The sequence below is a fragment of the Haliea sp. genome, assembly GCF_041395985.1.
GTDB lineage: Bacteria > Pseudomonadota > Gammaproteobacteria > Pseudomonadales > Halieaceae > Haliea.
Genome location: NZ_JAWKZJ010000009.1, coordinates 57672 through 113471, shown reverse-complemented (window position 1 = coordinate 113471; position 55800 = coordinate 57672). Strand labels below are relative to the sequence as shown.

Annotated in this window: 60 protein-coding genes (1 of these 60 cut by a window edge); 26 read left to right on the top strand and 34 right to left on the bottom strand. The window is 63.4% G+C overall.

Going from position 1 to position 55800, the window contains the following annotated elements; translation table 11 throughout:
* The 6 genes in view from cmk to gyrA are tightly spaced (at most 38 nt apart) and all read right to left on the bottom strand, a layout consistent with a single transcriptional unit that may run on beyond the window.
* A protein-coding gene (gene cmk / locus R3E49_RS15715) for a (d)CMP kinase (RefSeq protein WP_371295917.1) crosses the window boundary here: on the bottom strand, positions 1–82 show its 5' portion. The gene continues 605 nt to the left of window position 1, outside the view; the window shows 82 of its 687 coding nt (coding positions 1–82); its start codon is at positions 80–82; its stop codon lies beyond the left edge, outside the window.
* The gene (gene aroA, locus R3E49_RS15710) at positions 82–1386 is read right to left on the bottom strand and encodes a 3-phosphoshikimate 1-carboxyvinyltransferase (RefSeq protein ID WP_371295916.1); all 1305 of its coding nucleotides are present in this window, start codon (positions 1384–1386) and stop codon (positions 82–84) included. The genes cmk and aroA overlap by 1 nt, the downstream gene beginning before the upstream one ends.
* A 27-nt stretch (positions 1387–1413) precedes the next feature.
* Positions 1414–2340: a prephenate dehydrogenase/arogenate dehydrogenase family protein gene (locus tag R3E49_RS15705; RefSeq protein ID WP_371295915.1), complete on the bottom strand. Its 927-nt coding sequence runs from the start codon at positions 2338–2340 to the stop codon at positions 1414–1416.
* A 2-nt stretch (positions 2341–2342) separates the two neighbouring features.
* A complete protein-coding gene (gene pheA / locus R3E49_RS15700; RefSeq protein ID WP_371295914.1) occupies positions 2343–3461 on the bottom strand; it encodes a prephenate dehydratase in 1119 nt (372 codons plus the stop codon).
* 15 nt (positions 3462–3476) lie between these two features.
* The gene (gene serC / locus R3E49_RS15695; protein ID WP_371295913.1) at positions 3477–4556 is read right to left on the bottom strand and encodes a 3-phosphoserine/phosphohydroxythreonine transaminase; all 1080 of its coding nucleotides are present in this window, start codon (positions 4554–4556) and stop codon (positions 3477–3479) included.
* Between the two features lie 38 nt (positions 4557–4594).
* Entirely contained in the window at positions 4595–7162 is a 2568-nt protein-coding gene (gene gyrA / locus R3E49_RS15690) for a DNA gyrase subunit A (RefSeq protein ID WP_371295912.1), read from the bottom strand.
* A gap of 284 nt (positions 7163–7446) precedes the next feature.
* On the opposite strand from gyrA, the gene R3E49_RS15685 reads away from it, so the two are divergent.
* Genes R3E49_RS15685 through R3E49_RS15670 form a run of 4 tightly spaced genes read left to right on the top strand, consistent with a single transcriptional unit; the run spans position 7447 to position 10945 of the window.
* Positions 7447–8778, top strand: a complete 1332-nt coding sequence (locus R3E49_RS15685; RefSeq protein WP_371295911.1) for a TRZ/ATZ family hydrolase — start codon at positions 7447–7449, stop codon at positions 8776–8778.
* Positions 8775–9488, top strand: a complete 714-nt coding sequence (gene ubiG, locus R3E49_RS15680; protein WP_371295910.1) for a bifunctional 2-polyprenyl-6-hydroxyphenol methylase/3-demethylubiquinol 3-O-methyltransferase UbiG — start codon at positions 8775–8777, stop codon at positions 9486–9488. Before R3E49_RS15685 ends, ubiG begins: the two co-directional genes overlap by 4 nt.
* On the top strand, positions 9485–10174 hold the full coding sequence (locus R3E49_RS15675) for an HAD family hydrolase (RefSeq protein ID WP_371295909.1): 690 nt from the start codon (positions 9485–9487) through the stop codon (positions 10172–10174). Before ubiG ends, R3E49_RS15675 begins: the two co-directional genes overlap by 4 nt.
* Before the next feature lie 9 nt (positions 10175–10183).
* Positions 10184–10945, top strand: a complete 762-nt coding sequence (locus R3E49_RS15670; RefSeq protein WP_371295908.1) for a YciK family oxidoreductase — start codon at positions 10184–10186, stop codon at positions 10943–10945.
* A 17-nt stretch (positions 10946–10962) separates the two neighbouring features.
* On the opposite strand, the gene rluB is transcribed toward R3E49_RS15670, so the two are convergent.
* From rluB to R3E49_RS15645, 5 genes are read right to left on the bottom strand one after another with little or no spacing between them, the layout of a single operon-like run.
* Positions 10963–11880, bottom strand: coding sequence for a 23S rRNA pseudouridine(2605) synthase RluB (rluB, locus tag R3E49_RS15665; RefSeq protein ID WP_371295907.1), 918 nt, complete (start codon positions 11878–11880; stop codon positions 10963–10965).
* On the bottom strand, positions 11877–12599 hold the full coding sequence (gene scpB / locus R3E49_RS15660; RefSeq protein WP_371295906.1) for an SMC-Scp complex subunit ScpB: 723 nt from the start codon (positions 12597–12599) through the stop codon (positions 11877–11879). The genes rluB and scpB overlap by 4 nt, the downstream gene beginning before the upstream one ends.
* On the bottom strand, positions 12599–13438 hold the full coding sequence (locus R3E49_RS15655; protein WP_371295905.1) for a ScpA family protein: 840 nt from the start codon (positions 13436–13438) through the stop codon (positions 12599–12601). Before R3E49_RS15655 ends, scpB begins: the two co-directional genes overlap by 1 nt.
* 39 nt (positions 13439–13477) lie before the next feature.
* Positions 13478–14101 carry an L-threonylcarbamoyladenylate synthase gene (locus R3E49_RS15650; protein ID WP_371295904.1) on the bottom strand — a complete coding sequence of 208 codons (624 nt, stop codon included), beginning with the start codon at positions 14099–14101 and terminating at the stop codon, positions 13478–13480.
* Positions 14098–14964, bottom strand: a complete 867-nt coding sequence (locus tag R3E49_RS15645) for a PHP domain-containing protein (protein ID WP_371295903.1) — start codon at positions 14962–14964, stop codon at positions 14098–14100. Before R3E49_RS15645 ends, R3E49_RS15650 begins: the two co-directional genes overlap by 4 nt.
* Before the next feature lie 101 nt (positions 14965–15065).
* On the opposite strand from R3E49_RS15645, the gene R3E49_RS15640 reads away from it, so the two are divergent.
* Genes R3E49_RS15640 through R3E49_RS15615 form a run of 6 tightly spaced genes read left to right on the top strand, consistent with a single transcriptional unit; the run spans position 15066 to position 18754 of the window.
* Positions 15066–15656: an inner membrane-spanning protein YciB gene (locus R3E49_RS15640; protein ID WP_290741671.1), complete on the top strand. Its 591-nt coding sequence runs from the start codon at positions 15066–15068 to the stop codon at positions 15654–15656.
* 8 nt (positions 15657–15664) lie between these two features.
* On the top strand, positions 15665–15964 hold the full coding sequence (locus tag R3E49_RS15635; protein ID WP_371295902.1) for a YciI family protein: 300 nt from the start codon (positions 15665–15667) through the stop codon (positions 15962–15964).
* A gap of 58 nt (positions 15965–16022) precedes the next feature.
* On the top strand, positions 16023–16697 hold the full coding sequence (locus tag R3E49_RS15630; protein ID WP_371295901.1) for a TIGR04211 family SH3 domain-containing protein: 675 nt from the start codon (positions 16023–16025) through the stop codon (positions 16695–16697).
* Positions 16698–16735: 38 nt separating this feature from the next.
* Entirely contained in the window at positions 16736–17311 is a 576-nt protein-coding gene (locus R3E49_RS15625; RefSeq protein ID WP_371295900.1) for a peptidylprolyl isomerase, read from the top strand.
* Positions 17308–18078, top strand: coding sequence for a pyridoxine 5'-phosphate synthase (locus R3E49_RS15620; RefSeq protein WP_371295899.1), 771 nt, complete (start codon positions 17308–17310; stop codon positions 18076–18078). Before R3E49_RS15625 ends, R3E49_RS15620 begins: the two co-directional genes overlap by 4 nt.
* A gap of 4 nt (positions 18079–18082) precedes the next feature.
* On the top strand, positions 18083–18754 hold the full coding sequence (locus tag R3E49_RS15615; RefSeq protein ID WP_371295898.1) for a pseudouridine synthase: 672 nt from the start codon (positions 18083–18085) through the stop codon (positions 18752–18754).
* 1 nt (position 18755) lies between these two features.
* Here the strand turns inward: R3E49_RS15615 and R3E49_RS15610 are convergent, their stop codons facing one another.
* On the bottom strand, positions 18756–19580 hold the full coding sequence (locus R3E49_RS15610) for a sulfurtransferase (RefSeq protein ID WP_371295897.1): 825 nt from the start codon (positions 19578–19580) through the stop codon (positions 18756–18758).
* Between the two features lie 135 nt (positions 19581–19715).
* Here R3E49_RS15610 and R3E49_RS15605 point away from each other — a divergent pair, with 135 nt between their 5' ends.
* The 3 genes from R3E49_RS15605 (at position 19716) to R3E49_RS15595 (ending at position 22419) form a co-directional block, all read left to right on the top strand.
* Positions 19716–20219, top strand: coding sequence for a DUF2244 domain-containing protein (locus R3E49_RS15605; protein ID WP_371295896.1), 504 nt, complete (start codon positions 19716–19718; stop codon positions 20217–20219).
* 147 nt (positions 20220–20366) lie between these two features.
* Positions 20367–21692 carry a 30S ribosomal protein S12 methylthiotransferase RimO gene (gene rimO, locus R3E49_RS15600; protein WP_371295895.1) on the top strand — a complete coding sequence of 442 codons (1326 nt, stop codon included), beginning with the start codon at positions 20367–20369 and terminating at the stop codon, positions 21690–21692.
* Positions 21693–21699: 7 nt separating this feature from the next.
* Positions 21700–22419 (top strand): 16S rRNA (uracil(1498)-N(3))-methyltransferase, encoded by a 720-nt coding sequence (locus R3E49_RS15595; RefSeq protein WP_371295894.1) that lies wholly within the window; start codon positions 21700–21702, stop codon positions 22417–22419.
* Here the strand turns inward: R3E49_RS15595 and R3E49_RS15590 are convergent.
* Together R3E49_RS15590 and msrA are read right to left on the bottom strand one after the other, a co-directional pair.
* A complete protein-coding gene (locus R3E49_RS15590; RefSeq protein WP_371295893.1) occupies positions 22416–24860 on the bottom strand; it encodes a TonB-dependent receptor in 2445 nt (814 codons plus the stop codon). The genes R3E49_RS15595 and R3E49_RS15590 overlap by 4 nt on opposite strands.
* Positions 24861–25001: 141 nt before the next feature.
* Positions 25002–25667, bottom strand: a complete 666-nt coding sequence (gene msrA / locus R3E49_RS15585; protein WP_371295892.1) for a peptide-methionine (S)-S-oxide reductase MsrA — start codon at positions 25665–25667, stop codon at positions 25002–25004.
* A gap of 203 nt (positions 25668–25870) precedes the next feature.
* On the opposite strand from msrA, the gene R3E49_RS15580 reads away from it, so the two are divergent.
* The 5 genes from R3E49_RS15580 (at position 25871) to htpX (ending at position 28786) form a co-directional block, all read left to right on the top strand.
* Entirely contained in the window at positions 25871–26059 is a 189-nt protein-coding gene (locus tag R3E49_RS15580) for a hypothetical protein (RefSeq protein WP_371295891.1), read from the top strand.
* Positions 26060–26072: 13 nt separating this feature from the next.
* Entirely contained in the window at positions 26073–26759 is a 687-nt protein-coding gene (locus R3E49_RS15575) for a VWA domain-containing protein (protein WP_371295890.1), read from the top strand.
* Between the two features lie 8 nt (positions 26760–26767).
* Positions 26768–27487, top strand: a complete 720-nt coding sequence (locus tag R3E49_RS15570; protein ID WP_371295889.1) for a molecular chaperone DnaJ — start codon at positions 26768–26770, stop codon at positions 27485–27487.
* 86 nt (positions 27488–27573) lie between these two features.
* Positions 27574–27894, top strand: coding sequence for a hypothetical protein (locus R3E49_RS15565; protein ID WP_371295888.1), 321 nt, complete (start codon positions 27574–27576; stop codon positions 27892–27894).
* Positions 27895–27904: 10 nt separating this feature from the next.
* Entirely contained in the window at positions 27905–28786 is an 882-nt protein-coding gene (htpX, locus tag R3E49_RS15560) for a protease HtpX (protein ID WP_371295887.1), read from the top strand.
* Here the strand turns inward: htpX and R3E49_RS15555 are convergent.
* A complete protein-coding gene (locus tag R3E49_RS15555; protein WP_371295886.1) occupies positions 28764–29477 on the bottom strand; it encodes a hypothetical protein in 714 nt (237 codons plus the stop codon). The two genes, htpX and R3E49_RS15555, sit on opposite strands and share 23 nt — an antisense overlap.
* Positions 29478–29485: 8 nt before the next feature.
* Complete coding sequence (locus R3E49_RS15550) at positions 29486–30256, bottom strand: glucose 1-dehydrogenase (RefSeq protein ID WP_371295885.1); 771 nt, start codon at positions 30254–30256, stop codon at positions 29486–29488.
* Between the two features lie 194 nt (positions 30257–30450).
* Between R3E49_RS15550 and R3E49_RS15545 the strand changes: the two genes are divergently transcribed.
* Together R3E49_RS15545 and R3E49_RS15540 are read left to right on the top strand one after the other, a co-directional pair.
* The gene (locus R3E49_RS15545; RefSeq protein WP_371295884.1) at positions 30451–31188 is read left to right on the top strand and encodes a DUF1499 domain-containing protein; all 738 of its coding nucleotides are present in this window, start codon (positions 30451–30453) and stop codon (positions 31186–31188) included.
* Positions 31185–32234, top strand: a complete 1050-nt coding sequence (locus R3E49_RS15540; protein ID WP_371295883.1) for a S1C family serine protease — start codon at positions 31185–31187, stop codon at positions 32232–32234. Before R3E49_RS15545 ends, R3E49_RS15540 begins: the two co-directional genes overlap by 4 nt.
* A 32-nt stretch (positions 32235–32266) precedes the next feature.
* Here the strand turns inward: R3E49_RS15540 and R3E49_RS15535 are convergent, their stop codons facing one another.
* Positions 32267–33016, bottom strand: a complete 750-nt coding sequence (locus R3E49_RS15535; protein WP_371295882.1) for an SDR family NAD(P)-dependent oxidoreductase — start codon at positions 33014–33016, stop codon at positions 32267–32269.
* 262 nt (positions 33017–33278) lie between these two features.
* On the opposite strand from R3E49_RS15535, the gene R3E49_RS15530 reads away from it, so the two are divergent.
* Genes R3E49_RS15530 through R3E49_RS15520 form a run of 3 tightly spaced genes read left to right on the top strand, consistent with a single transcriptional unit; the run spans position 33279 to position 36028 of the window.
* Complete coding sequence (locus R3E49_RS15530) at positions 33279–34487, top strand: acyl-CoA dehydrogenase family protein (RefSeq protein WP_371295881.1); 1209 nt, start codon at positions 33279–33281, stop codon at positions 34485–34487.
* Positions 34488–34497: 10 nt separating this feature from the next.
* Positions 34498–35637 carry an acyl-CoA dehydrogenase family protein gene (locus R3E49_RS15525; protein ID WP_371295880.1) on the top strand — a complete coding sequence of 380 codons (1140 nt, stop codon included), beginning with the start codon at positions 34498–34500 and terminating at the stop codon, positions 35635–35637.
* Between the two features lie 28 nt (positions 35638–35665).
* Positions 35666–36028 (top strand): nuclear transport factor 2 family protein, encoded by a 363-nt coding sequence (locus R3E49_RS15520; RefSeq protein WP_371295879.1) that lies wholly within the window; start codon positions 35666–35668, stop codon positions 36026–36028.
* 6 nt (positions 36029–36034) lie between these two features.
* Here the strand turns inward: R3E49_RS15520 and R3E49_RS15515 are convergent, their stop codons facing one another.
* Genes R3E49_RS15515 through R3E49_RS15500 form a run of 4 tightly spaced genes read right to left on the bottom strand, consistent with a single transcriptional unit; the run spans position 36035 to position 40715 of the window.
* Positions 36035–37096, bottom strand: coding sequence for an efflux RND transporter periplasmic adaptor subunit (locus R3E49_RS15515; protein WP_371295878.1), 1062 nt, complete (start codon positions 37094–37096; stop codon positions 36035–36037).
* Entirely contained in the window at positions 37089–38327 is a 1239-nt protein-coding gene (locus R3E49_RS15510) for an efflux RND transporter permease subunit (protein ID WP_371295944.1), read from the bottom strand. Before R3E49_RS15510 ends, R3E49_RS15515 begins: the two co-directional genes overlap by 8 nt.
* Complete coding sequence (locus R3E49_RS15505; protein WP_371295877.1) at positions 38278–40407, bottom strand: efflux RND transporter permease subunit; 2130 nt, start codon at positions 40405–40407, stop codon at positions 38278–38280. Before R3E49_RS15505 ends, R3E49_RS15510 begins: the two co-directional genes overlap by 50 nt.
* A 2-nt stretch (positions 40408–40409) precedes the next feature.
* Entirely contained in the window at positions 40410–40715 is a 306-nt protein-coding gene (locus tag R3E49_RS15500; protein WP_371295876.1) for an ArsR/SmtB family transcription factor, read from the bottom strand.
* Between the two features lie 161 nt (positions 40716–40876).
* Between R3E49_RS15500 and R3E49_RS15495 the strand changes: the two genes are divergently transcribed.
* The 3 genes from R3E49_RS15495 to cls all read left to right on the top strand — a co-directional run bounded on the left by R3E49_RS15495 (position 40877) and on the right by cls (position 44065).
* Positions 40877–41644 (top strand): class II aldolase/adducin family protein, encoded by a 768-nt coding sequence (locus tag R3E49_RS15495; protein ID WP_371295943.1) that lies wholly within the window; start codon positions 40877–40879, stop codon positions 41642–41644.
* A gap of 64 nt (positions 41645–41708) precedes the next feature.
* Positions 41709–42617, top strand: a complete 909-nt coding sequence (locus R3E49_RS15490) for a tyrosine-protein phosphatase (RefSeq protein WP_371295875.1) — start codon at positions 41709–41711, stop codon at positions 42615–42617.
* 17 nt (positions 42618–42634) lie between these two features.
* On the top strand, positions 42635–44065 hold the full coding sequence (gene cls, locus R3E49_RS15485) for a cardiolipin synthase (RefSeq protein WP_371295874.1): 1431 nt from the start codon (positions 42635–42637) through the stop codon (positions 44063–44065).
* Positions 44066–44088: 23 nt separating this feature from the next.
* On the opposite strand, the gene R3E49_RS15480 is transcribed toward cls, so the two are convergent.
* From R3E49_RS15480 to gspF, 13 genes are read right to left on the bottom strand one after another with little or no spacing between them, the layout of a single operon-like run.
* Positions 44089–45477 (bottom strand): alanine/glycine:cation symporter family protein, encoded by a 1389-nt coding sequence (locus tag R3E49_RS15480; protein WP_371295873.1) that lies wholly within the window; start codon positions 45475–45477, stop codon positions 44089–44091.
* Between the two features lie 46 nt (positions 45478–45523).
* On the bottom strand, positions 45524–46873 hold the full coding sequence (locus R3E49_RS15475; protein WP_371295872.1) for a sodium-dependent transporter: 1350 nt from the start codon (positions 46871–46873) through the stop codon (positions 45524–45526).
* Positions 46874–46933: 60 nt separating this feature from the next.
* Positions 46934–48718: an aminopeptidase P family protein gene (locus tag R3E49_RS15470; protein WP_371295871.1), complete on the bottom strand. Its 1785-nt coding sequence runs from the start codon at positions 48716–48718 to the stop codon at positions 46934–46936.
* A gap of 30 nt (positions 48719–48748) precedes the next feature.
* A complete protein-coding gene (locus R3E49_RS15465) occupies positions 48749–48928 on the bottom strand; it encodes a rubredoxin (protein WP_290741604.1) in 180 nt (59 codons plus the stop codon).
* A gap of 29 nt (positions 48929–48957) precedes the next feature.
* On the bottom strand, positions 48958–49722 hold the full coding sequence (gspN, locus tag R3E49_RS15460; protein ID WP_371295870.1) for a type II secretion system protein N: 765 nt from the start codon (positions 49720–49722) through the stop codon (positions 48958–48960).
* Positions 49719–50189, bottom strand: a complete 471-nt coding sequence (gene gspM, locus R3E49_RS15455) for a type II secretion system protein GspM (RefSeq protein WP_371295869.1) — start codon at positions 50187–50189, stop codon at positions 49719–49721. The genes gspN and gspM overlap by 4 nt, the downstream gene beginning before the upstream one ends.
* Complete coding sequence (gene gspL / locus R3E49_RS15450) at positions 50189–51382, bottom strand: type II secretion system protein GspL (RefSeq protein ID WP_371295868.1); 1194 nt, start codon at positions 51380–51382, stop codon at positions 50189–50191. Before gspL ends, gspM begins: the two co-directional genes overlap by 1 nt.
* A gap of 43 nt (positions 51383–51425) precedes the next feature.
* Positions 51426–52454, bottom strand: coding sequence for a type II secretion system minor pseudopilin GspK (gspK, locus tag R3E49_RS15445; RefSeq protein WP_371295867.1), 1029 nt, complete (start codon positions 52452–52454; stop codon positions 51426–51428).
* Entirely contained in the window at positions 52435–53079 is a 645-nt protein-coding gene (gene gspJ / locus R3E49_RS15440; RefSeq protein ID WP_371295866.1) for a type II secretion system minor pseudopilin GspJ, read from the bottom strand. The genes gspK and gspJ overlap by 20 nt, the downstream gene beginning before the upstream one ends.
* Positions 53069–53527: a type II secretion system minor pseudopilin GspI gene (gene gspI / locus R3E49_RS15435; protein WP_371295865.1), complete on the bottom strand. Its 459-nt coding sequence runs from the start codon at positions 53525–53527 to the stop codon at positions 53069–53071. Before gspI ends, gspJ begins: the two co-directional genes overlap by 11 nt.
* The gene (locus R3E49_RS15430; RefSeq protein WP_371295864.1) at positions 53514–54116 is read right to left on the bottom strand and encodes a GspH/FimT family pseudopilin; all 603 of its coding nucleotides are present in this window, start codon (positions 54114–54116) and stop codon (positions 53514–53516) included. The genes gspI and R3E49_RS15430 overlap by 14 nt, the downstream gene beginning before the upstream one ends.
* Positions 54117–54120: 4 nt before the next feature.
* Positions 54121–54567: a type II secretion system major pseudopilin GspG gene (gspG, locus tag R3E49_RS15425; RefSeq protein WP_371295863.1), complete on the bottom strand. Its 447-nt coding sequence runs from the start codon at positions 54565–54567 to the stop codon at positions 54121–54123.
* A gap of 4 nt (positions 54568–54571) precedes the next feature.
* Positions 54572–55792, bottom strand: coding sequence for a type II secretion system inner membrane protein GspF (gene gspF / locus R3E49_RS15420; protein ID WP_371295862.1), 1221 nt, complete (start codon positions 55790–55792; stop codon positions 54572–54574).
* Between the last annotated feature and the right edge of the window lie 8 nt (positions 55793–55800).

Below are 55800 nucleotides of genomic sequence, written 5' to 3'. Positions count from 1 at the left end.
CGGCAAGCAGGTGGCTCAGCGTACCCTTGCCGGCCCCGCTGGGGCCGTCAACCGTAATCACCGGCACCGGCTGGCCCTGCATCAATCGACCCGCGCGGATATTTGCAGGCCGAGACCCCGTGCCAGGGCATCAAAACCGGGAAAGGAGGTGCTGACATGATCGCAGTCGAGTATGCGAATTTCCTCGTCGGCCCGCAGGGCGGCGATGGCAAAGGACATGGCGATGCGGTGGTCGTGGTAGGTATTGATGACACCGCCGCCCATTGTCCCACCCTCAATGACGATACCATCCTCCAGCACCTCGTTCACGATGCCAAGCGTGGTGAGACCCGCCGCCATCGCAGCGATGCGATCACTCTCCTTCACGCGCAACTCCTCCGCCCCGCGCAGGACCGTGCGGCCACTGGCGCAGGCGGCGGCAATGAACAAGGCCGGAAACTCATCAATCGCCAGCGGCACCTGGTCGAGCGGGATATCGATGCCGGTGAGTGGCGCATAGCGCACGCGAATATCAGCCACCGGTTCTCCACCTACCTCGCGAGCGTTTTTCAGCGTGAGGTCGGCGCCCATGGCACGCAGGATATTCAATACCCCGATGCGGGTGGGATTCACGCCGACGTGGGTAAGCAGCAGATCGGAGCCTGGCGCGATGCTCGCTGCCACAAGAAAGAAAGCGGCAGAGGAGATATCCGCCGGCACATCAATCTCAGTCGCTCGCAGTTGACCGCCACCGGCAAGGCTGATCACGCCCTGCTCCACATGTACGGCATAGCCGAAACCGCGCAGCATGCGCTCCGTGTGATCGCGTGTCGGAGCCGGCTCGGTAACAGAGGTGGTACCCGCGGCATACAGCCCGGCGAGCAGTACGCAGGATTTGACCTGCGCACTGGCCATGGGGAGGTCATAGTGAATGCCCTGCAGCGTCTGTCCGCCGGCGATATGCAGCGGTGGCGTGCCGGCCCCGGCGCCCTCTATGCGCGCACCCATCAAGCGCAGGGGATCCATAACGCGGCCCATGGGCCGCTTGCACAGGGAAACGTCGCCAGTCAACTCGCTATCAAACGGCTGACCCGCCAGCAGGCCGCTGAGGAGACGGATGCTGGTACCAGAATTCCCCATGTCCAGCGCCCCCGACGGTGCCTGCAAGCCGTGCAGCCCGACACCGTGGATGACAACCCTCCCCTCCTCGGGGCCTTCAATTGACACACCCATGGCACGGAATGCCGCCACCGTGGCCAGCGCGTCCTCACCCTCGAGAAACCCGCTCACCCGTGTGGTGCCTTCTGCCAGCGCGCCGAGCATGATCGACCGGTGTGAAATGGACTTGTCCCCGGGGACGCGGGCTTCACCGCTGATGACACCACCGGGCATTAACTGAAATTCCATGCAGGGTTCTCTCTGGTGTGCTCTGGCTCAGGTGGCCGATTGGCCACGTGCCGCCAACAGGGCGGCGAATTCATCGCGCGCGGCTTTGGCGCGGGAAAACGTCTGCAGCAATGCATCGCCATCACCGGCCTCAATTGCTGCACGCAGTTCCTCAAGGTGCGTGGTAAACAGGTCCATAGACTGCAGCAGCGCCGGCCTGTTGGCAATGGCAATGTCCCGCCACATCACCGGGTCGCTGGAGGCAATGCGCGTAAAATCGCGAAAACCGCCCGCGGCAAAACGGAAGATATCGTCGCTGGCATCACTGCGCGCCAGCGCATCCACCAGGGCGTAGGCCAGAACATGGGGCAGGTGGCTGGTCGCCGCCAGCACCCGGTCGTGATCCGCTACCGCCATGTCAACCACCTCGGCGCCGGTGCTCGCCCACATCGCGCGCACCAGTTCTACCGCAGAAGGTTCATTGGCGGCCACAGGGGTCAGAATAACTCGGTGCTTCTCAAACAGTCCGGCATTCGCGGCCTCGACACCACTGCGCTCGGAACCGGCAATCGGGTGGCCCAACACCAGCCGCGGCGGCATCGCCCCCCAAACACGCTCCGCCGCACGCTGCAGACTGCCCTTGACGCTGGCGACATCGGTGATCACCGGCGGTCGGGCGCGGTCGCGCAACCGGGGCAGGATGCGCTCCAGCATCTCCTCGGCAATCAGCGTGGGCGTCGCAATCACCAGAATATCCGCGGCGTCCACCGCATCCTCCAGCTCCAGCGTGTAGCGATCTATAACACCCAGTTCCACGCCCCGACGCAGTGAGGCCTCGCGGTGCCCCCAGCCGATACAGGCCGCTGCGAACCCATTGCCACGCAGGGCTGCGGCCAGTGAACCACCGATCAGGCCCAGCCCGAGCACGACCACAGTGGGTCGCGCAGCCGCCCCTTCGGCTCCCGACTGCGCCATGGCTAGAGCACTGCCTGCGGATAGGAGCCCAGGGGCTTGAGCAGGATGGACTGTTCTTCCAGATCGTCGACGATGCCGCGGATCACCTCATCCTGCATATGCCCCTCAAACTCGATGAAGAACACATAGGCCCATTTTTCGGTGCGCGAAGGTCGGGTGTCGATGCGGGTCAGGCTGACGCCGGCGCGGCGGAAGGGGTCCAGCAGGGTAAACAGTGCGCCCGGCTTGTTGCGGCTGGACACGATCAGCGAGGTCTTGTCGCGGCCACTGGGCGGCACTTCCTCCCGCCCCACCACCAGGAAGCGGGTGGTGTTGTCGGGATAGTCCTCAATGTGCTCCGCCAGACGATCCAGCTGGTACAGTTCCGCCGCCATGTCACCCGCCACAGCCGCAACGCCCGGTGTCGTGGCTGCCAGCCGCGCCGCCTCACCGTTACTGCTCACGGCCTCGCGCTCAACCCGGGGCCAGTGTGTATCCAACCAGTTACGGCACTGTGCCAGTGCCTGCTGGTGCGCGCAAATCCGGGTGATATCGGCCTCTGCGGTGCCGGGGGCGACCAGTAAATGGTGCACAATGCGCATTTCAACTTCGCCGGAGATTTTCAGCGGCGAATCCATGAAGTTATCCAGCGTGTGGCTGACCATACCCTCTGTGGAGTTCTCCACCGGCACCACACCGTAATTGCACTCACCGGATTCCACCTGCGCAAAAACACCATCGATGGTGCTTTGCGGCACGCAGAGCGCGGCATGACCAAAGTGCTTGAGCGCTGCCGCCTGGGTGAAGGTGCCCTCGGGGCCCAGGTAGGCCACCTGCAGAGGCCGTTCCAGGGCGAGGCAGGCAGACATGATCTCACGAAAAATGTGCGCCACTGCGGAGCCCTCAAGGGGGCCGCCATTGCGTTCGATGATGCGGCGCAGCACCTGTGCCTCGCGCTCCGGCCGGTAGTAGACGACCTCCGCCGCGGCTTCACCCCGGTTGCGCAGGGCAAGTACTTCCTCCAGCTTGATGTCGGCGACGCGCTGCGCACACTGGGCGCGGCGCTGGATCAAGTTCTGGATTTCCCGGTCAATGGCGTCAATGTCCGCCCTGACCTGGTCGAGATCCCTGGTATCTGCCATCAGAGTGCCGCCGTGTCAGCCGTTACGTTGCTCGAAATCCTGCATGAAAGCGATAAGCGCATCAACTGCCGCCTCCGGCACCGCATTGTAAATACTCGCGCGCATCCCCCCGACTGAGCGGTGCCCGGCCAGATTGAGCAGGCCGGCCTCGGCGGACTGCTGCAGAAAGAGCTTGTCGAGGCTGGCATCAGCCAGGCTGAAGGGAACATTCATCTGCGAACGGCTGGCGACCTCCACCGGGTTGGCATAGAACGCGCTGTTGTCGATGGCAGCATAGAGCTTTTCCGCCTTGCGCCGGTTGAGCTCCGCCATCACCGTCAGCCCGCCGAGATCCTGCAGCCAGTCAAACACCAGCCCCGCGAGGTAGAGCGCGAAGGTGGGCGGCGTGTTGTACATCGAATCGTTGTCCGCCGCCGTTTTCCAGTCGAGCATGACTGGACACAGGGGGCGCGAGCGACCCAGCAAGTCCCGATGCACAATGACCAGGGTCAGGCCTGCAGGGCCGATATTTTTCTGTGCGCCCGCGTAAATAACGCCGAAACGTGACACATCAACCGGCCGCGACAGGATCGTCGAGGACATGTCGGCCACCAGCGGTGCCTCCACTTCAGGCACCCAGTGGAACTCCACGCCGCCAATGGTCTCATTGGGGGTGTAGTGAAAATAGGCAGCGTCTGCAGACAGCTGCCAGCTGTCCCGGGGTGGTATCGCGCTGAAGTTGCCCGCTTCGGCACTGGCCGCGACGTTCACCGAGCCAAAGCGCTTGCCTTCGGCAATGGCTTTCTTGGACCACTGCCCGGTGTTCAGGTAGTCGGCCCGGCCGCCCTCCGGCATCAGGTTCAGGGGTACCGCGGAAAACTGCAGGCTCGCGCCCCCTTGCAGGAACAGGACGGCGTACTCGTCGGGGATCGCCAGAAGCTTGCGCAGCGTGGCTTCCGCATGCTCGGCGATGCCGACAAACTCGCTGCTGCGGTGGCTCATCTCCATCACGGACAAGCCGCGCCCGTGCCAGTCCAGCATGTCCTCACGGGCAGTTTCCAGAACCGGCTCAGGCAGCGCGGCCGGGCCGGCACAAAAATTGTACAAGCGGGTCATTTCAGTCATTTCCTCAAGATGGTGGGAAAGCGGTCGAGTTACTCGCCGCCCTCCCCGGAATCGTCAGCCGCATCCAGCTCAGGCTCGGCCACCCGCTCCACACTGACCAGGTGCTCGTCAGTACGGGTGCGGATCACTCTGACGCCCTGTGTATTGCGACCCAGCAGGGACACCTCGTCGGCGCGGGTGCGCACCAGGGTGCCCTGATTGGAGATCAGCATCAGTTCGTCGCCGTCGAACACCTGGGTGGCGCCCACCAGAGCCCCGTTACGGGTGCTCGTTGACATGGCGATAACGCCCTTGTTACCCCGCCCCTTGGTCGGGAATTCGCTGGCCTCAGTGCGCTTGCCATAGCCGTTCTCGGTCACCGTGAGGATACGGCCTCCCTCCCTGGGCACAATGAGCGAGATCAGGCGCTGGCCTTCATCCAGGCGGATACCCCGCACCCCGCGTGCCGTGCGCCCCATGGCGCGCACATCATCCTCGCGGAAGCGCACCGTCTTGCCGCCACTACTGAACAACATGACGTCACAGCTACCATCGGTGAGCGCCGTGCCCACCAGCACGTCCCCTTCGTCCAGGGCCAGTGCGCGCAGACCCACACTGCGCTGGCGCGCGAAGTCGGTCAGGGCGGTTTTCTTCACCGTGCCGTTGGCGGTCGCCATAAAAATGTACCAGCCGTCCGTGTATTCATTCACCTGCAGGATTGAGGTGACACGCTCTCCCACTTCCAGCGGCAGCAGATTGACCATCGGGCGCCCGCGGGAGTTACGCGTTGCCAGCGGAATCTGGTAGACCTTGAGCCAGTACACCTTGCCCAGGTCGGTGAAGCAGAGAATGGTTGCGTGGGTACTGGCAATCACCAGGTGCTCGACAAAGTCTTCGTCCTTCACCGCCGTGGCAGAGCGGCCGGTGCCACCGCGACGCTGCGCCTGGTAGTCCGAGAGCGGCTGTGTCTTGGCGTAACCGAGGTGACTGATGGTGACGACACGGTCCTCCTCGGTGATCAGGTCCTCGACCGTAAGATCGTGCTGCGAGGCACTGATTTCAGTCACGCGGTCGTCGCCAAACTCCGTCACCAGTTCTTCCAGCTCCTCGCGAATCACCAGCTTGAGGCGATCCGGGTCGGCGAGAATCTCCAGATAGTCAGCGATTTCACGCAGCTTTTCATCGTACTCGTTGAGCAGCTTCTCGTGCTCCAGCCCGGTAAGGCGATGCAGGCGCAGGTCGAGGATGGCCTGAGCCTGTACGGGTGACAGGTGATACTGGCCGTCTATCAGGCCGTATTGCGGCTCCAGCTCGTCCGGGCGGCAGGCGTCCTCCCCCGCGCGCTCCAGCATCGCCAGGACATCACCCGGGGCCCAGGCGGCAGCGATCAGTTTTTCACGCGCCTCGGAGGAGCTCGGCGACGACTTGATCAGCTCGATCACTTCGTCGATGTTGGCCAGCGCCACCGCGAGGCCTTCCAGAATGTGGCCGCGCTCACGTGCCTTGCGCAGCAGGTAGACCGTGCGCCGGGTCACGACCTCGCGGCGATGGCGGATAAACGCCTCGATGATCTCCTTGAGATTCAGTACCCGCGGCTGCCCATCGACGAGGGCCACCATGTTGATGCCAAACACCGACTGCAGCTGGGTCTGTGCGTACAGGTTGTTCAACACCACATCGCCGATTTCGCCGCGACGCAGCTCGATGACCACCCGCAGGCCATCCTTGTCCGATTCGTCGCGCAGCTCCGAGATACCTTCGATCTTCTTTTCTTTCACCAGCTCGGCAATGCGCTCGATGAGGCGCGCCTTGTTCAGCTGGTAGGGGATCTCGTGGATGATAATGACATCCCGCCCCTTCTTTTCCTCGTGGATCACTTCGGCCTTGGCGCGCACATAGATACGACCGCGCCCGGTCCGGTAGGCCTGAATGATGCCGGCGCGGCCGTTGATGATGCCGCCAGTGGGAAAATCGGGGCCGGGAATGAACTCCATGAGCTCGTCAACGGTGATATCCGGGTTGGCCATCAGGGCCAGGCAGCCCCCCACCACCTCGCGCAGGTTGTGGGGCGGTATATTGGTGGCCATACCGACGGCGATGCCGGAAGAGCCGTTGATCAACAGGGTGGGCACCTTGGTGGGGAGGACGACCGGGATGCGTTCGGTGCCGTCGTAATTATCGACAAAGTCGACGGTTTCCTTGTCGAGGTCCGCCAGCATGGCATGGGAAATCTTGCGCATGCGGATCTCGGTGTAACGCATTGCGGCTGCGGAGTCGCCATCCACGGAGCCGAAGTTGCCCTGGCCGTCGACCAGCATGTAGCGCATGGAGAAGGGTTGCGCCATGCGCACAATGGTGTCGTAGACAGCGGAGTCGCCGTGCGGATGGTATTTACCGATCACGTCGCCGACCACGCGGGCGGACTTTTTGTAGCCTTTGTTCCAGTCATTGTTGAGTTCGTTCATGGCGAACAGCACCCGGCGGTGAACCGGTTTCAGTCCATCGCGCACATCGGGCAGCGCGCGCCCGACAATCACGCTCATCGCATAGTCGAGGTACGATTGCTTGAGTTCGTCCTCGATATTGACGGGAAGAATTTCCTTGGCTAATTCACCCATGTACAACAGATTCCTTGTATGACTGCGGGGAGCCACCACGGCACGGCGCCGAGGCGAACTCAGGCCGGGCTGGGGCCCGCTTACCGGGCCATGGCAAGCGCCCGGCACAAACCCTGAATTATACGGCAGATGCCTCTTTGTCGCCATGTTTTTGCGGATTATGGCGGCCGTTCGGGCGGCAATTGGCGAATTCCGGTTATACTGGGAAGTCAATGCGAACCGCGGTGTCACGCCTTGGGCACGACACCGCAAATTCCTGGCTGACAGCCCCCGATCGAGGCCTCATGAGCGCGCCCGCCGAGACAGTAGACACCCTTATCCACCCGGGCTGGATTATCCCCGTAGCGCCCAGCGGCCAGGTGCTGGAAAACCACAGCCTGGCGATTCTCGACGGCCAGATTGCTGCCATCCTGCCGCGGGCAGAGACGGCGCGGATCGCCGCGGCAGAGGTTTTCGAGCTGCCAGGGCACGCGCTGCTACCGGGACTGGTCAACGCGCACGGCCATGCCGCCATGAGCCTGCTGCGCGGCTACGCCGATGATCTGGCGCTGATGCCGTGGCTGGAGCAGCATATCTGGCCCGCCGAGGGCCGCCATGTCAGCGAGGAGTTCGTCGCTGACGGTGTGGCGCTGGCCATCGCCGAGATGCTGCGGGCCGGCACCACGACCTTTTCCGACATGTACTTTTACCCCGACGCCTGCGCACGCACGGCCCAGCGCATGGGTATGCGCTGCCAGATCAGCTTCCCGGTGCTCGACTTCCCCACCCCCTGGGCGCGGGAGGCAGATGAATACATCAGCAAGGGGCTGGCGCTGCGGGATGCGGTGAAGCACAGCCGCCTGGTGAGCGTGGGCTTTGGCCCCCACGCACCCTATACCGTCAGCCACCCCAACCTGGCCAAGGTGGCGATGCTGGCTGCCGAACTGGATACCAGTATCCAGATCCATCTGCATGAGACACGCGGCGAAGTACTGCAGGCCGTGGAGGCGCACGGGGAGCGCCCCCTCGACAGCCTGCACCGTTTGGGATTACTGGGGCCGCGCACGCAATGTGTCCACATGACAGACCTCGGGGAGCAGGATATCGCGCTGCTCGCCGAGACCGGCGCCCATGTAGTGCACTGCCCAAAGTCCAACATGAAACTGGCCTCTGGCGCCTGCCCGGTGACGCGCCTGCTGGCCGCTGGGGTCAATGTGGCGCTCGGCACGGACAGCGCCGCCAGCAACAACAGCCTGAACCTGTTCGACGAAATGCGCAGCGCCGCCCTGCTGGCGAAGCTGGCCAGCCAGGATGCCAGCGCGTTATCGGCGGCCGAGGCGCTGCACATGGCCACCCTGGGGGGTGCGCGCGCCCTGGGACTGGAGGAGCAGATCGGCAGCCTGGAACAGGGCAAGCTGGCAGACCTGATCGCCGTGGACCTCACCGGGCCCGAGACCCAGCCACTGTATAACCCGCTTTCGCAACTGGTCTACGCCTGCAACGGCAGCCAGGTCACCCACAGCTGGATCGCCGGGCAACTGCGCCTGCGCGATCGACAGTTGCAGGGCGTGGAACTGGCCGCCATCGCGGCGCGCACCCAATACTGGCAACAACGCATTATGGGACAACAGCAATGACTGCACGTGCCAACGTCGACCCCCAGGAAATCGCCAAGTTCGAGGCCCTCGCCTCCCGCTGGTGGGACCGGAACAGTGAATTCAAACCCCTGCACGATATCAACCCGCTGCGCGCCAACTACATTGATCAACACTCCCCCGTAGCGGGCCAGACCCTGGTCGATGTGGGCTGCGGCGGCGGCATACTCGCCGAGTCCATGGCACAACGCGGTGCCACCGTCACCGGTATCGACATGGGCGAGGCTCCCCTGGCCGTGGCGCGCATTCACCAGCTCGAATCCGGGGTCGCGGTGGATTACCGGCAGGCGACGGCCGAAGAGCTCGCCGCGGAGCAACCCGGCCACTACGACGTAGTCTGCTGCCTGGAGATGCTCGAACACGTGCCCGACCCGTCAGCCGTGGTGGCGGCCTGCGCCGAGCTGGCGCGGCCTGGCGGCAGCCTGTATTTCTCCACCATCAACCGCAATCCCAAGGCCTTCGCCTTCGCAATTGTCGGCGCGGAATACGTGCTGAAGCTGCTGCCCGCGGGTACACACGAGTACAGCAAATTCATCAAACCCTCGGAGCTCGCTGCCTGGGTTCGCGCCGCCGGCCTGCGGTTCGAAGGCATGACCGGTCTGCTCTACAACCCGCTTACCCGCCAGTACCGGCTGCACGAGCGCGATGTCTCGGTCAACTATATGCTGCGCGCCAGCAAGCCAGCGGCATGAGCCCGCCGCGTCCGGAAAACCTGCGCGCGGTGCTGTTCGACCTGGACGGCACACTGGTCGATACCGCCAGCGAATTCGTCGTGGTGGTGCAGGCCCTGCGGGCCGAACACGGGCTGCCGCCACTGGAGACGGCGCGTATCTGCGCCAGTGTGTCCAACGGCGCACGCGCCCTGGTCACACTCGCCCTGGGCACGGCAGAAACAGACCCGGAATTCGAAGCCCAGCGGCAACGCCTGCTCGCCCTGTACGCGGAGGTGCTGGGCAGTAGCGCCCGGCCGTATCCCGGCATTCCCGCGCTGCTCGGCGCGCTGGCCGAGCGCGGTATCGCCTGGGGCGTGTCCACCAACAAGCCGCGCGCCTTTGCCGCGCCCCTGATGGCGCGCCTCGACATCCAGCCGGCCATTGGCAGCCTGGTCTGCCCCGACGACGTGCGCGAACGCAAGCCACACCCGGAGGCGCTGCTGCGCAACTGCGCAGAACTGGGCTGCCGGCCCGAACAGGCCATCTATATCGGCGACCACCAGCGCGATATCGAAGCGGGCCGCCGCGCCGGCATGTACACCGTGGCCGCCCTGTATGGTTACATTGAGGCCGATGACAACCCTGCTCTCTGGGGTGCAGACGCCAGCGTGAGCAGCAGCAAGGAGCTCGCGCCCCTGATTCTCGGTACCCACCTACCCGCTTGAGGACAGCACATGAACGGCCCAGAACTCCCCGACGACTACACAGCGGCGCCGGATCTGCTCGTCAACAAGACCATCCTCGTCACCGGAGCCGGTGACGGCATAGGGCGCGCTGCGGCTGAATGTTTTGCACGCCACGGCGCCACGGTGATCCTGCTGGGCCGCACCCAGGAAAAGCTCGAGGCGGTTTATGATGCTATCGAGCGCGCGGGTGGCCCACAGCCGGCGCTGTTTCCGATGGATCTGGCGACGGCGACAGAGGACGACTACGCGGGGTTGGCCGGGGCCATCGAAAGCACCTTTGGCCGCCTGGATGGCCTGCTGCACAACGCCAGCGTGCTGGGGGAGCGACGCCCGATCGCGAATGCCTCCTGGCGCGCCTGGTCGGAAGTCATGCAGGTGAATGTCAACGCACCGTTTCTGCTGACCCGGGCCCTGCTGCCGCTGCTGGAACAGGCACCACAGGCGTCCATTGTCATGACCTCATCGGGGGTGGGTCGTCGCGGGCGGGCGTACTGGGGAGCCTACGCGGTGTCGAAGTTCGCTACTGAGGGGTTTATGCAGGTGCTGGCAGACGAACTGGAGAACACCTCGCGCGTGCGGGTCAACAGCCTGAACCCGGGGGCCACCAATACGGCCATGCGTCGCACCGCCTACCCCGCGGAGGTACCGACCACGAACCCTTCGCCGGTAGACATCATGCCGCTGTACCTGTACCTGATGGGTGATGACAGCTGCGGGGTGACGGGCGCGGCCTTCAGCGCACAGGGCTGAACGCGCCCGCCACTGCATTAACGACTCTTGTGGGGACGTCGAGGGGGCTTGCGGCCAGCGTTCGCGGCCGGCGCCTTGCGCTTGCCGAACTGCCGTTCCATGACTTCCTTTTCCTTGACCGTGTTGCGCTTGACCTGCTTGACCGGTAACTGCGCCAGTTCGTACAGCCCCTTGACCTCTTTCGGTTCAAGCTCGGCCCACTGGCCCTGCTTGACGCGCGAAGGAATGAAGACGTTGCCGTAGCGAACGCGCTTGAGCCGCGACACCGTAAGCCCCTGGGACTCCCACAGGCGCCGCACCTCGCGGTTGCGGCCTTCCATGAGCACCACGTAATACCAGTGATTGATACCATCGCCGCCGCCATCCTGGATGTCGGTAAAGCGCGCCGCCCCGTCCTCCAGCATAACGCCGTCAAGCAGGCGCTGCAGGATATCCTCGTCGACCGCGCCCATCACGCGCACCATGTACTCGCGCTCAATGTTTGACGACGGGTGCATCAGCGCATTGGCGAGTTCGCCATCTGTGGTGAACAGCAACAGGCCGGAGGTGTTGAAATCCAGGCGACCAATGGATATCCAGCGCCCGGATTTCAGCTTTGGGAGGCGCTCGAACACCGTGCGCCGACCCTGCGGATCCTTGCGACTGCACACCTCGCCCGTAGGCTTGTGGTAAATGATGCAGCGCGTCTGCTCTGCCGGAGCGGCCTCCAGTGGCTTGCCATCAATGCTGATGCGGTCGCGGCCGGAAACACGGTCGCCGAGGGATGCACGGCGCCCCTCTACTTCAACCCGACCTTCTTCGATCCAGCGCTCCATCTCGCGGCGTGAACCCAGACCAGTGCGCGCCAGTACCTTCTGCAACTTTTCACCGGCAACGGCACCCGCCGCCTCGGCAGGGGGCGTTTCACCGGGCGCCGATACGCGCCGACGGCTCATTGCGCGCCACCCGGTGCAAGCGGATCGGCCGCATCCGAACTGTCGCTATCGCCAGCTTCCGAAGAATCGTCCTCCGCGCTCACCGCCGCAGACGGCAGGTCTGTTGACAGCGGCTCGGCCGCCTGACCCGCTGCGTCGTTGGCTGCAGCCAACGGCTCACCGAAGCCCAGCTCGGCGTTCAGGGTTTCAAGGTCACGGATTTCCGCCAACGCAGGCAACTGGTCGAGGTTCTTCAGGTTGAAATAATCGAGAAACTGCCGTGTGGTGGCATACATGGCGGGACGACCGGGCACATCGCGATGCCCGACGACACGAATCCAGTCGCGCTCGTGCAGCGTCTTGATGATATTCGAGCTCACCGCAACACCGCGGATCTCCTCGATTTCGCCCCGCGTGATCGGTTGCCGGTAGGCAATCAGCGCCAGGGTCTCCAACAGTGCGCGCGAATACTTTTGTGGGCGCTCCTGCCACAGCCGTGCCACCCAGGGACTCAGCGACTGCCGCACCTGGAACCGGAAGCCGCTGGCGACCTCACACAGTTCAAAGCCGCGATCTTCACAGCGCTCGCTGACCACCGCCAGCGCTTCCCGGATTTCAACCGCGGAGGGGCGCTCAGCCTCTTCAAACAACTCGCCCAGTTGCGCCACCGTGAGCGCACGGCCGGCGGCGAGCAGGGCGCCCTCGATAATCTGGACCAGCATGGATGCCGATTCGGACATTACTCGGACCTCGCCTTGACATGAATGGGGCCGAAGTTCTCCGTTTGCACAATTTCCACCAGGGCCTCCTTGATCAGTTCCATCACGGCGAGAAAGGTCACCACCACGCCAAGTCGACCCTCGCGGGCAGAGAACAGCGACACGAACGGCACAAACTGGCGCCCCGAGAGCTTTTCCAGCACTTCTGACATGCGCTCACGCGTCGACAGTGCCTCCCGCTGGATATGGTGGCTCTCGAACATGTCGGCACGCCGCAGCACTTCGCTGAGAGCCAGCAGCAGTTCTCGCATGTCCACATCCGGATCAGGGCGCGCGCGGTCAAGGTCCGGCGGCTCTGCGCTGGCAACCCAGGTATCCCGCTCCAGCCGCGGCATCTCTTCGATATCCTCGGCCGCCTTCTTGAAGCGCTCGTACTCCTGCAGACGGCGAATCAGCTGGGCTCGCGGATCCTCTTCATCCTCCTCCACATCCACCGCGCGGGGCAACAGCATGCGCGACTTGATTTCCGCCAGCACGGCGGCCATCAACAGGTACTCGGCCGCGAGTTCGAACTGCATGGCATCCATGAGTTCCACATAGCGCATGTACTGCTCGGTGATCTCCGAGACATCAATCTCGAGGATATCCAGGTTCTGGCGCCGTATCAGGTAGAGCAGGAGGTCCAGCGGCCCTTCGAAGGCCTCGAGGAACACTTCCAGTGCCTGGGGCGGGATATACAGGTCCCTGGGCAGCTCGGTCATCGCCTTGCCCAACACCACAGCGAAGGGCATTTCCCCCTGCTGTGGCCGTGCCGATGAGGGGCTGTCGGTGGCGGGCGCGGCCGGCGTGGAATCGTTCACGAAAAATCCTGTCCCTGAGAAGGCTGTGAGTATACCCGATCAGACCTCGAATGGCGTCACATCGCCCTTGCCGGCGCGCAGGATGATCGGCAGGTCGTCGGCCAGATCAACCACAGTGGTCGGTTCCAGGCCACAGTAACCACCGTCGATCACCAGATCGACCTCGTGCTCGAGCACGTCGCGGATCTCATAGGGATCAATCAGCGGCAGCTCATCGCCGGGCATGATCAGCGTTACACTCATCATCGGCTCTCCAAGATCCGCCAGCAGGGCCATCGCCACGGCGTTATCCGGGATACGCAGGCCCACGGTCTTGCGTTTGGGGTGCATGAGCCGGCGCGGCACCTCCGACGTGGCGCGCAGAATGAAGGTATAGGCGCCTGGAGTGCAGGCTTTCAACAGGCGATATACCGTATTGTCGACACGCGCGTAATTGGCGATATCCGAGAGATCGCGGCACACCAGGGTAAAGTTGTGGCGATCATCGAGGCGCCTGATGCGCCGGATACGGTCCAAAGCCGCCTTGTCACCGATGTGGCAACCCAGCGCATAGGCCGAGTCCGTGGGGTACACCACAACACCCCCGCCGCGCACAATGTCCGCCGCCTGGCGAATCAGTCGCGCCTGGGGGTTTTCCGGGTGAATCTGAAAAAACTGGCTCACGTAACCTCCACTGACGGACTTTCCTGGGGCGGCAGCCACCGCTGCCACACGCCGCGCAGACCGCCGAGATGCCGCAATTCTACACCCACTTCGGCACCCCAGGAGGAATCCTGGTGGAAATCGCTGCCGGCGGAGACCTCAAGCCCGGCTTCCAGAGCGAGCAGGCGCAACTGGCGGCTCTGCTCCGGGGTCTGGCGACCGTTGAGTATTTCCACCGCCGATCCGCCGGCCGCCACGAAATCGGCCACCAGCCGACGCAGTTTGCTGCGCGTCAATGCGTATTTGAGCGGATGCGCCAGCACCGCAACACCACCGGCCTGGACAATCCAGGCGGTAACGTCCTCAAGCTCGGGCCAGAAGGCCTTGACGTCGCCCGGCTTGCCCCTGCCCAGGTAGCGATCAAAGGCCCTGGCCAGGCTATCGACATGTCCGCGGGCCAGCATCCAGGCGGCGAAGTGCGGGCGCCCCACCTGGCTTGCACCCGCCTCCTGCAAGGCGCCCTCCAGCGCGCCCGGGAAACCCAGCTTCGCCAGCCGCTCGCCAATCACCCGGGCGCGCTCGGTGCGCGCCGCCGCTAGCCGCGCCAGCCCCGCGACAAAAACCGGGTGTTCACAGTCCATGCCAAGCCCGACCACATGCACCGTGACACCAGACCACACGCAGGACAATTCCACGCCGGGTACCAGGCGCAACGCGTTGCCCAAGGGGTTATACTCCGCGACCGCCGCCTGATATCCGGCCACGGTGTCGTGATCGGTTATCGCCAGCAGGCGTATACCCCTGTTGCGTGCCCGCTGCAGCAAGGCGGAAGGCGACAGGGCACCGTCAGATGCGGTGGTGTGGGTATGGAAGTCGATCAACACAGACACTACACTCCGGGATCGAAGAAACGGCTGGCGCACAGTGCAGGTAGGCCCTGCCGCCGACAGCGTCCATCCTAACATGCCAGGGCCAGGCTGATTTCATGAGACAACTGCTGGAATTTCTCCCGATCGCGCTGTTCTTCATCGTCTACCAGATGGATGGCGATACCGTCACGCTCTATGGCTGGAGCCACACCATCGACGGCATCTTCACCGCCACCGCAGTGCTGATGGCCGCCACCGTGTTGCAACTGCTGCTGACCTGGGCCATTACCCGACAGCTGGAGAAACGTTTGCTGTGGGTCGGTCTCGCCGTCTGCGGGTTTGGCGCAGCTACCCTGCTGCTGCACAATGAACTGTTCATCATGTGGAAACCGACCATTTTCAACTGGGCACTGGCGCTGGCCTTTGCGGCGTCCCAGTTCATCGGCAAACGCAATCTGATGGAGCGCACGCTGGGCAGCCAGATCCAGCTCCCGCACCGCGTGTGGACCCGGCTCAACCTGCTCTGGGTCGCCCACTTCAGCGTTGTCGGCGCACTGAACCTGGTCGTTGCCTACGGCTACAGCGAGGCCACCTGGGTGAGCTACAAGCTGTACTCCGCGATACTGTTCACGGTGCTGCTCACCGGGCTGACGGCCTGGATGGTGGCACCCCACCTCAAAGACCAGCCGGCTGAAAGCCAGGAGTAAACCACACCATGCTCTACGCCATTATGTGCGAGGACGTTGACGACAGCCTGCCTCTGCGCCAGGCCGCACGACCGGCCCACCTGTCACGTATCCAGCATCTCGTGGATGAGGGTCGCCTGCTGGCCGCCGGCCCGCACCCGGCACTGGATACCGAGGAGCCGGGGGCAGCGGGCTTTACCGGCAGCCTCATCATCGCCGAATTCGATAGCCTGGAAGCGGCACAGGCCTGGGCAGACAGTGACCCCTACATGGCCGCCGGCGTCTTCCGCCAGGTGATCGTCAAGCCCTACAAACGCGTGCTGCCCTGAGCCGCGGGCAGTGGTAAACTGCGAGATTGACCACCGACTGCAGAGAAGGACCCACGTTTTGCAGCATTTCCTGATTGTTTCCCTGCTCGCACTCCTGGGCAGCGCCGCCGCGCTGGCACAGGATATCCGCTACATCAGCGATACCCAGTACATTCCCGTGCGCAGCGGCGCCGGCAATGAGTTCCGTATTATCCACCGTGGCATTCCGTCCGGCACACGGCTCACCGTAAGTCGTGAGTCAGAGGACGGCACCTGGGCGGAAATCACCACGGACGGCGGCACGACCGGCTGGGTGCGATCGCAATACCTGATGAGCACCGTACCGGCCAAGACCCTCGTGGATTCAGCACGCACAAGGGCGGAGCAACTGGCGGAGGAGAATGCCAGCCTGACCGCAGAGCTGAACCAGCTGAAGGAGGTTCGCGGGGAACTGGAGAGCAGCATCGACAGCGCTGACGGTACGCTGCAGGCGGTGACCGAGGAACTCGCGCAGCTGAAACAGATATCGGGACGCTCGCTGGAACTGGACGCCGAGAACCGGCGCCTGGTGGAAGATGTCGAAAACCTGCGGGCACAGGCCGACATGCTCGGTGCCGAGAACCAGCGGCTGCAGGAAAACCTGCGCAGCAGCGCCTTTATCGACGGCGCACTGGCCGTGCTGCTGGGGGTGGTCATCACCCTTGTGGTGCCGCGCCTGTGGCCCAAACGCCGCCGCAACGATGGCTGGGCCTGAGCTCCCCAGCCCCTGAGCCCCCAACGGAGACCACACTGATGAAAGCTGTTTTCAGCCTGCTGACCGCATTGCTGCTGGCGCTCAACCCCGCCTGGTCACAGGAGCCGGGGCCCAACGCCCCACTGGTGACCATCAGTACCAGCGAGGGCGACATCACGCTGCGCCTGTTCCCGGACAAATCCCCACTGACCGTAGCCAACTTCCTGTCTTATGTGGACAGCGGGCACTACGACGGCACCATTTTCCACCGCGTCATACCCAACTTCATGGTTCAGGGCGGGGGCTTTCTGCCCGACATGACGGAAAAGGCGACCGGCGAGCCGATTGTCAATGAATCCCGCAACCGGCTGCACAATATCCGCGGGACCATCGCCATGGCACGCACCTCCGACCCGGATTCGGCGACGGCGCAATTCTTCATCAACCAGCGCAGCAACCTGCAGTTGGACTGGTCACCCGGTCAGGTTGGCTACACGGTGTTTGGCGAGGTGATCGAGGGCATGTCGGTGGTGGACTACATTGCCTCCAGCCCGGTGCGCCAGTGGGCTGGTTTCCAGGATGTGCCGGTAGAACCCATTCTGATACACAGCGTCCAGCGCAAGACCAGCGAATGACCGCACTCAGCGTCAACCTGAACAAGATCGCGCTGATCCGCAATTCGCGCGATACCCGCAACCCCGACATACCCCAGCACGCCCAGCTGTGCATTGACGCCGGAGCCGACGGCATCACCGTGCACCCGCGGCCCGACCAGCGCCATATCCGGGTGCAGGATTGCCACGACCTGGCAGCCATGCTCACCGTGGAATTCAATATCGAGGGCAACCCCATGACCGGCCCGCGCAAGAGCGATCGCGCGGGTGTCAGCGACTACCCCGGCTTCATGGCGCTGGTGCGTGAAATTCGCCCGGCTCAGGCGACCCTCGTGCCGGACGGCGACAACCAGCTGACCTCCGATCACGGCTTTGACCTGCGACGTGATGGCGAGCAGATTGCGCCGCTGGTCGCAGAACTCAAGGCGCTGGGGATTCGCACCAGCCTGTTCATGGATCCGGATCCGGCCCAGATCCGCCTCGCCGCGCAGGTGGGCGCCGACCGTATTGAGCTGTATACCGAGGCTTATGCGCGGGCCTACGCAGCGGGCGCCGAGGTGGATGCCGTACTGCAGCGCTACATCCGCGCGGCAGAGACGGCGGCCGAGGTGGGCCTGGGCGTGAACGCGGGCCACGACCTCGACCTGCACAATCTACCCCTGTTCAGCCGTGTTCCGGGCTTGCTGGAGGTGTCGATCGGCCACGCGCTGACTGTCGATGCCCTGCGCCTCGGCCTCGCCGATACCATTGCCGCCTACCAGCGCGCACTGGGCAAGGCAGGCGGCTGAGGATGTGAGCAGCGAAGACGAGTTGCCCCCCTACCTGGTACCCCACAGCCAGGAGCCGATCCGTATCCTGTACGCCGACGCCGACCTGCTGCTGGTGCGCAAGCCGCACCTGCTGCTCAGCGTGCCCGGACGCCATCCCCTCAACCGCGACTGCCTGATCAGCCGACTGCAGCAAGACTACCCGCAGGCCAGCATGGTTCACCGCCTGGATCTCGATACCTCGGGCATCATGGTGGTGCCGCTGAACCGCGCCTGCCATGCCCACCTCAGCCGCCAGTTTCAGGAGAGGCTGGTCTACAAGCGCTACGAGGCCGTGGTATGGGGTGTGGTAGAGCCCGACCGGGGTGAAATCAGCCTGCCCATCGTGAGCGACTGGGAGCGCAGGCCACTGCAGAAAATCTGCTTCGAGACCGGGCGCGAGGCCGTGACCTGGTTCGAGGTCATCGCGCGCGAAGCAGACCGCACGCGGCTGCAGCTGATGCCCCAGACCGGGCGTTCGCACCAGCTGCGCATCCACTGTCGGGAACTCGGCCACCCGATCCTGGGGTGTGACATGTACGCCCATGAGGCGGCGCTGGCCATGGCTCCCCGGCTCTTGCTGCACGCCACGGAGCTGGGCTTTACGCACCCGACCACAGGAGACTGGCTACAGGAAGCCTGCCCCGCCGACTTCTAGCCTACTCATCAGCCATCAAATGGCTGCACCAGTCCGACCAGCTGCCGGCATACAGCAGCGCGCTTTCATCCCCTGTGCGCGCCAGGGCAAACAGATTGACGCAGGCCGTTACGCCGCTGCCGCAGTACACCACCCGCGGCCTGCCCTCGGGGAGCCCCGCAAAGTGCGCAGACAGGCGCGCATCATCCAGCAGGCACCCCTGTGCATCGGACACCGCCTGCCAGGGCAGGTTAAGCGCACCGGGGATGTGCCCTGCGACCGGATCCAGTGGCTCCTCGAGGCCGGCATAGCGGGCCGGATCACGGGAGTCCAGCAGGAGTGACCCGGCGGCCTGCAACGACGCGAGCGCGGTGATATCCACCACACCGCGGTAGGCCTCCGCGGACGGCACCGCACAGGGCACAGGCTGTGGAACGGCCTGCTCCACCGCACCACCGGCCGCCAGCCAACCCGCATAACCCCCATCCAGCAACTCGGGTGGGCGGTAACCCAGTGCGCGCAACAGCCACCAGAAGCGGGCCGCAAAGGCGAACCGGGCATCATCATAGGCCACCACCCTGGCGCCAGGATGGATGCCCAGCGAGGCGAGCCGGGCAGTCAGCTGCCGGACATCCGGCAGGGGATGGCGCCCCCCGTGGCGCGCCACAGGGCCCGAGAGGTCCTCTTCGAGGTCAAGGTAATGTGCACCGGGAATATGGCCACGCAAATACGCCTCGCGACCAGCGTCGGGCTGACCCAGGACAAACCGGCAATCGACGATGATGGCGTCCGTCGCCTGCACCAGTTGCCCGGCACTGATCAGTGTTGCGGAAGACTGTCTGCTCATATCCGGAGTGTAGCGCCTGGGATACCACTCGCCCAGCGCCGCACAGGGGTTTTGTCGCTGGTCAAAACAGGGACATGCATGCCAGCGGGGCGCGACTGTACTAGACTGTTGCAAATCCCTCAGAGGCCGCCACACGTGGTCGTACGCAGCTGCGATGGTGACACCGTAACCATCATTGCCAAACCCAACCAGTCCGCCACCTGGCGAACCAACAAACTGGTCATTCTGGCGCTGGCGGTGCCCTCACTGGGTGCCGGTATCGGTTTTGCCCTGGCCGGTGCCTGGGTCATTCTGCCCTTCGCCGGGCTGGAACTCGCTGCACTCGGCGGCTCCCTGTATTACGTCAACTGGAAACTGCAATACCGCCATGTCATCACCCTCGATGCGACGACGGTGCGTATCGACAAGGGTTTCTATCTGCCGCGCCAGAGCTGGGCGTTCCCACGCCAGCGCACCGGGCTCAGCATACAGCCGGAGCGCCACCCCTGGGACGCACCGGCGCTGAGCCTGCAAAGCTCGGGCGAGAGCATTCGGGTGGGTGAGTTTCTCAACCGGGATGACGGACTGCTGTTGCAGCAGCAGCTGCAGCGGGAACTGCGTACCAGCAGCATCGCCACACAGGCCAGCCAGGCATTCTAGAACGCCCGTTTTTCGCGCATTTCCCTCTGCAGACCGGCGGGCTATCAGGTATCATCGCGCCTCATTGACAACGCCATCCCAACCGGCACCTGACCCTCTCGCCGGGACCTTCAACGCGCCACGCAGACGGCAGCCACGGGTGACATCATGAGCAACGCGGACAAGAAAACCATCGGCTTCGTCAGCCTGGGCTGCCCCAAGGCCCTGGTGGATTCGGAGCGCATCCTGACGCAACTCAAGCTGGACGGTTACGATATTGTGCCCAGCTATGAGGATGCGCAGCTGGTAGTGGTAAACACCTGCGGTTTCATTGACAGCGCGAAGCAGGAATCGCTGGACGCCATCGGTGAAGCCCTGAGTGAAAATGGCAGGGTGATTGTGACCGGCTGCATGGGCAAAGGAGCCGATGCCGACGCCATCCGCGAACTGCATCCCAAAGTCCTCAGCGTGACTGGGCCTGCTGCCTATGAAGAGGTCGTGAGCGCGGTACATCAGTACGTGCCGCACACCCCCGTGCACGATCCCTACGTGGATCTGGTTCCGCCCCAGGGCGTGAAACTGACACCACGCCACTACGCCTACCTGAAAATTTCGGAAGGCTGCAACCACCGATGCAGTTTCTGCATTATCCCGCATATGCGCGGTGATCTGGTGAGTCGGCCCATCGGTGACGTGATGGAAGAAGCAGAGCGGCTGGTGCGCGCCGGTGTGCGCGAGCTGCTGGTGATCTCTCAGGACACCAGCGCCTACGGCGTTGACCTGAAATACCGCACCGGCTTCTGGAATGGGCGGCCGATGAAAACCAGCATGCAGTCGCTGTGTGAGGGGCTTGCCGAGTTCGGCATCTGGGTGCGACTGCACTACGTGTACCCCTACCCGCATGTGGACCACGTACTCCCGCTGATGGCCGAAGGCAGGATCCTGCCCTACCTCGATATACCCTTTCAACACGGCAGTCCCAGCGTGCTGAAACGCATGAAGCGCCCCGCCGCCGCAGAGAAATCGCTGGAGCGCATTCATCGCTGGCGCGAGGTCTGCCCCGACATCACCCTGCGCAGTACCTTTATCGTGGGATTCCCGGGCGAAACCGACGCCGACTTCGAAACGCTGCTGGACTTCCTGCGCGAAGCGCAGTTGGACCGGGTCGGCTGTTTCCAGTACTCACCGGTGGCGGGCGCACCCGCCAACGACCTGCCCGACCAGGTGCCCGATGTCGTCAAGCAGGAGCGCTGGGATCGTTTCATGGCACTGCAGCAGGAGATCAGCGCCGCCAAGTTACAGGCGAAGGTAGGACGGCGAATAGAGATTCTCATTGACGAAGTGGACGACCAGGGCGCTATCGGCCGCTCCAGCGCGGATGCCCCGGAGATCGATGGCAAGGTCTTCCTCGACGGCGTTACCGATCTGCAGCCCGGCGACTTTGTGGAGGCCGAGGTCACCGCCGCCGACGACTACGACCTGTGGGCCGGCTAGCAACCCGGTGAACCTGCTGCTGTTCAGCGCCGGAGAATGCGCCGCCGACGGCCAGCTGCGCGTGACCGGCCGTCGCGCGCAGCACCTGCGGCAGGTTTTGCAGGCCAAACCCGGAGATACCCTGCAGGTGGGCCAGATCGATGGCCTGGTCGGCACCGCTGAACTGATGACCATCGACCCGCACAGCGCCACCCTCCAGGTCAGCCTGACGCACCCGGCGCCACCGAAACTTCCCGTAACTCTGGTACTGGCATTGCCGCGGCCGAAGATGCTGCGCCGCATCCTGCGTACAGCGGCTGAGTTCGGCGCGCGCGAAATACACCTGATAAACAGCTACCGGGTGGAGAAAAGCTATTGGCAAACGCCCGTGCTCGGGGCCGCTGTGATCGAGGATTATCTGTTACAGGGGCTGGAACAGGCGCGCGACACGGTCATTCCCCCGGTGCTGCTCCACCGCCGCTTCAAACCTTTCGTCGAAGACCGGCTGCCGGGCATCATCGCTGGGCGCTGTGCCCTGTTAGCGCATCCCGGCACAGCGCCACTGCCGCCGGCGGAACTGCAGGACGACACCGTGCTGGTGGTGGGGCCGGAAGGCGGTTTTATACCCTACGAGGCAGAGAAACTGCTGGCGGCGGGCTGTCGCCAGGTCTCCCTGGGCGACCGCATTCTCCGGGTGGAAAATGCGGTCGCTGCGTTACTGGCGAGAGGGCTGCGGGTGCAGACCTAGAAGCGGTACTGTATTTCGGCCCCGTACATACGCGGCGGCGCCACGGCAAAACCCCCGGTGCCCGAAGACTCGACCAGCGCGATACCGCCGTTGATGTAATCCTCGTCGGTGAGGTTGGTGCCATACAGGGAAGCGCTCCAGCGCTCATCGGTGGAAGTCCACCCCAGACGCGCGCTCAGCTCGAACTGTTCATCTTCGAACCACAGACCTGTCGTGCAACTCAGGGCATCAAAGCAGAACTCCATATCGAACTTCCAACTGGCCTGGATGCGCGGCAAGAAGGTCCCCCAGGCGGTGTCCAGCACGTACTGGGCGGAGAGCAGGTAGCTCTGCTCAGGCAGGCGCGGTAGATTCTCGCTGGAGCGGTCATTGGGGCAGGAATCGACCTGGATAAGGCTCAGGTCGGCGCGCACGCAGCCCGCCGCAGGCGGTAGGCTGGTGTCGGCAATCCTGATCTGCTCATCCATGAACTCCTTGATCTCACCGTCGGTAAACGTGGCATTGAAACCGATGATCAGGTTGTCGGTTGCCAGCCAGGTGGTCTCAAGTTCGAAGCCCTTGATGGTCGACTTGGCCGCATTGATGGTAGCTGGCGACGGTGAATTCACCTCCGGGTTGATCACCAGCGTGGTCAACTGGCGGTTGGTGTAGTCGCTGTAGAAAAACGCGCCATTCAGCCGCAGCCGGCGATCCAGTAAATCCAGCTTGAAGCCCAGCTCGATATTCTCCACTTCCTCGGGCTCAAAAGGTTCCAGTTCTCCAGTGGGTGACTCAGAGAGACCGCCGGACAGGAAGCCCTCGCTGTAGGTGAGGTACAGACTCCCCTGGTCCAGCCAGTCGCTTTCGCCAATCAGGTACTGGATGCTGGCCATCGGTGTCACGTCACTGTTGGAAACCTTGCGCTGGCGCACCTCGCTTTCCTCCAGCACGAACGCCGGGTTGTACTCGAAGCCCGGGCGCTGCACGACGAACAGCCCGCCGCCCACGGGGATGGCCGGGCCGCCGTTGGCATCCAGCGTACTGGCATCGATGCTGTAATCCTGCACGCGCAGGTCGCGGCTTTCATCCGTGTAGCGCAGGCCGAGGGTAGTGCGCCACTGCGGGGTAAACTCCCACTCCACCTGTGCATAGGCCGCAATGGCATCGTTCTTCGCGGTCAGGCTGCTGGGCGAGATGTTGAGGAAAAACAGGTTGGCGATAGCCGGGTCAAAGGGGCCCAGGAAACTGATGCTCTGGCGGCCGCCACTCTCTTCCTCATACCAGAACAGTCCGGTAACGTACTGCATGCGGTCATCAAAGGCACTGCCGATAAGCTGGAACTCCTGACTGTACTGGTCGCTCTCACCGGCACCGCCCTGCGGGTGCACGGTGTTGGTACGGTGCAGGAAGGGAATACCGGTGTGATCCAGTTCGTCGTTCTGCGAGGCTTCGGTGTAACGGTAGGCGCTGATACTTTTCAATGACAGGTCCGGGTTGATAGCCCATTCGGCCACCAGCGAAGCGCCGCGATTTTCCGCTTTGTAATCGCCCCCCAGATCCGATATTACCGTGCGCGGGTCACCACCGCCCGCCTGCGCCGCGTCTTCACAGAAATCGGCCAGGGTACGGCCCGTGGCAGGGCCGATGGCTATCGCATTGAACAGGGCTGCCTGCCAGCCATTGGCGCCTTCAACGTTGACACATTTCTGGGGACGCATCTTCTGATCGGTATCCGCCCAGTTCAGGTTCAGGTCCAGCGTCAGATCCTCGCTCGCCGCCCAACGCGTCTGCCAGATCAGGCTCTGCCGATCTTCGTCCATGTAGTCTTCGCCGTCGAAGAGGTTCTCTATCTGCCCATCGCGCTTGCGCGTGACCCCGGACAGGCGCGTCCAGACGGAATCAGTCAGAGGCACGTTGAGAACGAACTCCGTATCCAACCGATCATAATTGCCGACGCGCAGACCTACCGAACCCTCAAACTCCTCCACCGGCTTGTTTGTCGTGAACACCAGTGCACCGCCGGTCGTGTTCTTGCCAAAGAGCGTGCCCTGCGGGCCGCGCAGGACCTGCACCGACTGCACATCGTTCAGGTCGAGCAGCGCGCCGTCAGGACGACCCAGGTAAACATCATCGATGTAGATGCCCACCCCTGAGTCAATGTTCTCACCCGTATTGCGCTGCCCGACCCCGCGAATGTAGACGCTGGCCAGCGGCGCAGACCCGTTGGCCTCCACCACATCGATATTCGGCGCGAGCGTATTGAGGTCTGCGAGGTTGCGTACGCCGGCCTCGCGCAGGGCGGCGGCATCCAGCGCCGTTACGGCCAACGGGGTTTCCTGCAGGCTCTCAGCGCGTTTGCGTGCCGTCACCACCACCTCCTCCAGCACCATACCCTGCGCCAGCACAGGTGCGACCGCACCGGCGGACAATGCGCCGGCGACCGCCAGAGAGAGAACAGACATCCGCGGAAATTCGTGTTTGAACATCAACTGCACCTCACCATTATCGTTATCGTTCGAGCGTGCTCGCCAACACTAATGGCGATTAGTCTGGATTAAACCGCCTTTGCGTTATCCGGGCAAGACGCCTTTGCCTGGCGGGGATCAATTTTTGCTGCCGACCGTCAGGCCAAGCGGGCAACTGACCCCGGTACCGCCGAGTCCACAGTAGCCACCGGGATTCTTGGCGAGATACTGCTGGTGGTATTCCTCGGCGTAATAGAAAGGTGGCGCCGGCGCTATCTCGGTCGTGATTGCACCGTAACCGGATTGGTCCAGCGCCGTCTGAAACCGGCCCCTGCTCTCCAGCGCCTGCGCCAACTGTTCATCGCTGTAGGTGTAGATGGCGGAGCGGTACTGGGTCCCCAGGTCATTGCCCTGACGCATGCCCTGGGTCGGGTCATGCCCCTCCCAGAAATGCTGCAGCAAGCGTTCGTAGCTGACCTGTGACGGGTCGAAAACCACCAGCACCACTTCGGTGTGGCCGGTGCCGCCACTGCACACCTCCTGATAGGTGGGATTGGGGGTGTGACCGCCCGCATACCCCGCTGCGGTGGTGTAAACCCCGCTGAGCTGCCAGAACAGGCGCTCGACACCCCAGAAACATCCCATGCCGAACACGGCCTGCTGCAAGGGAGCAGGAAATGGCCCTTGCAGCGTATGACCGTTGACAAAGTGTGCCGGAGGCACCGGCAGGGATTCACTGCGCCCCGGCAGGGCGGATGCCGCATCGGGCAATGCGCGCTTTTTACGGATATCGAACAGACTCATACGGCTCACCTCAGTTCAGCAGACGCGCCAGTGTACTGCCCTTCCCCTTTCCGGTGTAGCCGGTGTAAGCTCGTAGAAACCCGAATCCAGTGGCCTGCCAACAAACTGTCACAATTTTGCCCTAGCGTGGTACGCGACACAGGCAGGCGCAGTGAACTAAACCCTCTGCGCCGGGTCTGACTGGGCAGAACAGGACAACGACGATGAACACGAACACGACATTCAACCCCGAAGCGCTGTGCAGCCGCAAGTTATGGCGTATTGTCGCCGGCCACGAGCACTTGCCAAACCTCGATGAGCAAGGCCTGCGCAGCGCCATCGAGGAGCTTGCCGAGCGGCGCACCTACCTCATAGAACTGGAGCGCCTCGGCAAGCTCAACGCGAGGCATTGACGCAGCAACTGTCATGGCGAAGCCCCCTGCCCGAACATCCAGTTCACGGGACATTCAGGCGTTTCTCGGCACGGCCAAAGCGGTTGCCGTGTTTGCCGAGCGCCATCCCCGGCTTGTTTTCGCCATAGACGCCACAGCCAGTCGCGAACCCACCTGGGCGATGGCGCGTGATCGTCAGGCGGCCATGTTCCACAGCGCCGGGCAGGTGGCTTCAATCAGTATCCAGCTCTGCTACTACCGCGGCTTCCAGGAATTCAGGGCGAGTCCCTGGCTCAGCGACAGCAAGGCACTCGCCGAGCAGATGATGCAGGTACGCTGCGAGGGTGGCCACACGCAAATTCAACGGCTGTTGCGCCATGCACTGGCAGTGCATCGGGAAACCCCGTTGCGAGGCCTGGTCTTCATCGGTGACGCGCTGGAGGAGTCGCCGGATGAGGTCTGCCACCTCGCCGGCCAGTGTGGGCTGCGCAAACTGCCGCTATTCCTCTTTCAGGAAGGTGCCAACAGTGCGGTGCAGCGCACGTTCCAGAGCATGGCGCGCCTGAGCGGCGGTGCCTGGGCGCATTTCGATCAGCACAGTGCAGACACGCTGTCAGACCTGCTCGGTGCCGTGGCGCGATATGCCACGGGTGGGCGGACCGCACTGGAGAATCACCCCGGGCAAGGTGCTAGACTGCTCCTTCAACAGCTGAAACCCTGAGGGCCAACGTGCCGAGAATCCTGCTGCTCCTGGCAATCGCCGTGGCCCTGTATATCCTTTACCTGCGCGCCCGCGCATTGCCACCCCACAAGCGCAGGGCGCAGTACATCAAGCTCGGCATTGCAGCGGCAGTCGTCATCGTGCTGTATCTCACACTGACCGGCCGCATGCACTGGGTCGGAGCCGCACTGACCGGCCTGCTGGTTGCAGGCAGGCAGCTGCTGCCGCTGTTTATCCGTCTATTTCCCATGCTCAGCTCGCTGCGCAGCCGTTCGGCAAGCGCAGCGCATGGCCGGCAGTCCACGGTGGAAAGCGCCGTGCTGCGCATGCACCTTGACCACGACAGCGGCAAACTCAGTGGCGAGGTCCTGTCCGGCCCATTCAAGGACTGGCGACTGGATGAACTGGATCGAAGCCAATTGGAAACACTCCTGCACTACTGCCGGCAGCAGGACAACGATTCCGTACAGTTACTGGACAGTTACCTGCAGCAGCGTTTTCCCGGCGAAACAGATTTCGGCGCGACACAATCGCCACCCCCGCCCGACAGCCAGAGCGGGCTGACGCGCAGCGAGGCGCTCGCCATTCTTGGCCTCGGCGGCGATGCCAGCGATGAGGAGATCGTGGCTGCCCACCGCAAACTCATGCAGAAGCTGCACCCGGATCGCGGGGGCAACCACTACCTGGCGGCCAAGGTCAACGAGGCCAAGGACTTCCTGCTTGGCTGAGTCGGGGAAACCTGCCTCAGGCTGGTGTCGATCGCGACGACTCTTTACACTGCGCGCCGCATACGCTTGAGAGGAGCCCGCCACGCATGAGTGAGGTATTTGTCATTCGCAACCAGCTCGGCCATTACTGGGGTAAGTCCAGGAGTTGGCTGGACGGCCGCGATGCGCGTCTGGTGGCGCGCCTGAAACACCACGACGAGGGTGTCAACCTGCTGTTTGAGCTGAGCAGCAAGGATGTGGCGCTGCGCGGCGAGGTGCTGGCAGTCGACGTAGACGCTCGCGGAGAACCGGTTATCGAGCCCAGCAGCCACCCATTGCCCGACGCGGCACCTGATCTGCTCACAGACGGGGAACAGAATCCATCAGCCGCCGGTCAAAACGGGGCTGCATCAACCACCACGAGGTGAAACGACTGTCATGAGAATCCTGCTCTTCCTTGCCACAAACATTGCAGTACTGGTACTGGTCAGCATTATTTTCAATCTGCTGGGCCTGGAGGGTATTCTTGCCGCCAACGGGGTGGACCTGAACCTGGGGCCCCTGCTCATCTTCTGCGCCCTGTTCGGCTTCGGTGGGTCGCTGATCTCTCTGTTTCTGTCCAAGTGGATGGCAAAGCGAGGCACGGGAACCTACATTATCGAGCAACCGCGGAACCGTGAGGAACAGTGGCTGCTGGATACGGTGCGGGAACTTGCCGACGAGGTGGGCATCGGCATGCCGGAGGTGGGCATTTTCCCCTCCGAGGCCGCCAACGCCTTTGCCACGGGCTGGAATCGCAATGCGGCACTGGTTGCCGTGTCCAGCGGCATGTTGCAGCGTTTCCAGCCCGCCGAAGTCCGTGCCGTCATGGCCCATGAAATCGGCCACGTCGCCAATGGCGACATGGTGACGCTGACCCTGATTCAGGGGGTGGTCAATACCTTTGTCATGTTTCTTGCGCGTATCATCGGACACACGGTTGACCGGGTCATCTTCAAGACCGAGCGCGGTTACGGTATTGGTTACTACGTGGTCACGATTGTCGCCGAACTGGTCCTGGGCATCCTCGCCAGCATGATCGTGTTCTGGTTTTCGCGCTGGCGTGAATACCGCGCCGATGCCGCGGGTGCCCGACTCGCCGGCAGCGGCGCCATGGTTGCCGCGCTGCAGCGCCTGCGTGCCGAACAGGGCCTGCCCCAGGACCTGCCGGGAGAGCTGACAGCATTCGGCATCAGCGAACAGTTGAAAGAAGGGTTCTCCGCCCTGTTCCGCTCGCACCCGCCACTGGAAGACCGTATCAGGGCCCTGCAGCAGGGCTGAACCAGTACGCGCTCATCGGCACGACATCAATCTTGTCGAAGTCGATGAAGCGCGCACAACTCTCCATCATGGCCGTCTGGTGAGCCTGCAGGGTCGCATCGTCCGGCGCGGCATAGAAACTGTATGCAGAACTCATCGCCTCGGCCGGAAAGTCCTCTTCTACGATGGCATCCAGGGCGGGTCCACCCCCGTCGAGATCGCAAACCACCAGATTCTGCCGGTAGCCGAAGGTCGACTGCGTATCAATGGCAATCTGCCAATGGCTACCCTTCCAGATGTGCAGCCATTCAGCGACGTTGAGCCGCGGCGGACGCTGCAGCAGGGCCACCTGGCAGAAACCGGGGACCCGCGCATCGGCACCCGGCGGCTGGGTCGAGTTGACGATAGGCTCCGCCTCAGACACCAGCCAGGCGTGGCTGCGAGCCACCAGATCGGGCACCAGGGTCATGGGCTGTGGCCTGCGCCAGGCGTCGTCCAGCCAGACCGAGAGCAGTGCGTCTGGCAGGCTGTCGGAGTTGGCCAGGCGCTTGTCTGCGGCGGGCGCCACGGCCGAGTCCACCACGGCGAGGCGCAGCCCCCGAACCGATTCCAGGCGCTGCAGCGCCGGCACCAGATCAGCCAGCAAACCTGCACGAAATGCATCTTCGCCCACTGCGGGGGTGCGCCAGAGCGCGTACTGTACCTTTTCCATGGTGCCTCCTATGACAGGCCGACAGGCGGCGTGATCGTGGAGCAGTTATCAATCAGCATTTCGGTCCCGTTGACGAACCAGGACTCATCCGCGGCGAGGTAGAGCACCATCTGCGCGATGTCTTCCGGGTTGCACATATCGTTGCCCTGCAGCGAAGCCAGTTCCTCCGGGGACGCCGAGTCCTTACCGGTTGCTGCCTTGATGACCATGGGTGTACGCACACCATCCGGGTGAATGGAATTACAGCGGATGCCGTTGCCCTTTTCCTTGCAGTACATCGCGATGGATTTGGTGATGGAGCGCACCGCGCCCTTGCTGGCGCTGTAGGCCGCGGCAAAGGAAATGCCCTGGATCGCGGCCACCGATGACATGTTGATGATTGAACCGCCGCCACTCTGCTCCATGGCCGGGATGGCGTGCTTGCAGCCGAGAAACACGCCTTCACTGTTGACGGACTGCACTTTGCGGAATGTCGCCAGGTCCGTGTCCACAATCGACGCGATGGTCAGCATGCCGGCGTTGTTCACCAGAATGTCCAGGCGCCCAAACACGTTCAGGGTGTCGGCGATAACCTGTCGCCAGTTGTCTTCATCGGAAACATCCAGGCGCATGAAACGCGCGCGCTCACCGATGCTGTCCGCGACCGCCTGACCATCTTTCTCGTTCAGGTCAGCGACCACCACAGAGGCACCTTCCTCTGCCAGCAGAATGGCGTCTGCCTTGCCCATTCCACTGGCGGCACCTGTAACAATGGCGACTTTACCGGCGACTCGTCCCATACTGCAGCTCCTCGTGCCCGACGCGGGCGTGTTATCTGTGTGAGCGCTGGAGTTAAGCAAATGCCCCCACAAAGCTCAATGCGCCGGCCTCGAAACGCAGGGCGTGACTGCTCTGTTGAACCGTAGACGGGCCTCGCACGAAGCGTTGCGGAATAGTATTCTCACTCACACTGCGACTTCGTCTGGAGCCCGACATGACCGATCATCAACGTCCTGCCCGCCTGCCAACGCTGCTCTTCTACTTCAGCGCCATTTTACTGCTGACGCTGCCACTGGCAGTACTGGTTGTACGTTCCGGCCACTGGCAGCAGGGCCTGCTGCTTTACGCGCTGGCCTGCCTGCTGGCGGCAATCACCGCGCTGGTGCTCACGGTGCTTTCTGTACTGCCGCGCTACCGCCAGCAACGCAAGCGACTCCTCACAGGACTGGCGTGCGCGTTGCCTGGCACGCTGCTTTTCCTGTCGGTTGTGGCGGGGCGGGGAGACTACCCCGCGATTCACGACATCACCACCGACCTCAGCGACCCACCAACATTCAGCCACGCGCCGTCCCTGCGTGGCCCGGATAGCAACCCACTGGACATCAAGCCCGACAGTCTGGGCGCGCAGCAGGACGCCTATCCGGACCTGCAGTCACTGCGCAGTGAACGCAGCGCGAACAATGCTTTCCGCCATGCGCTGGCCGTCGCTGACAAGCTGGGCTGGGAAGTCACCTGGCAGGACGCGGATGCATGGCGATTCGAGGCGGTCGACACCACGGCCATCATGGCTTTCAAGGATGATATTGCGGTGCGCATCCGCTCCACCTCCGACGGCAGCGTGATCGACCTGCGTTCAGTTTCGCGGGTGGGTGTGGGCGACATCGGCGCCAACGCCAAGCGCATCCGGGCGTTCAAGACGACCTTCGCGGAGGATCAGGGAGGACAGCTGTGAAACACTGGCTGTGCGCGCTGGGTCTTGCCCTGCTACTGCCTTCGGCTCTGGCCCAGGAGGCCGACTACCTGAGCTTCGCCACCGAGGACGAGGCCAACAGCACGGAGATCTTCAGCAGGGCCAGCCCCGCGGTGGTATTCGTTACCAATAAGGCCCTGCGGCGGGACCTGTTCTCACTGAACGTACACGAGATACCGCGCGGTTCCGGAACAGGTTTCGTGTGGGACCCCAGCGGCCTGATTGTCACCAACTTTCACGTCATAGCCGGGGCACACCGGTTGACGGTCACCCTGCAGGATCGCAGCGAATACGACGCCGAGGTCATTGGCGTGGCGCCGGAGAAAGATCTTGCCGTGCTGCGCATACAAAACCCGCCTGCGGGGCTGACCACGCTACCGCTGGGCGATTCGTCGGAGCTCAGCGTGGGTCGCAAGGTCCTTGCTATCGGCAATCCTTTCGGACTCGACACCACACTGACCACGGGTGTGGTGAGCGCACTGGGGCGCGAGATCCGCGCGCCGGGCAACCGCACCATCCGCGGCGTCATCCAGACCGATGCCGCCATCAACCCGGGCAACTCGGGCGGGCCCCTGCTCAATTCCATGGGGCAACTGGTGGGCGTGAACACCGCTATCTACAGCCCCAGCGGGGCCAGTGCGGGCATCGGCTTTGCGATTCCCGTGAACACGGTTCGGGAAGTGGTGCCCCAGCTGATCAGCTACGGCCGTATCCAGAGGCCCAGTCTCGGCCTGGAACTGGCCAGCGATCGCTGGATTCGTCGCTACCGGATTGAGGGGCTGCCTGTGGTGCGCGTATTCCCTGGCCTGCCTGCAGACCGCGCAGGCATCCGCGGTGCCTACCGCAACGCGCGAGGGGAAATCCTTCTGGGGGACATAATCACTGCCGTGGACGGCGAGGCCGTGCGCAGCAATGACGATTACCTGAGCCTGATCGAGCAGCATGAACCGGGCGACACAGTGACAATCACCCTGCGCCGCGGCGATGAGCGGCGCGAGGTGAGCGTCAGATTGAGCGATTCAGAGTAGCGAGCAGCGCCTACGAGGACGCTGCACAAACATCAGGAAAGTGTGCCACCGTCGACCCGGATGTCCTCGCCGGTGATATGCACTGCATCCTCGGATGCCAGCATGGCAATGACCCCGGCCATGACCTCGGCATCTTTTGGACCGGACAGAGAGGAAATACGTCCGATCAATTCAAAATCCATGTTGGGTGGCCACTCGATACCGGTGGTCATGCCGCTGTTGATATCGCCGGGACAGACGCAGTTGGCCCGTACGCCGCGCTTGGCAAATTCGACGGCGATACTGCGTGTCATCGCCAGCACGCCACCCTTGCTCGCTGAATACGCTGCGCCACAGGGCAGTCCGGCGAGCGCCGCAGTGGACGCTGCGTTTACGATACTGCCCCGGGTCTCCATCAGGTGAGGCAGGACTTCCCGGCAGAGCAGCAGCGTCCCCGTCAGGTTGACCGCAATGACGCGCTGGAAAGCGTCCAGTGCAATCGCATCAGTATCGTCGAAACGCAGAATGCCGGCCATGTTCACCAGCGCGTAAAGGCTGCCATAGCGGGCAACACAGGCGGCCACCGTATCCTTGACCTGTGTTTCATCAGACACATCGCAACACTGTCCAGTTGCCTCGCCGCCCGCCGCCGTGATGGTCGCCACGGTTTCGTCGAGGCCAGCCTGACTGATATCCACGCAGTACACGCTGCCACCTTCAGCAGCTATGCGCACCGCCGCTGCGCGTCCAATACCGCTGCCGGCACCCGTGACCATGACCACCCTGTTCGTGAAACGCTGCATTGCCTGCCCTCGTGAATGAATTCCAGCGCCGGAGCATGAACCAGAGCCCACAAGAGCGTCAATTCCGGCGGTACGCAGCACTGAACTCGACGCAGGTGATTGCACAGCCGTGGAGGGTTTGCTGCTCTATACCAGTGCTGCATCTCGGACCCGGCAATGCCCTCAGTCGTTTGCTTATACCGGCGCGGTCATTACCCTTGGCACACTCGCCGCGCGCGCCTTTCCGGCAGCGCGAAAACGGCCGTAACACAGGAGATTGCGCGTGGAAGACCTAGACCAGTTTCGCGAGGAAACGCGGCAATGGCTGGAAGCCAACTGCCCCGCTTCGCAGCGACTGCCCAATACACCGGAAGAACAGTACTGGGGCGGACGCCGCGGCAGCTTTGCCAGCGAAGATGCACGCGTCTGGTTCGAGCGGATGCGCGACCGCGGCTGGACAGCGCCGGAATGGCCCACGGCCTATGGCGGCGGCGGCCTCACGCCGCAGCAGGGGCAGATTCTGAAAGAAGAAATGAAGCGCATCAACGCGCGCACCCCCCTGTACAGTCTGGGTTTGTGGATGTTGGGACCGGCGCTGCTGGAATATGGCAGTGAGGCACAGAAGCAGGAGCACCTGCGGGCCATCGTTAACGGTGAGTTTCGCTGGTGTCAGGGCTACTCCGAGCCCGGCGCAGGCTCCGACCTCGCCAGCCTGCAAACACGGGCCGAGGACCAGGGGGATCACTTCCTGGTCAACGGCAGCAAGATATGGACAACGGCCGCGGACCGCTCAGACTGGATATTCTGCCTGGTACGCACCGATCCCCACGCCAAGAAGCAGGAGGGCATCAGCTTCCTGCTCATCGACATGGCAAGCCCCGGGGTGAGCACCACGCCGATTGAGCTGATCAGCGGTGATTCCGAGTTCTGCCAGACCTTTTTCGACAACGTTCGCGTGCCGAAGAGCAACCTGGTCGGCAAGCTGAACCAGGGATGGTCGGTGGCCAAGGCGCTGCTGGTCCACGAGCGCAAGCTGATGGCGGAAATCGGCGGAGATTCGCCGCGCAAGGAAATCCCTCCGGTTGAGGCCGCGCGTCGCTATCTGGAGTTCACCGACGGCCGCATCGCCAACCCACAGCTGCGCAGCGACCTGGTCGACTACGAAATGCGTATGCATGCGATCGGACTGACCCACATGCGCAGCTTTGAAGAACGCGCGGCGGGCATCAAGGGCACCGTCGGACTGGCGATGAAGTACCTTGGTACGGAGGCCATCAAGGACAAGAACGAGCTGCTGCTGGCCATTATGGGCACCCGCGGCCTGGGCTGGGAGGCGCCCGGGTTCACGCCGGAGGAGCTCGACACCACCCGCCTCTGGGCGATGTCAAAAGCCATGACCATCGCCGGCGGCACCAGCGAAGTGCAGCTGAATGTGATCGCCAACCACGTCCTGCAGTTGCCGCAGCCCCCCAAAGCAGTCACCGAGTCCTGAGGAGAACAGCATGGCACTGGTTTTGAATGAAGAGCAGCGCTTGCTGGCCGAAACAGCACGCGAATTTCTGCAGAAACAGTCGCCCGTCAGCGCCCTGCGCGCCCTGCGCGACGCCCGCGACCCGCTGGGTTATGACCCGGAGCTCTGGCGACACATGGCGGAGTTGGGTTGGGCGAGCGTGATCCTGCCCGAGGACGTTGGCGGCCTGGACTTCGGCTTCAGTGGCCTCGGCGTGGTGCTACAGGAAACCGGCCGCACCCTGGCCGCGAGCCCGCTGTTCGCCACGGCGGTTGTCGGCGCATCCGCGCTGTTGCTGGGCGGCACCGAAGCCCAGAAAGCAGTCTACCTGCCACAGGTCGCAGCGGGTGAACTCACGCTGGCGCTGGCGCTGGAGGAAGGACACCATCACCGACCGCACCATATCGCCACCCGGCTGGAGAGGTCGGGTGACGGCTTTCTGCTTTCCGGTGAGAAGCTGTTTGTACTCGACGGTCATTCGGCGGATGCACTGCTGGTAGTCGCCCGCAGCGCAGGCGAGACAAGCAGCCGCGACGGTCTCTCGGTGGTGCTGGTCCCGCGCGGCACGGCCGGCGTTGACATCGAACGCACCGTGATGGCCGACAGCCGCAACGCCGCCAATATCCATTTTACCGAGGTCAGCATCGCCAGCAACCAGGTCATCGGCACCGAGGGTGAAGCCGGTTCCTGGCTTGACGACGTGCTCGACCGCGGTCGCATCGCCATGGCGGCCGAAATGCTGGGCAGCGTTGAAGAAGTGTTCGCGCGTACGGTGGCTTGGCTGAAGGAGCGCGTGCAGTTCGGCGTGCCCATTGGCAGCTTCCAGGCCCTGCAACACCGCGCGGCCAGCTTACAGGCGGAGCTGGAGCTTGCACGCTCCGTGGTCCTGCAGGCGCTGACCGTCGTGGACGAGCAGCCACAGCAGCTGGCCATTATGGCCAGCCTCGCCAAGGCCACTCTCAACGACCTGGGCAGGCACGCCACCAATGAGGCCGTGCAGATGCACGGCGGCATCGGGGTAACCGATGAGCTCGAGATCGGGTTCTTCCTGAAACGCGCACGCACTGCCATGCAGATTTTTGGCGACACCGGTTTCCACAAAAACCGCTATGCCACCCTGTGCGGCTATTGAAGGCACACCACAGAAAACGAGGTCACTGATGAACAATGCAGACAAGATCGCCATGGTAGAACGCTACGTTGAGGCCTTTGAAAAGTCCGACGTAGAGATTATTCGCGGCATGTACGCCGACAATGCGGTGGTAGAAGACCCGGTTGGCACGGAGCCGCACCGCGGCCTGGATGCCATCTGCGCGTTTTACCAGGGTGCCTTGGGCGCCGGCGCCAAACTGCGGCTGTCAGGGCAGGTGCGCTGCGCTGGCAATGCGGTCGCCTTCCCGTTTCACGTTGTCATGCCGGGAATGCAGATTGACGTCATCGATGTGTTTGAATTCGATGACAACGGCAAGATCAGCAGCATGAAAGCCTACTGGGGCCCGGATAACCTGCGCAAGGACGGCTGACCTGGCTCACGGGTCTGCGGTTGCCGGTAGCACGCGGTCGCCAGGCTCCAAACCGGCAACGACCTCGACCCGGCCATCGGCGTTGCGCTTGCCAACGCGTAAAAACCGGCGTTCTGGCCCCTCCGGACCTGCAACGTAAGCCACCCACAGCTGTCCCACCCGTGCCAGCAGCGTCTCGGGCACACGGATGCGCTGCTCACTGCCCGCCGGCACTTCAATGCGTGCATACAATCCCGGCAGCAGCCGGTCATCGTAGGGCAGACGGATCTTAACCAGAAAACTCCGGGAACCGGGCTCGGCCGCCGGCACGATCTCCTCGATACTGCCACTCACCCTGCTGTCCAGTGCCGGCAGGCTCACCGGTACCGTCTGGCCCACGGTCAGGCTCACTGCCAACTGTTCGCGAACGCTTGCTTCCACCCGCAGCGACAGCGGATTGTACAGCGACAACAGTCGTGTACCTGGGGCTGCCGTATCACCCGGCTCTGCAAAGCGGTCCACAACCCGGCCATCCAGTGGCGAACGAATAGAGGCATAGGCCAGCGCCGCGCGTGCTTCCTCGAGCCCTTGCTGCACGCGCTGCAGATCAGCCTGCAGGCTGTCGCGCGTTGCCTGGGCAGCATCCCGATCGGACGCCGAAAGCAGGCCACGATCCTGCAACTCAATGCTGCGCTGCAGGTTGCGTTCGGCTTCCGTGAAGCGGGCGCGCACAGCGGTAATCTGATTACTGGCCTGGGCAACACGCGCTTCCAGATCCGTCTTTTCCAGCTCCAGCAGGAGCTGCCCCTCGCTGACGGTGTCTCCGGCGCGCACCAGTATCCGCTCGATGCGCGCCATGATGCGTGACGATATCAGCGTCGCCTGTTTCGCTTCCACAGAGCCCGGCACCGGTTCGGTAATGGCGACGTCCTCCATGGTTACGAGATAGGCCGCCTGCTGTGCCTCAACAGGAGGCGGCGCAAGACCTGGCGCAAGGCGGTCATCGAAGACCCCGGCCATCCAGCTCACCATCAGCACCAGCACCACGATCGCCGCCAGAGCCGGCACCCATTTCCAGACACTACGCATTGCTTGCGACCTCCCCGGTCTCTCGGTCGAAGACCAGTAGATACACCACAGGCACCACCACCAGCGTCAACAGGGTCGACGCGATGATGCCGAAAATAATTGCCAGCGCCAGGCCGCTGAAGACCGGGTCCAGAATAATCACCAGGTTACCGAGCAAGGTTGTGCCCGCCGTCAACAGCACCGGACGCATGCGCACATGCCCTGCTTCCAGCAGAGCGTTGCGAATGCTCGCTCCCCGATCCCGGGCCTGCGTAACAAACTCAACAAGGATCAGTGAATTGCGCACCACGATCCCCGCCAGCGCGATCATGCCGATCATCGCCGTTGCGGTGAACAACACCGGGTCGGGAGCACCCGCAACACTCCGCTCTCCCAACATATTCAGCCACCAGAATCCTGGCATGATGCCGATCACGGTCAATGGGATGGCCGCCATGATAATCAGCGACAGTGCGGAGGAATTGGTTTGCACCCGCAACACAAAGAAGATTGCCACCAGGGCGAAAGCGAATGCCAACCCCATATCGCGGAACACATCGACCGTGATCCGCCACTCCCCCTCACCCGTCCAGCGCACCTCGATGTCCTCGGGGAGCTCCCAGCCATCACCGCCGCCAGGATTGAGGAAGCTGCGCTGTGGCCAGTCGTTCGCACTGCCCGGGCTGGTGCCCTGGTCGGCTACGATATCGGCAATCACATCGGCGGGAGGACGGCCCGACAGCTCAGCAGTGACATACACCACCGGGCGCAGGTCCTTGCGGTAGATCGCCTGATCGGCCGCCAATTGCCGAAACTCCCCAAGCTCGCCCAGCGCCACCAGGGGTTGCGGCGCCGCATCCAGCCCGCTGGCCTTGCTGGCCTGGGTGATGCCGGCACGCCCCTTGACCTGCAAGCGTGCAAAATCATGTGGCGAGACACGCTGTTCGGGGGCAAGGCGCAGCAGCAGGGGCAAGGGCACCGCCTCACTGGCCTCCTGCAAATACCCTGCCACCAGACCTTCGTTCGCCATGGCAATGGTGTCATTGATATCCGCCGTCGACACGCCGGACAGTGCCGCTCGCGGCTTGTCCGCGACAAAACGCCAGCGCATCTGCCGCGCCTCTACCGAGGTATCCACCTCCACCACATGGGCCTCTCGGGCCAGCCGCGCCGCCAACTGTCGGGCGGCAGCCTGCTGCTGTTCATACGGTGTCAACGTGTCGCCATACACCTCTGCCACCAGCGTGCTCATCACGGGGGGGACCCGGAGGTACCTCCACCACCTTCAGATGCACCCCCTCGGCCTGCAACGGCGCGAGCAACGCCCGGATCCGCAGCACAACGCCGTGTGATTGCTGCTCGCGAGCTGCCTTGTCCACCAGTACCACCCGGATGTCAGCCAGCTGCGGCGCCACACGCTGGTAATGCCGGCGCACCATGCCGTTGAAATCGATCGGCGAGGGCTCGCCGACAAATGCGGCCACGGTCTGTACCTCGGGCACTCGCAGCAGGGACTGCATGACACGCTGGGTCAACGCCGCCGTCTGTTCGAGGGTGGCCGACTCCGGTAAGTCAACCAGCACCTGGACCTCGTTCTTGTTGTCGTAGGGGAGCAATTTCAAAGGCACAAGGCGCAGCAAGGGGAGACTGGCTGCGAGCAGAAACAGCACAATCACCACCCACACCACCAGACGAGCTCTACCCCGGTGTGCGAGCAGGGGCCCCACCAGCCGGGCGTACAGGCCATGGCTGCTGGCACCGCTATCCCCCGCCAATGCGTCAAGCGCCGGGCTGTCCACCGAGGGCAGCAGGCGCCCGGCAAGCCAGGGGGTGACAAGAAAGGCGACCAGCGTGCTGCTGATAACGGCGATGGGCACGTTAAAGGCCATGGGCGCCATATACGGCCCCATCATACCGGTGATAAATGCCAAAGGCAGGAAAGCCACGACGATGGTCAGGGTCGACATCAGCAACGGCACACGAATCTCTGCCATTGCATCGACAATGCGTCGCGCGCGCGCACCGCTGCCGACGGCAAAATTGCGTGCGATATTGTCGACACCGGTGATGGGATCATCCACCAGCAAGCCGAGGGCGAGAATCAATGCAAACAGGGTAACGCGGTTGATGGTGTAACCGAAGGCCATGTCCAGCGCCAGCGTAAACCCGTAGCAGATTGGCACCGCAAGGCCCACTACCAGGCCGGCGCGCCAGCCCAGGAATACGCTGATAAATACCACCACGGTAACGATGGCAAAGCCCAGACTGCTGGCCAGGTTGTTGACTTTTTCATCCGCCGTTTGCCCATAGTCGCGCAATACACTCACGTGCATCTGCGCCGGGAGCAATTCGCGCTGCAGCGCGTCGAGCTCTGCGTGCACCCGCTGCGCAAGGCCCACTGCATTGGTACCCGGCTTCTTGGCGACATTCAGTGTCACCATGGGATAACGCGACGGGGACTGCCCATTTGCCGTGCGGTCTCCGGCAAAGCTGATCCAGGTGTAGCTCGCCGGTTCCTGCGGCCCGTCCACAATCCGCGCAACATCGCGCAAATACACAGGCACACCATCGATCACATTCACAACCAGCCCGGGCAACTCGTGGGCACCGCGCAGCGCATCCCCGCTCTCCAGCAGAATCGACTCGTTGTTGAAAGTCCAGCGGCCGGCGGATTGCAGGTGGTTGGATGCCGCCAGGGCCGCGCTCACTTCGGCCGCACTGGTGCGCCGAGCGGCGAGGCTTTCCGGGTCAAGCAGTATCTGTACCTGACGGGTACGGCCACCGGTTACCGTCACTTCCCCCGTGTCTGGCAGGCGCTGCAGCCGCGTACTCAGTTCATCCGCCACACGACGCAAATCATAGTCGCTGTAGCGCTCCGGAGCCTCCGACCACAATGCGAGCACCACGATCGCAACGTCATCGACCTCCACCGGACTCAGGTGCCAACGGCTGACAACGGCCGGCAACAGCTGGGGATTAGAATACAGCTTGTTGTACGTGTTCAGCAGGGCTTCTTCACGATCCTCACCAACATAGAACGACAGCGTGACCGCCGAGCGCCCGGCAGTCGTTGTGGAGTACACATGTTCGACCCCTGAAATCTGCGCCAGCAATTTTTCCAGAGGGACCGCCACCTGTCGTTCTACCTGCCCGGCGGTCAGCCCGGGCGCCTCGACAAACACATCGACCACTGGCACTACGATCTGCGGTTCTTCCTCACGCGGCGTTAACACCAGTGACAGTATCCCCGCCACGATGCCAATCACGAACAGCAGCTTGGGCAGGCCGCCACCCAGGGTGTAGTTCACCACACGGTCCAATGGGTGACTCATGCTCAGCGTTGCTCCTCGCCGCAGTACAGAGAGTGCAGCACCTGTAGCACCGCAGCTACCTCACCTGCAGCAATTGAGTAATACACCTGCTGCCCGTCACGCCGGGCATTCACGAGGCCTGCTTCGCGCAGGCGCGCGAGGTGTTGCGACAAGGCGGACTGCGACAGATCCAGACCCGCATTCAGAGCACCTACAGAGCACTCGCCCTCGACCAGAGAGCACAGAATCAGCAGCCGCTGTTCATTGGCGAGTTCCTTGAGCAAGGCAACCGCCTGTCGCGCCTGCCGGGCCATTGCGGCAGCATCCATCTCTGACATTCCTGTTGCACCTCCGGCAATGCTCATAACGTTATATTAGATTTAGTTAATATGTAAAGTGTTTGACGCCCGCGCACGCATAAACCGTCTACACTGGAAGTTTGAATATACACGGAAGAGGCACTGAAATGCGTACTGCGAACAACATCATCATGAACCGCGACACCAGCGGCATGGGCGGTGAATCCACCGACAAGTCCCTCAGCGAGCTGCGTACCGAGCGCAAACAGCGCCTTGCTGCGACACTGCGCCTGTTTGGCAAGTTCGGTTTCGACGAAGGTGTTGCAGGCCACGTCACGGTACGCGACCCGGAACACAGGGATCACTTCTGGGTCAATCCCATGGGGCGTTCATTCAAACAAATGCGGGTGTCCGACCTCCTGCTGGTCAGCCACACCGGCGATGTCCTAGAGGGTGACGGCTTGCTCAACGGCGCGGCCTTCACCATCCATTCACGCATCCACATGGCACACCCACGGGTCACTGCTGCGGCCCATTCGCACTCGCTGTATGGCAAGGCCTGGGCATCCCTGGGACGCACGCTGGATCCGATCACCCAGGACGCCTGCGCCTTTTATGAGGACCACGTGCTGTTCGACGACTTCACCGGCGTTGTGCTGGACAACTCCGAGGGCGAACGAATCGCAGCCGCGCTTGGCGACAGCAAGGCCGCCATCCTGCAGAACCACGGCCTGCTGACCGTAGGCGAAAGCGTGGACGAGGCCGCCTGGTGGTTTATCACCATGGAGCGCTCCTGCCAGGCACAACTCCTGGCCGAGGCCGCCGGCACACCAAAGCTGATCAACGCGGAATGTGCGCGGCAGACCCGAGCCACTGTTGGCTCGCCCCTGGCGGGCTGGTTCAGCTTCCAGCCACTGTACGACGTGATTGTTGCGGAGCAGCCCGAACTACTCGAATAAGCGGCTACGAACGTCCGCGCGGGGGTGGTATCCTGCGCGGGGCTTTCCTCCAGACGGATACCGCATGTCACGAGCGTTCTGGTACAAATTGCTGTTGGCCGTGTTCCTTATCGCACTGGCCGTTATCCAGTTCATACCGCCTGCACCCGTGCAGTTGCCTGCGGATTTGCCCGACACTGAACGGGAGTCCGCCCGCCTGCTGGGCTTCGAAGGTATCCACAATTTCCGCGACCTCGGCGGCTACACCACTGAAGACGGCCGCCGCGTAGCCTGGGGGAAGCTGTACCGTTCAGGACACTTCGCCACCGCAACACGCAGTGACCTGCAGCAGCTTGAACGCCTGCAGCTGGACACACTGATCGACTTCCGCTCTGTCGGCGAACGCGAGGAGGAACCGAGCCGCGTCCCCGAAGACGCGCCGTTTACGCAGCTGAGTATCCCCACCCTTGATGCCGGTAACAACGCCATGGTGAGCGAGCTGCGTGCGCGGATCGAGAGCGACGATCTCACAGGGTTCGATGCCGATGCCTTCATGCTTCAGGCCAACCGACAGTTTGCCGACGAGTTCACGCCGCAATATCGTCAATTCATGCACGCTGTGCTCAAGGCCGAGGGTCGCCCTGTAGTCTGGCAGTGCACTGCTGGCAAAGACCGCACCGGATTCGCTGCCGCTATCCTACTGCGCATTCTGGGGGTTCCCGACGAGCAGATTATCCAGGACTACCTCGCCAGCCGCGAGCCGGCGCTGGATGCCCGCAGTCGCGAGCTGATGCTGCTGCGGGTGTTCAAGGGCGAGGCTGCAGCCGCGACCGTGGCCACCATGTTGAGTGTGGACGCACGCTGGCTACAGGCAGGCTTCGACGAGATTGATGCGCGCTGGGGCAGCTTCGATGCCTATGTCCGTGATGGCCTGGCGCTCACCGCAACGGACATTCAGACCCTGCGCCGGCATTTGCTGGCGGGGGCCGGGTAGGCCGCTTGGAGCTCGAGATGTACACCGAGATTATCGCAGTAGCGGTGGTCTTGTTCTACGCACTGGGCATCGTATCGGCCGTGGAGGCTATCATCAACGTGCGCACGGCGCAGGGCGCAATCGCCTGGGCCATCTCGCTGCTCACCATGCCCTACCTCGCCGTGCCCTGCTATCTGGTGTTCGGCCGCACCAAGTTTGATGGTTACCTGGAACAACGCAACGCGGTGGAGCAGGAAACACGCGAGCTGCTGCAGCAGACGCGAGCCGAAGTCGCCAAGCACCTGGTCGCCAGCTCACCCGCCGAACCGGTGTATAACGCCCTGTTCAACCTCACCGGCATACCCGCGGCCAGCGGCAACGCCGTTGAACTGCTGATTGACGGCCAACAGACTTTCAACAGTATCCTCGTCGGGCTGGAATCCGCAGAGCATCACATCTTGCTGGAATCCTACATCATTCGCGACGACAACCTCGGTCGTCGTATTGGCAGGGTATTGTCGGACAAGGCTCGATCGGGCGTCAGCGTACATGTGCTGTACGACGAGATTGGCAGCCGCAACTTCCACCGCACCGGGCTCTGCCGCCAGCTGCGCCAGACCGGCGTGCAGGTTGCCGCATTCAACACGACGCAGGGTCGTCGTAACCGGTTTCAGCTGAACTTTCGCAATCACCGCAAAATCGTCGTGGTAGACGGCCGCGTCGCCTGGGTGGGCGGGCACAATATCGGCGACGAATACCTTGGCCTGGACCCGCGTATCGGCCACTGGCGCGACACCCACCTGCGCCTACAGGGGCCGGCCGTGCTGGGTGTCGAGCTGGCCTTTGCCACGGATTGGCGCTGGGCCACCCAGCGCGTGCTCAGCGTGGTACACCCGGACGCAGAGGACGTGCACCGGGGCAACGAGAACGTGCTCGTCTTCCCCTCAGACCCCTCCAGTATTCTGGAGCAGGCCGGGCTGATGTTCCTGCAGGTTATCGTGGCCGCGCGGCAACGGATCTGGATTGCCAGCCCCTATTTCGTACCCGACCGGAGTATTGTGTCCGCGCTGCAGCTGGCGGCGCTGCGTGGTGTCGATGTGCGTGTCATAATCCCCGATGAACCCGACGGCCCGGTTGTCGGTATGGCAAACTGGTCGTTCACACGGGAGCTGCTGCCCGCTGGCGTGAAGGTCTATCGCTATCAGGGCGGCTTCCTGCACCAGAAAGTCCTGCTCATGGACAATCACCTGGCGGGCATAGGAACCGCCAATTTCGATAACCGCTCCTTCAGGCTGAACTTCGAAATTACCCTGCTGGTGGACGGCGAGCAGTTTGCCAGCGAGGTGCAGGCCATGCTGGAGGCGGATCTACAGCAGTGCCGCGAGGTCACGCCCGCCGAAATCGACGGCAAACCAGCCTGGTTTCCCCTTGCCATGGGCGCGGCGCGCCTGTTTTCACCGGTGCTGTGAGCAAGCGCTGCGCGTGAAGCCCGCTAACCCGGCCAGGACTTCGTATCGATATCGAGGTCGCGCCAGGCTTCCGGCCGCAGGCGCGGCTCGACACCCTGGCGCAGCTGTGTGTCGTAGTCGCGCAGCAGACGCATGCCAATCCGGTACATCCAGACGAGTCCGGCCAGGTTGACCAATGCCAGCAGTCCCATGGTGATTTCGGCGAAGCCGAACACAGTGCTGAGATCCTGCAAAGAGCCCCAGAACACCAGCCCCAGCACAGCCACGCGGAACCCGTTTGCCACCGTGGCGTTGTCGTGACTGAAAAAGCTCAGGCTGTTGTCACCGAGGTAGTAGTTGTAGAGGATAGAGCTGAAGGCGAAGAGCACGAGAGCGACCGATACGAACGTGGCACCCCAGCTGCCCACGTGGCTGCCCATGGCAAGCTGGGTGAGCAACACACCATCCACATCCGCCGCACCCGGCTGGTACACATCGGAAAGCAGGATAATCACAGCGGTGCAGCTACACATGATCATGGTGTCAATAAATACGCTGAAAGCCTGCACCACGCCCTGATTGGCGGGGTGCGGCACATGCGCCACCGCCGCGACATTGGGAGCGCTGCCGAGCCCCGCCTCGTTGCTGAACAGACCCCGTTTGACCCCCTGCAGAATCACGGCACCGAGCCCACCACCCACAGCCTGTTCAAGCCCAAACGCACTTTTCACGATAATCCACAACGCGGCGGGGACCTCGGTGATATGCAGCGCAATCACCACGAGCGCCGCGAGGAAGTACATAAGCGCCATGATCGGCACAATCACCTCGGAGACCAGCGCGATGCGACGAATGCCGCCGAAAATCACTGAACCCAGCACCACTACCATGACCACGCCGGTGATCCAGGTGGAGATACCAAAGGATTCCGCCAGGGACGTTGCCACAACGTAGGACTGTACCGCATTGAAACCGAGGCCAAAGGTGACCAGCAGCAACACGGAATACACAGCGGCCAGACCGCGCTGCCCAACGCCGTGCGTCAGGTAATAGGCCGGCCCGCCGCGAAAGCTGCCGTCGGGTTCCGTGCGTTTGAACAGCTGCGCCAGGGAACACTCGAAAAAGCTCGTGGCCATGCCCATCAATCCAATCAGCCACATCCAGAACACCGCACCCGGGCCGCCGAGGGTGATGGCCACGGCAACACCGGCGATATTACCGCTGCCCACGCGGCCCGCCACCGACACCACCAATGCCTGGAAGGAACTCACCTGGCCGCGCTCATGGTGCATGCCCCCGCGCAACACACCGAACATGCGCCTGAAATAGCGAAACTGCACGCCGCGCGACGCTACGGTAAACAACAGGCCTACGGCCACCAGTACCAGAACAAGCACCTGGCCCCAGAGGAAATCATTGAAAGCTGTCAGCATGGGTTCTCCGCGGGCGCAAACCCGAGATGGGCAAATCCGCGCGGTGTCAGCCTGTCACACCGCGCACGAAAATGACCACCAGCGCGGGCGGCACGACAAAGCGAATCGTGAAGCGCCAAAGCGCATACCCCAGGCCGTGCATGCTGGAGAGTTCATCGCGACTCGCGCGGGAGGTCATAACCCAGCCGGCAAACACCGCAATCAACAGGCCGCCCAACGGCAGGAGTATCTGGTTGGAGAAATAATCCACGGCGTCATTAAAGTTGAGACCACCGATCCTGAGATCCACCCACACGTTATAGGACAGGATGCTCAGCACATTGAGCACGGCGATGGAGCCGACGACCAGCAAGGTACTGCGGTGGCGCGACATGCCGTACCGCTCGTCGATCCAGGCATTTACGCACTCCACAAGGCCCACCATTGAGGTGATGCCGGCCACCGACAGCATGGTGAAGAACAGCAGGCCGAACACCTGCCCCCCTGGCATCTGGGCAAAGGCAACCGGCAGAGTCTGGAAAATGAGGCCGGCCCCCGCGGCGGGATCCAGCCCGTAGTTGAACACGGCTGGGAATATCACCAGGCCCGCCAGCAGCGCGACGAAGGTATCCGCAATCACCACGATCAGCGCTGACTGGCCAATGGAAATCGACTTGGGCAGATACGAGCCGTAAATCATCATGCCGCCCATCGCCACCCCGATGGAGAAAAACGCCTGACCAATCGCCGCGAGCACAGCATCCGGGCCGATCTTGCTGAAGTCAGGCGTGAACAGCCAGTCGATGGCCGCGCTGAACCCCCCGGCGAAATAGTTGTAGACGGCCAGGCCAACGAGCAGCATAAACATCAATGGCATCATCACCACCACCGCCCGCTCAATGCCGTCCTTGACGCCGGCATAGATGATCAGCCCGGTGATCGCCAGCCCCACCAGCGTCCAGAACAGCATCCCTGCGGTATCCGCCTGCACGGCACTGAATTGCGCGGCGGCGTCTACCGCATCGACACCGACGAAACCCGTGGTAACCGCCTTGAAGAGATACCACAATACCCAGCCCACAATGACCGCGTAGACGATCTCGATGGTGTAGGCCGCGAGCAAACCCATGCCGCCCACCCACTGCCACTGCCGACTGCGTGCACTCTCCACCGCAACCGCCGCCATCGCCGCCGGCGGGCTGGCCTGACCGCGGCGCCCAATCATCAGCTCCGCGATCAGGATGGGCATCCCTATGCCAAAGGCACAGAGCAGATAGACGATGACAAACGCCGCGCCACCGTTCTCACCCGTGATGTAGGGGAAACGCCAGATATTGCCGAGTCCGACCGCAAAGCCAACAGCCGCCATCAGGAAAGCAAATCGCGAGGACCAGTGGTCCGCCTGTGCTACAACCATGGTATTCGACCCCCGGTATTCTCATTATTACTCACAGTGTACACAAAAGCCCCCGGGGCATCAGCTGGCCGCGAGCGGTGCGCAGGCCTGGGCCAGCCACTGTCGATCAGCCCCCGCCAGCAGCGGGCCCACCGCGTCCTCCACGCGCCTGTGGTAGCTGTCGATCCATCTCCGCTCATCGCGCGACAGCATGCCGGCGTCGATCAACCGCCGGTCGAAGGGTACCAGCGTCAGGGCGTCAAAGCCGTACATCGGTGTTTCCAGATCACCCTCCACCGCCTGCACCACCACCAGGTTTTCGCAGCGAATACCGAAGGCGCCGTCCCGGTAATAACCGGGCTCGTTGCTGAGGATCATGCCCGGTTGCAGGGTGGTTGCGCCCCAGGCCCGGCCGATACGTTGCGGACCCTCGTGCACGCTGAGAAAGGCGCCGACACCGTGCCCCGTCCCGTGGTCGTAGTCGAAACCCGCACGCCAGAGCGGCTGGCGCGCCAGCACATCCAGGTGGGTGCCGGTTGTCCCCTCCGGAAACTGCACCTGGTCCAGCGCGATATGACCCTGTAACACCCGCGTGAACAGCTCGCGGACCTCGGCCGGTGGTTCGCCAATTGCCACGGTACGTGTGATGTCGGTGGTACCGTCGGTGTATTGGCCGCCAGAGTCCACGAGATACACCGAGTTGGGTGGCAACCGCGCCGGGGTGCCATTCCGGTGATTGTAGTGGCACATAGCGGCATTGCCGCCGGCGGCCGAAATGGTTTCGAACGAAGGTCCCTGAAAGTGCTGGCCTTCCTCACGAAAGGCCAGCAGCTGATCAGCAAGGCCCGCTTCATCATGATAGCGACCCGCCTGGAGTTCCGTATCCAGCCAGGCAAGAAAACGGACCACGGCGACCGCATCGCGCACGTGGGCACTGCGCGCGCCAGCAATTTCCACGGCGTTCTTGCAGGCCTTGGGCAGCAGCACCGGGTCCGGCGCGGCGATCAGGGCAGCCCCACCGTCCTGCAAAAGCTGCTGGCTCCAGGCGTTTGCGGTGTGCGGGTCCGCCAATACCCGGCAGCCTGACTGCCCGCCGAGTAGCGTCGCCGCGACCTCCGGCGCATGCAGCCGCACATCGGCGCCGCAGTGAAGCTGCCAGCCCTCCGGCATGCGCCGCGGATCCACGATAAGGTCGACAGACCCGTCGCGTCGGAGCAGCGCCATGGACTGCAGCACCGGCAGGCAGGGGACATCCAGCCCACGCAGGTTGAGCAACCAGGAGACCGAGTCCGGAGCGAACACCAACGCGGCGTCAGCGCGATGCGCGTCCAGACCCGCCGCGATCCGGGCGCGTTTACTGGCGCTTGACTCACCGGTGAAGGTCTCGTCCAGCAGCAATGCCGGGCGCACATCGGCGTCGGGACGGTCCAGCCAGCACTGGTCCACAAGGTTGTCTGCATCGGCGCAGAGCAGTATGCCGGAGGCCTGCAGCGTCTCTTCCGTTTCCCGATACCAGTGCAGACTGTGCAGCCTCGGGTCCACGGCGACGCGGGCGCCCGCCTGCAACGTCGTCGTCAACCACTGTGCAGGCGGGGTTTTGATCAGGTGCTGGTAGCTGAAGTGCGCGGCATCAACCTGCTGCCGTACCTGCACCGTGTAGCGACCATCGACGAAGATGGCCGCCGCATCACGCAGGACGACCGCCACACCTGCAGAACCGGTGAAGCCGGACACCCAGAGCAGGCGTTCGTTGTGCAGGGGAATGTACTCGCCGAGATGCTCATCGGCACGCGGAATCACCAGGGCATCGTAACCCCGCTCCGCCATCAGTGTACGCAGGGCTTGCAACCGGGTTGCTGTCGTCATCGGGGATGTCCAGAAAGTCGGGAGGCGGGCTCAGCCTTCCATGAGGTCGAAGTCTTCTTTCGAAATACCGCAGTCGGGGCATTCCCAGCCATCGGGCAGGTCCTCCCAGAGTGTGCCCGGCGCAATGCCGTCCTCGGGGATACCCAGAGCCTCGTCATAAATGAAACCGCAAATGACACATTCATACTTGCGCTGGCCGGGTTTGCTCATAGTGCTTGTTCCTGTGTGGTTGTGTGGAATCAGCGATCCGGCCCGGGGATCGAACCACCGAGTCGCAGATCGTAGCCTGCCGCCACGGGCCGGGCCAGCAATGCCAGCGCCTCCTGCAACAGCGGATCCCAGGCTCCATCGTGGGTTAACAAGATGGCGATGCTATAGTCGCGCTGCTGCAACTGCAACTCTCCCTCGGCGCGCAGCGGCCCCGCGAGCGTCACGATACTGCCGGTCAATGGCGCCGGGGCTGCGCCACGCACATCGACGGCGTAGCTGCCCAGCGGTAGAAGCCCCTGCGGTGAGTCCCAGCCCGCCTGTTGCCAGGTAAACCTGGCCGCAGCTTCGAGGGGGACTGTATCGCGCAGGTGCAGGGTGTCGATCTGTGCACCCAGGGTGCCGGTGAGCGCCACCGGCGCCACATGACGCAGCAGCGATGCATCAAACCTTGCCTCCACACCGTTCAGCAGGACCTCGCCCGCACCCAACCACGTGGCTTCACCCGACACCTGCTGGGTGCCCCAGCGGGTGCTGAACCGCACGGTGGGCGACAGTGCGAGCAGCGAAAGCGGGCGCAGCGACCAGGTCACAGCGCCCAGGTGCAGGACCCCGGCATTGGTCGCCACTCGGACGCGACTTGCGCGCCCCTGCCACACCGTGCCCGCCAGGCCGTCGGCAACCACTGGCGTGCCCGCGAGGGCACGAACAACCAGATGGGCGGGAGCGCTTGCCAGCAGAAACAGCAACAGAAGACACAGGGCAACGCACCCCATGAGCAGGCGGGTCCGGGTCATGACTGGCTGATCCGCACCGTGACATTCACCCGTCCGGCACCTCCCGCCTGCGTGATTGCAACCTCCTCGAATATCAGGCCATCGCGCGATTCGAGCTGATGCAGCCAGGCCGCCAGATCGGCAAACCGGGCATTCTCCAGACGCACCTGCAGATCGCCGCCAGCCCCGGGCTGCAGCCTGCTCACCGCGAGCCCGAAACGGGCCGTGCTTTGATTGACCACCGCAGCCAGATTACTGGTGGCACGAACCGGCGCACCGTCTGCGCGTGCCTGAATGACGAGCGCCGACAGCGCGTCGACGCGCACCAGCGCTTCCGCTGTCGCAATATTCTGCTCCGCCATGCGGTCGCGCTTGGCGGCCAACGGTGCCCACAGCACTATCCAGAGCAGCCAGACACCCACGGCGACAGCCAGCACGAGCAGGCTTGCCTGCTCTCGCACTGTGAGGCGCACCCACCACGTTTTCATCACGCCCCCTTCACCCGGATCCGTGCGCGCACACCATCGCTCTGTGCACTGCTGCTTTCCATTTCAGCGGCGAGACCCGCATCCGCGAGCCGCGCACGCAATTGCTCAACGGCAGAAAAGTCACTGGCAACAATGTTCAACCGCATCTCGCCACCACGCTGATTGTAATTCAGGCTGAGCACCCGGGCGGACGGACGCTGGGCGATAACGCCGCCGGCGCGCTCCAGCAGCGGTACGAAGCTGCCGGCACCGGGGCCACCACGGAGGCTGTCCAACTGCCGTTGCAGCTGCCGTTCGGCATCCACCAGGGCACCCTGGGGCATCGCCTGCCGATAGCTCGCTTCAAGGGCTCCGCGCAGCGCCAGGTTCTCTGCTGCGAGCGACCGGTAGTCAGCCCAGGTCGCTGCCAGTTGCAGTGCAAAGGCGCCCAGGACCACACCGGCCGCGAGGCGCCAGTGATTCCACCATTGCTGCAGCGGCAGGCGCGGTGCATACGCACCCTGACGCAGGTTCAACGCCGGCGCCTCGCTGGACAACAGCAGTGCGCTGCACAGATTCCCCTGCCGCCACTGCACACGTTCACGCAAGCCCGGCGGCAGCAATTCGAGTGTCGCGGCGTGATCCCCGGCGTAGACGATGATGGCCTCCGGCAGCTGTTGTTCAGCGGCAGCCTCGAGCACCGCAGGGAGCAACTCACGCTCCACGGTAAAACCGTCACCCTCACCGCTGCGCACGATAACCTGTTCACCATCCATGACCAGGCACCACTCACCCGCACGCCAGGGCAATAACAGCGCCTCAGGCACCCACTGCGGCAGATCCGGCAGCTGCGCCAGCGTCTCCGCCCAACGCTGCATGGCGTGGTGGCTGCAGATGGCCACGGCATAGCGGGACTTGTCGAGGGCGCGCGCCGCGAAATGCAGCGCTTCGATATCGTCTGCGACCTGCTCTTCAAACAGGTAGGGCAGCGCACGCGCCAGGTGTTTTTTCTCGGCCGGTGCCACGGGAAACGTCACCACCCGCACATCGGCTCCGGGTGCCGCAAAACAGGCCTGCCAGCGAGCACTGCGCAGCCGGGCCGCAAAGTCTGCAACGTCTTCCTCGCTGTGCAGCGGCAGCGGCTGCTCGCCGGCGCCGGGAGGGTACCAGACAAGCGCATCATCCATCAGGCGCACGATGGCTAGGTTCTGCACAGGACGTTCTCCGTTGTCATCAATACCGGGGATGGCGAGCGAGTCACAGGCTGCCCATCGCACGCACGACCGGTCGCACCTCGCGCTTGTCGCGCTGCAGGACACTGTACAAGCGCATCTTGCGCTCGGCAACTTCCACCTCGGCGGAGAGCAGAAACCAGGAAGTGCTCTCGCCCAGCAGGCCGAGGACCTTGGCCGTACTCTTGTCGCCGAACACCGGATTCTCGAGAAAGGCCGTCACATCAGCAAAGCCACCCTGCTCTTCCTGCGTTTGCAGCAACGCCTCCCCCTGGGCCTCACTCAGGGGCGCCAGGTCACCGTCACCGTTGACTGCCCGCAGCAGGGGCAGCGCTGCCGTATGAATGTTCAGCGGTCCCGGTGTACGCGGCCAGACAGTCACCAAGGGCGCCAGTGCGAGATACAGCTGCGGCGTGACATTCGCAACCGCGCGCAGCTCACTGACGCTGGCCATCGGCCGATTGGCGGCCCGGTAGGGTGGCGACTGGCTGAAGTACACATCGTCTTCAGCGCCATACGCACGTGGAATGCCGTCCGCATCCAGCCAGTCGCCGATGGCGCGGGTAACCGCCACCGCTTCCGTTTGCCCCAAAGGCGCGTCAGGCAGCGCCTGCAGTAGACGAATAAAAAACTCCTCTGCCGCGGTAAACCGTTCCGTGGCCGCACCCTCATCTACCTCCTTCGGCGCTGCCGCCAGCGCATTCAGGTTGAACCGCCCCTGCAGATCCTGCAGCGACCCCACCAGCCAGCCACCTTCATCCAGAGGATACGGCGTCGCCTGCTGCGCCCAGAGCTCACTCCTGTCATCCCGAAGCTGCGCCCGCGACTGGTCGGCGTCATAGTCCATGACCAGCGCTACCGCCGCCAATTCCTCGGCCCCGCGCAGGTACGCATAACCCTGATCCTGCAGAAACAGGTTCGCGCCACGCTGCGCGAACAGGGTGAATTCGCGCTGCATCGCTACCATGAGTGCCGCGCACAGGCCGAACACCAGTAGCGCCACCACCAGGGCCACGCCGCGCTGCGCAGTAAGATTACAGCGGGGGCAGCGCATACAGCATCCGCAGGTCGCCCAGGTCATCGAGTTCCAGTGCAAGCTCCAGTGCAGCCGGCGGCTCCAGTGTGGCCTCCGGCTGACTGGTATCCGCCACCCAGTTGTCCGGCCAGTTGCGCGTATCGACATCTGTGCCTCGCGCACCCGGCTGCAGCGCCGCCACTGAGGCCAGAAAGGTGATCTGGACGCCCGTAACGCCGTCCAGCAGGCGCACGCGCTGCGGCTCGGTGGAGCCTGCACGATCCAGCACGGAATAGCTCTCCCGCCAGAGGCTGTCATCCTCCCAGACATAATTAACACGCTGCAGCGTGCTGCGCGGCTGTGCCGCAGGGTTGTGCCAACCGGTGCGCGTGAAACTGAGCAGGAAGCGCGCCGCGGGCCCGCCGGTCAAGGCCGGCTCCTCATCGCCGAACTCATCACGTACGGGGCGGTTCACGAACTGCCGCAGGTCTCGCTGCAGTATCTGCAGGGCACGATTCACCTCCCAGGTACGCTCCGCCACCACGCGGGTACTTTCAACGCCGCTGATGACCGTGGAGAGTCCGCTGTAGGCTACCGCGGCAACGAAGGCCGTAATCGCCAGCGCAATCAGCACTTCCACCAGCGTGAAACCCTTAACCCGCAAGAGGTGAATCCCCCACAGATGCCCGCGTTGCGACGCCCGGCCGTACTCCGCCGGGCATGGCCATGAAGGCAACCAGCGAATACAGCAGCGGACCACTCTCACCTTCGCCGGCGCGCACGGAAATTTCAACCCGGAAAAAGCCCTGCACCTGCGTCGGGGTGCTCTCCAGCCGCCAGTGCCAGGGGCGCCCGGCAAACTCTTCACTGCCGCTGTCGGCCCCCTGCAGCAACTCTGCCCGGGCCGCCGTCAGCAGCCGCAACTCGACCAGCTTCCTATTGGCCAGCAGCTGCGCCAGTGACTTGTCCCGCAGGTAACCGGTACCGTCCACCTGCTGATGCAGGGCAAAAAGCAGCGCGGGCAAGGCCAGGGCGACAATCGCCAGCGCCACCATGACCTCTACCAGGGTGAAACCGCGCAGCCCGCCGGGCCGCCACCTAGCGCAGCGCATCCACGTCGTCCGCCAGTCCGCGGGGCATCATCGCCATTCGCCCCAGTAAATCCCACTCGAGTCGCCACAGCAGCTCTCCGGTCTGCCGGCTACGCCACTCCAGCGCACCTGGCGCCACCTCGCCGCTGGCGTAAAACACGACCTGCGGCGCAGCATCTTCAGCCAGCGGCGCGGCGAGCAGATCTGTCGCGGGCACACCATCGAGCAGCAGCACCAGTTCCACATCGGCCGCCAGCGTGCGCGGCGCAAGCACATCGCGGGCCAGTGCCGGCGCCCGCCACCCCTCGGGCCGGCGTTCGCGCCAGTCGTAAAGGTACCGGGTTTCCGTGCCTCGTGGGTCCACGGCCCACACCAGCCCCATATCACGCCCGGCCATCTGCGCTTCCTCCAAGGCGAATTCTGCGACGTTACGCAGCTCCCGCACCTGCGACTCAAGCAGCTGCTGCTGCCCGCCATCACCGACGTTCAAGGTTGCCAGCGAGGTCATCATGACAATCACGAACAGGACAACGAGCAGTTCAACCAGGCTGAAGCCGCGACGCCGCGCGGCAGACTCCCGGCGGGCACCCACAACCGCCCGCGCGCGCATGGATTCAGTCCCGCTCCTTCCAATTGCCGATGTCGGCGTTCTGTCCCTCACCACCCGACAGCCCGTCCGCACCGAGGCTGTAGATGTCGACCTCGCCGTTCTCGCCGGGACTCAGGTACAGGTAGGGACGCCCCCAGGGGTCCAGCGGTATCTCCTGCAAGTAGCCCCCCTCCTTGAAATTACGCGGCTGCGGATCCAGGTTGCTGGCCTCTACCAGCGCCTCCAGACCCTGCTCTGTGCTTGGATACACATAGTTGTCGAGGCGGTAGATCTTCAGCGCGGTCTCAATCGCCTTGAAATCCGCATGCACCTTCTGGATGCGCGCCTCATCCGCACGGTTCAGCACCGTAGGTGCCACGACACTGATCAGCAGCCCCATGATCACCAGTACCACCAGAATCTCCACCAGCGAAAAACCGCTGGACCGCCTTGCTGTTGTCCGGAGTTTCATATCACTATCGCACCATCGTATTGAGATCAAAAATAGGCAGCAGGATGGCCATCACGATCAGCAGCACCATCCCGCCCATAAACACCACCAGCAGCGGCTCAAGCAGGCTCATCATCGTGCCGAGCGTCATTTCCAGCTCACGCTCCTGATTGCTGGCCGAGCGCGCGAGCATCGTCTCCAGTTCTCCACTTGCCTCGCCACTGGCCACCATGTGCACCATCATCGGCGGGAAGCGGCCACTTTCACGCAGCGCACGGTGCAGGCTACTGCCCTCCTGGACACGCTCCGCCACCCGTGCACTGTCCTCTCGCAGCAGCAGGTTGGTCAATACCTGCCCGGCGATCCGCAGCGACTCCAGCAGGGGCACCCCGCTGGCCATGAGAATGCTCAGGGTCGAGGCAAAGCGGGCCGTGTCCATTGCAATCACCAGCCGCGAAAAACCGGGGATGCGCAACAGCAGTGCATGCCAGCGCCTGCGGCGTTGCGGATGACGCAACAAGCGGCGCAGCGCGAACACCACGGTCACCATGGCCACCAGCACCCAGAGCGCATAATCCCGGGAAAAATCGCTGGCGACAATCAGGCCCCGGGTCAGCAACGGCAGTTCACGGTTGGTATGTGCGAAGATGCCGATCAGTTCCGGCACGACAAAAATCATCAGTGCCACGACTACCGCCAGCGCCACGGCAATCAGGATGAACGGATAGATCATGGCCATTTTCAGTTTCTGCGCCGTGTACTGCCGCTGTTCGTTGTAATCCGCCAGCTGGGCCAGAACCGGCCCGAGAAAGCCGGCGTGTTCGCCGGCGTTGACCATGGCCCGATACATTTCGTTGAACACCAGGGGAAACTCGCCCATGGCATAGGCCAGGGTGTGGCCCTCTGCAACGCGGGAGCGCACCTGCAGCAGGAGACCCTGTGTGCGCCCTTTGCGGCTTTGCTCCGCAGCAGCCTGCAAACACTCGTCCAACGGCAGGTTGGACTGGACCAGCGTGGCGAGCTGCCGGGTCACCAGAGCGAGTTCCGCTACGCTGATACGTGGCTGCAGAAAGGACCAGCCCGTTCGCCGTTTGCCTTCCGCCTGACGGTTCGCCACCGACACTTCCACCGGCCGCAGCTTCTGTGTGCGTAACTGGCCGCGCACCTGACGCTCGGAGTCTCCCTCAAGTACGCCCTTGACCAGCTTGCCGCCGGGATCCAGTGCCTGATAACGGTATGCTGTCATGCCGGTTC

Excerpts from the sequence above, each read along its gene's own strand:
- gspI (WP_371295865.1), bottom strand. The coding sequence starts at position 53,527 with ATGCGCTGCGCTAGGTGGCGGCCCGGCGGGCTGCGCGGTTTCACCCTG.
- rluB (WP_371295907.1), bottom strand. The coding sequence starts at position 11,880 with ATGAGCCGTCGGCGCGTATCGGCGCCCGGTGAAACGCCCCCTGCCGAG.
- serC (WP_371295913.1), bottom strand. The coding sequence starts at position 4,556 with ATGACCCGCTTGTACAATTTTTGTGCCGGCCCGGCCGCGCTGCCTGAG.
- R3E49_RS15640 (WP_290741671.1), top strand. The coding sequence starts at position 15,066 with ATGAGACAACTGCTGGAATTTCTCCCGATCGCGCTGTTCTTCATCGTC.
- ubiG (WP_371295910.1), top strand. The coding sequence starts at position 8,775 with ATGACTGCACGTGCCAACGTCGACCCCCAGGAAATCGCCAAGTTCGAG.
- htpX (WP_371295887.1), top strand. The coding sequence starts at position 27,905 with ATGAGAATCCTGCTCTTCCTTGCCACAAACATTGCAGTACTGGTACTG.
- R3E49_RS15465 (WP_290741604.1), bottom strand. The coding sequence starts at position 48,928 with ATGAGCAAACCCGGCCAGCGCAAGTATGAATGTGTCATTTGCGGTTTC.
- R3E49_RS15590 (WP_371295893.1), bottom strand. The coding sequence starts at position 24,860 with ATGTCTGTTCTCTCTCTGGCGGTCGCCGGCGCATTGTCCGCCGGTGCG.
- R3E49_RS15705 (WP_371295915.1), bottom strand. The coding sequence starts at position 2,340 with ATGGCGCAGTCGGGAGCCGAAGGGGCGGCTGCGCGACCCACTGTGGTC.
- R3E49_RS15500 (WP_371295876.1), bottom strand. The coding sequence starts at position 40,715 with ATGGATGCTGCCGCAATGGCCCGGCAGGCGCGACAGGCGGTTGCCTTG.
- R3E49_RS15495 (WP_371295943.1), top strand. The coding sequence starts at position 40,877 with ATGAACCGCGACACCAGCGGCATGGGCGGTGAATCCACCGACAAGTCC.
- cls (WP_371295874.1), top strand. The coding sequence starts at position 42,635 with ATGTACACCGAGATTATCGCAGTAGCGGTGGTCTTGTTCTACGCACTG.
- R3E49_RS15510 (WP_371295944.1), bottom strand. The coding sequence starts at position 38,327 with ATGAGCACGCTGGTGGCAGAGGTGTATGGCGACACGTTGACACCGTAT.
- R3E49_RS15625 (WP_371295900.1), top strand. The coding sequence starts at position 16,736 with ATGAAAGCTGTTTTCAGCCTGCTGACCGCATTGCTGCTGGCGCTCAAC.
- R3E49_RS15545 (WP_371295884.1), top strand. The coding sequence starts at position 30,451 with ATGACCGATCATCAACGTCCTGCCCGCCTGCCAACGCTGCTCTTCTAC.
- R3E49_RS15475 (WP_371295872.1), bottom strand. The coding sequence starts at position 46,873 with ATGGTTGTAGCACAGGCGGACCACTGGTCCTCGCGATTTGCTTTCCTG.
- gspG (WP_371295863.1), bottom strand. The coding sequence starts at position 54,567 with ATGAAACTCCGGACAACAGCAAGGCGGTCCAGCGGTTTTTCGCTGGTG.
- R3E49_RS15505 (WP_371295877.1), bottom strand. The coding sequence starts at position 40,407 with ATGAGTCACCCATTGGACCGTGTGGTGAACTACACCCTGGGTGGCGGC.
- rimO (WP_371295895.1), top strand. The coding sequence starts at position 20,367 with ATGAGCAACGCGGACAAGAAAACCATCGGCTTCGTCAGCCTGGGCTGC.
- R3E49_RS15635 (WP_371295902.1), top strand. The coding sequence starts at position 15,665 with ATGCTCTACGCCATTATGTGCGAGGACGTTGACGACAGCCTGCCTCTG.
- gyrA (WP_371295912.1), bottom strand. The coding sequence starts at position 7,162 with ATGGGTGAATTAGCCAAGGAAATTCTTCCCGTCAATATCGAGGACGAA.
- R3E49_RS15480 (WP_371295873.1), bottom strand. The coding sequence starts at position 45,477 with ATGCTGACAGCTTTCAATGATTTCCTCTGGGGCCAGGTGCTTGTTCTG.
- R3E49_RS15610 (WP_371295897.1), bottom strand. The coding sequence starts at position 19,580 with ATGAGCAGACAGTCTTCCGCAACACTGATCAGTGCCGGGCAACTGGTG.
- R3E49_RS15515 (WP_371295878.1), bottom strand. The coding sequence starts at position 37,096 with ATGCGTAGTGTCTGGAAATGGGTGCCGGCTCTGGCGGCGATCGTGGTG.
- aroA (WP_371295916.1), bottom strand. The coding sequence starts at position 1,386 with ATGGAATTTCAGTTAATGCCCGGTGGTGTCATCAGCGGTGAAGCCCGC.
- R3E49_RS15520 (WP_371295879.1), top strand. The coding sequence starts at position 35,666 with ATGAACAATGCAGACAAGATCGCCATGGTAGAACGCTACGTTGAGGCC.
- R3E49_RS15525 (WP_371295880.1), top strand. The coding sequence starts at position 34,498 with ATGGCACTGGTTTTGAATGAAGAGCAGCGCTTGCTGGCCGAAACAGCA.
- scpB (WP_371295906.1), bottom strand. The coding sequence starts at position 12,599 with ATGTCCGAATCGGCATCCATGCTGGTCCAGATTATCGAGGGCGCCCTG.
- R3E49_RS15565 (WP_371295888.1), top strand. The coding sequence starts at position 27,574 with ATGAGTGAGGTATTTGTCATTCGCAACCAGCTCGGCCATTACTGGGGT.
- R3E49_RS15675 (WP_371295909.1), top strand. The coding sequence starts at position 9,485 with ATGAGCCCGCCGCGTCCGGAAAACCTGCGCGCGGTGCTGTTCGACCTG.
- R3E49_RS15430 (WP_371295864.1), bottom strand. The coding sequence starts at position 54,116 with ATGCGCGCGCGGGCGGTTGTGGGTGCCCGCCGGGAGTCTGCCGCGCGG.
- gspF (WP_371295862.1), bottom strand. The coding sequence starts at position 55,792 with ATGACAGCATACCGTTATCAGGCACTGGATCCCGGCGGCAAGCTGGTC.
- gspN (WP_371295870.1), bottom strand. The coding sequence starts at position 49,722 with ATGACCCGGACCCGCCTGCTCATGGGGTGCGTTGCCCTGTGTCTTCTG.
- R3E49_RS15620 (WP_371295899.1), top strand. The coding sequence starts at position 17,308 with ATGACCGCACTCAGCGTCAACCTGAACAAGATCGCGCTGATCCGCAAT.
- R3E49_RS15670 (WP_371295908.1), top strand. The coding sequence starts at position 10,184 with ATGAACGGCCCAGAACTCCCCGACGACTACACAGCGGCGCCGGATCTG.
- pheA (WP_371295914.1), bottom strand. The coding sequence starts at position 3,461 with ATGGCAGATACCAGGGATCTCGACCAGGTCAGGGCGGACATTGACGCC.
- gspK (WP_371295867.1), bottom strand. The coding sequence starts at position 52,454 with ATGCGCTGCCCCCGCTGTAATCTTACTGCGCAGCGCGGCGTGGCCCTG.
- R3E49_RS15470 (WP_371295871.1), bottom strand. The coding sequence starts at position 48,718 with ATGACGACAGCAACCCGGTTGCAAGCCCTGCGTACACTGATGGCGGAG.
- msrA (WP_371295892.1), bottom strand. The coding sequence starts at position 25,667 with ATGAGTCTGTTCGATATCCGTAAAAAGCGCGCATTGCCCGATGCGGCA.
- R3E49_RS15550 (WP_371295885.1), bottom strand. The coding sequence starts at position 30,256 with ATGGGACGAGTCGCCGGTAAAGTCGCCATTGTTACAGGTGCCGCCAGT.
- R3E49_RS15490 (WP_371295875.1), top strand. The coding sequence starts at position 41,709 with ATGTCACGAGCGTTCTGGTACAAATTGCTGTTGGCCGTGTTCCTTATC.
- gspM (WP_371295869.1), bottom strand. The coding sequence starts at position 50,189 with ATGAAAACGTGGTGGGTGCGCCTCACAGTGCGAGAGCAGGCAAGCCTG.
- R3E49_RS15555 (WP_371295886.1), bottom strand. The coding sequence starts at position 29,477 with ATGGAAAAGGTACAGTACGCGCTCTGGCGCACCCCCGCAGTGGGCGAA.
- R3E49_RS15580 (WP_371295891.1), top strand. The coding sequence starts at position 25,871 with ATGAACACGAACACGACATTCAACCCCGAAGCGCTGTGCAGCCGCAAG.
- R3E49_RS15575 (WP_371295890.1), top strand. The coding sequence starts at position 26,073 with ATGGCGAAGCCCCCTGCCCGAACATCCAGTTCACGGGACATTCAGGCG.
- R3E49_RS15685 (WP_371295911.1), top strand. The coding sequence starts at position 7,447 with ATGAGCGCGCCCGCCGAGACAGTAGACACCCTTATCCACCCGGGCTGG.
- R3E49_RS15535 (WP_371295882.1), bottom strand. The coding sequence starts at position 33,016 with ATGCAGCGTTTCACGAACAGGGTGGTCATGGTCACGGGTGCCGGCAGC.